This window comes from Pacificispira spongiicola, assembly GCF_012926505.1.
Taxonomy (GTDB): domain Bacteria; phylum Pseudomonadota; class Alphaproteobacteria; order UBA8366; family Aestuariispiraceae; genus Pacificispira; species Pacificispira spongiicola.
In genome coordinates, this window is record NZ_JABBNT010000003.1 from 115,344 (window position 1) to 172,300 (window position 56,957).

At 62.9% G+C, this 56,957-nt stretch carries 54 protein-coding genes and 1 tRNA gene (2 of these 55 cut by a window edge); 33 read left to right on the plus strand and 22 right to left on the minus strand.

Annotation, left to right across the window (positions count from 1 at the left end; genetic code table 11):
• The 4 genes from HH303_RS09995 to petA form a co-directional block, all read right to left on the minus strand.
• Positions 1-584 carry the 5' end (the start) of an MFS transporter gene (locus tag HH303_RS09995; protein WP_319637368.1) on the minus strand. The gene continues 910 nt to the left of window position 1, outside the view, so 584 of the gene's 1,494 nt are visible here — the first part of the coding sequence; the start codon lies at positions 582-584; the stop codon falls past the left edge of the window.
• Between the two features lie 69 nt (positions 585-653).
• Positions 654-1,574, minus strand: coding sequence for a cytochrome c1 (locus tag HH303_RS10000; RefSeq protein ID WP_169625201.1), 921 nt, complete (start codon positions 1,572-1,574; stop codon positions 654-656).
• 12 nt (positions 1,575-1,586) lie between these two features.
• Positions 1,587-2,864, minus strand: coding sequence for a cytochrome b (locus HH303_RS10005; protein WP_169625202.1), 1,278 nt, complete (start codon positions 2,862-2,864; stop codon positions 1,587-1,589).
• A gap of 12 nt (positions 2,865-2,876) precedes the next feature.
• A complete protein-coding gene (gene petA, locus HH303_RS10010; protein ID WP_169625203.1) occupies positions 2,877-3,431 on the minus strand; it encodes a ubiquinol-cytochrome c reductase iron-sulfur subunit in 555 nt (184 codons plus the stop codon).
• 389 nt (positions 3,432-3,820) lie between these two features.
• Here petA and HH303_RS10015 point away from each other — a divergent pair, with 389 nt between their 5' ends.
• Together HH303_RS10015 and hemF are read left to right on the plus strand one after the other, a co-directional pair.
• Positions 3,821-4,270 (plus strand): tRNA (cytidine(34)-2'-O)-methyltransferase, encoded by a 450-nt coding sequence (locus HH303_RS10015; protein WP_169625204.1) that lies wholly within the window; start codon positions 3,821-3,823, stop codon positions 4,268-4,270.
• Positions 4,271-4,333: 63 nt separating this feature from the next.
• A complete protein-coding gene (hemF, locus tag HH303_RS10020) occupies positions 4,334-5,257 on the plus strand; it encodes an oxygen-dependent coproporphyrinogen oxidase (protein WP_169625205.1) in 924 nt (307 codons plus the stop codon).
• 3 nt (positions 5,258-5,260) lie between these two features.
• Here hemF and HH303_RS10025 read toward each other — a convergent pair whose 3' ends face one another.
• Genes HH303_RS10025 through gloB form a run of 5 tightly spaced genes read right to left on the minus strand, consistent with a single transcriptional unit; the run spans position 5,261 to position 8,648 of the window.
• Entirely contained in the window at positions 5,261-6,142 is an 882-nt protein-coding gene (locus HH303_RS10025) for a DMT family transporter (RefSeq protein ID WP_169625206.1), read from the minus strand.
• Between the two features lie 2 nt (positions 6,143-6,144).
• Positions 6,145-6,807: a hypothetical protein gene (locus tag HH303_RS10030; RefSeq protein ID WP_169625207.1), complete on the minus strand. Its 663-nt coding sequence runs from the start codon at positions 6,805-6,807 to the stop codon at positions 6,145-6,147.
• On the minus strand, positions 6,804-7,235 hold the full coding sequence (locus HH303_RS10035; RefSeq protein ID WP_169625208.1) for a cupin domain-containing protein: 432 nt from the start codon (positions 7,233-7,235) through the stop codon (positions 6,804-6,806). Before HH303_RS10035 ends, HH303_RS10030 begins: the two co-directional genes overlap by 4 nt.
• A gap of 9 nt (positions 7,236-7,244) precedes the next feature.
• Positions 7,245-7,853, minus strand: a complete 609-nt coding sequence (locus HH303_RS10040; RefSeq protein ID WP_169625209.1) for a glutathione S-transferase family protein — start codon at positions 7,851-7,853, stop codon at positions 7,245-7,247.
• 30 nt (positions 7,854-7,883) lie between these two features.
• On the minus strand, positions 7,884-8,648 hold the full coding sequence (gene gloB / locus HH303_RS10045; protein ID WP_169625210.1) for a hydroxyacylglutathione hydrolase: 765 nt from the start codon (positions 8,646-8,648) through the stop codon (positions 7,884-7,886).
• Positions 8,649-8,722: 74 nt separating this feature from the next.
• Between gloB and HH303_RS10050 the strand changes: the two genes are divergently transcribed.
• Positions 8,723-9,532, plus strand: a complete 810-nt coding sequence (locus HH303_RS10050) for a class I SAM-dependent methyltransferase (protein ID WP_169625211.1) — start codon at positions 8,723-8,725, stop codon at positions 9,530-9,532.
• Here the strand turns inward: HH303_RS10050 and htpX are convergent.
• Positions 9,491-10,426 carry a zinc metalloprotease HtpX gene (gene htpX / locus HH303_RS10055; RefSeq protein WP_169625212.1) on the minus strand — a complete coding sequence of 312 codons (936 nt, stop codon included), beginning with the start codon at positions 10,424-10,426 and terminating at the stop codon, positions 9,491-9,493. The two genes, HH303_RS10050 and htpX, sit on opposite strands and share 42 nt — an antisense overlap.
• 114 nt (positions 10,427-10,540) lie before the next feature.
• On the opposite strand from htpX, the gene HH303_RS20090 reads away from it, so the two are divergent.
• From HH303_RS20090 to HH303_RS10080, 5 genes are all read left to right on the plus strand, one after another.
• Positions 10,541-10,813, plus strand: a complete 273-nt coding sequence (locus tag HH303_RS20090) for a DUF1674 domain-containing protein (RefSeq protein WP_227421707.1) — start codon at positions 10,541-10,543, stop codon at positions 10,811-10,813.
• A gap of 210 nt (positions 10,814-11,023) precedes the next feature.
• A complete protein-coding gene (locus HH303_RS10065) occupies positions 11,024-12,037 on the plus strand; it encodes an ABC transporter substrate-binding protein (RefSeq protein WP_169625213.1) in 1,014 nt (337 codons plus the stop codon).
• An 11-nt stretch (positions 12,038-12,048) separates the two neighbouring features.
• The gene (locus tag HH303_RS10070) at positions 12,049-12,819 is read left to right on the plus strand and encodes an ABC transporter ATP-binding protein (protein ID WP_169625214.1); all 771 of its coding nucleotides are present in this window, start codon (positions 12,049-12,051) and stop codon (positions 12,817-12,819) included.
• Complete coding sequence (locus HH303_RS10075) at positions 12,812-13,612, plus strand: ABC transporter permease (RefSeq protein ID WP_169625215.1); 801 nt, start codon at positions 12,812-12,814, stop codon at positions 13,610-13,612. Before HH303_RS10070 ends, HH303_RS10075 begins: the two co-directional genes overlap by 8 nt.
• 42 nt (positions 13,613-13,654) lie before the next feature.
• Entirely contained in the window at positions 13,655-16,312 is a 2,658-nt protein-coding gene (locus HH303_RS10080) for a cation-translocating P-type ATPase (RefSeq protein ID WP_169625216.1), read from the plus strand.
• A gap of 4 nt (positions 16,313-16,316) precedes the next feature.
• Here the strand turns inward: HH303_RS10080 and HH303_RS10085 are convergent, their stop codons facing one another.
• The 3 genes from HH303_RS10085 to HH303_RS10095 all read right to left on the minus strand — a co-directional run bounded on the left by HH303_RS10085 (position 16,317) and on the right by HH303_RS10095 (position 17,990).
• Positions 16,317-17,066 (minus strand): MBL fold metallo-hydrolase, encoded by a 750-nt coding sequence (locus HH303_RS10085; protein ID WP_169625217.1) that lies wholly within the window; start codon positions 17,064-17,066, stop codon positions 16,317-16,319.
• 72 nt (positions 17,067-17,138) lie between these two features.
• A complete protein-coding gene (locus HH303_RS10090; protein ID WP_169625218.1) occupies positions 17,139-17,540 on the minus strand; it encodes a RidA family protein in 402 nt (133 codons plus the stop codon).
• A gap of 33 nt (positions 17,541-17,573) precedes the next feature.
• Positions 17,574-17,990, minus strand: a complete 417-nt coding sequence (locus HH303_RS10095; protein WP_169625219.1) for an acyl-CoA thioesterase — start codon at positions 17,988-17,990, stop codon at positions 17,574-17,576.
• Positions 17,991-18,132: 142 nt separating this feature from the next.
• Here HH303_RS10095 and HH303_RS10100 point away from each other — a divergent pair, with 142 nt between their 5' ends.
• The 3 genes from HH303_RS10100 (at position 18,133) to HH303_RS10110 (ending at position 20,386) form a co-directional block, all read left to right on the plus strand.
• A complete protein-coding gene (locus tag HH303_RS10100; RefSeq protein WP_169625220.1) occupies positions 18,133-18,960 on the plus strand; it encodes an ABC transporter permease in 828 nt (275 codons plus the stop codon).
• 10 nt (positions 18,961-18,970) lie between these two features.
• Positions 18,971-19,813 (plus strand): ABC transporter permease, encoded by an 843-nt coding sequence (locus tag HH303_RS10105; RefSeq protein WP_169625221.1) that lies wholly within the window; start codon positions 18,971-18,973, stop codon positions 19,811-19,813.
• 78 nt (positions 19,814-19,891) lie between these two features.
• Positions 19,892-20,386 (plus strand): GFA family protein, encoded by a 495-nt coding sequence (locus HH303_RS10110; RefSeq protein ID WP_169625222.1) that lies wholly within the window; start codon positions 19,892-19,894, stop codon positions 20,384-20,386.
• Between the two features lie 4 nt (positions 20,387-20,390).
• Here the strand turns inward: HH303_RS10110 and HH303_RS10115 are convergent, their stop codons facing one another.
• Complete coding sequence (locus HH303_RS10115) at positions 20,391-21,314, minus strand: sulfotransferase family protein (protein WP_169625223.1); 924 nt, start codon at positions 21,312-21,314, stop codon at positions 20,391-20,393.
• A gap of 67 nt (positions 21,315-21,381) precedes the next feature.
• On the opposite strand from HH303_RS10115, the gene HH303_RS10120 reads away from it, so the two are divergent.
• On the plus strand, positions 21,382-24,231 hold the full coding sequence (locus HH303_RS10120) for a [protein-PII] uridylyltransferase (protein ID WP_169625224.1): 2,850 nt from the start codon (positions 21,382-21,384) through the stop codon (positions 24,229-24,231).
• Between the two features lie 7 nt (positions 24,232-24,238).
• Here the strand turns inward: HH303_RS10120 and HH303_RS10125 are convergent, their stop codons facing one another.
• Entirely contained in the window at positions 24,239-27,682 is a 3,444-nt protein-coding gene (locus HH303_RS10125; protein WP_169625225.1) for a pyruvate carboxylase, read from the minus strand.
• Between the two features lie 168 nt (positions 27,683-27,850).
• Entirely contained in the window at positions 27,851-28,780 is a 930-nt protein-coding gene (locus tag HH303_RS10130; RefSeq protein ID WP_169625226.1) for a BKACE family enzyme, read from the minus strand.
• Positions 28,781-28,989: 209 nt separating this feature from the next.
• Between HH303_RS10130 and HH303_RS10135 the strand changes: the two genes are divergently transcribed.
• The 5 genes from HH303_RS10135 to HH303_RS10155 all read left to right on the plus strand — a co-directional run bounded on the left by HH303_RS10135 (position 28,990) and on the right by HH303_RS10155 (position 34,494).
• Complete coding sequence (locus tag HH303_RS10135) at positions 28,990-29,964, plus strand: ABC transporter substrate-binding protein (RefSeq protein WP_227421708.1); 975 nt, start codon at positions 28,990-28,992, stop codon at positions 29,962-29,964.
• A 98-nt stretch (positions 29,965-30,062) separates the two neighbouring features.
• Complete coding sequence (locus tag HH303_RS10140; protein WP_169625227.1) at positions 30,063-31,193, plus strand: quaternary amine ABC transporter ATP-binding protein; 1,131 nt, start codon at positions 30,063-30,065, stop codon at positions 31,191-31,193.
• Positions 31,194-31,208: 15 nt separating this feature from the next.
• A complete protein-coding gene (locus HH303_RS10145; protein ID WP_169625228.1) occupies positions 31,209-33,278 on the plus strand; it encodes an ABC transporter permease in 2,070 nt (689 codons plus the stop codon).
• 134 nt (positions 33,279-33,412) lie between these two features.
• Positions 33,413-33,790 (plus strand): VOC family protein, encoded by a 378-nt coding sequence (locus HH303_RS10150; protein WP_169625229.1) that lies wholly within the window; start codon positions 33,413-33,415, stop codon positions 33,788-33,790.
• Positions 33,791-33,795: 5 nt separating this feature from the next.
• Positions 33,796-34,494, plus strand: a complete 699-nt coding sequence (locus HH303_RS10155; protein WP_169625230.1) for a helix-turn-helix transcriptional regulator — start codon at positions 33,796-33,798, stop codon at positions 34,492-34,494.
• Positions 34,495-34,530: 36 nt separating this feature from the next.
• On the opposite strand, the gene trpS is transcribed toward HH303_RS10155, so the two are convergent.
• The 3 genes from trpS to HH303_RS10170 form a co-directional block, all read right to left on the minus strand.
• On the minus strand, positions 34,531-35,532 hold the full coding sequence (trpS, locus tag HH303_RS10160) for a tryptophan--tRNA ligase (RefSeq protein WP_227421767.1): 1,002 nt from the start codon (positions 35,530-35,532) through the stop codon (positions 34,531-34,533).
• A gap of 171 nt (positions 35,533-35,703) precedes the next feature.
• Entirely contained in the window at positions 35,704-37,272 is a 1,569-nt protein-coding gene (murJ, locus tag HH303_RS10165) for a murein biosynthesis integral membrane protein MurJ (RefSeq protein WP_169625232.1), read from the minus strand.
• 110 nt (positions 37,273-37,382) lie between these two features.
• Complete coding sequence (locus tag HH303_RS10170; RefSeq protein WP_169625233.1) at positions 37,383-38,450, minus strand: zinc ABC transporter substrate-binding protein; 1,068 nt, start codon at positions 38,448-38,450, stop codon at positions 37,383-37,385.
• Positions 38,451-38,578: 128 nt separating this feature from the next.
• Between HH303_RS10170 and HH303_RS10175 the strand changes: the two genes are divergently transcribed.
• The 3 genes from HH303_RS10175 to HH303_RS10185 are packed head-to-tail and all read left to right on the plus strand — an operon-like array spanning position 38,579 to position 40,669.
• Positions 38,579-39,451, plus strand: a complete 873-nt coding sequence (locus HH303_RS10175; RefSeq protein WP_319637371.1) for a metal ABC transporter ATP-binding protein — start codon at positions 38,579-38,581, stop codon at positions 39,449-39,451.
• The gene (locus HH303_RS10180; RefSeq protein ID WP_169625235.1) at positions 39,441-40,253 is read left to right on the plus strand and encodes a metal ABC transporter permease; all 813 of its coding nucleotides are present in this window, start codon (positions 39,441-39,443) and stop codon (positions 40,251-40,253) included. Before HH303_RS10175 ends, HH303_RS10180 begins: the two co-directional genes overlap by 11 nt.
• Positions 40,253-40,669 (plus strand): Fur family transcriptional regulator, encoded by a 417-nt coding sequence (locus HH303_RS10185; RefSeq protein WP_169625236.1) that lies wholly within the window; start codon positions 40,253-40,255, stop codon positions 40,667-40,669. Before HH303_RS10180 ends, HH303_RS10185 begins: the two co-directional genes overlap by 1 nt.
• 304 nt (positions 40,670-40,973) lie before the next feature.
• On the opposite strand, the gene HH303_RS10190 is transcribed toward HH303_RS10185, so the two are convergent.
• Positions 40,974-41,060 (minus strand) — tRNA-Leu (locus tag HH303_RS10190).
• Positions 41,061-41,220: 160 nt separating this feature from the next.
• On the opposite strand from HH303_RS10190, the gene HH303_RS10195 reads away from it, so the two are divergent.
• From HH303_RS10195 to HH303_RS10210, 4 genes are read left to right on the plus strand one after another with little or no spacing between them, the layout of a single operon-like run.
• The gene (locus tag HH303_RS10195) at positions 41,221-42,489 is read left to right on the plus strand and encodes a PAS-domain containing protein (protein ID WP_169625237.1); all 1,269 of its coding nucleotides are present in this window, start codon (positions 41,221-41,223) and stop codon (positions 42,487-42,489) included.
• Positions 42,486-43,034, plus strand: coding sequence for a SiaB family protein kinase (locus HH303_RS10200; RefSeq protein ID WP_169625238.1), 549 nt, complete (start codon positions 42,486-42,488; stop codon positions 43,032-43,034). Before HH303_RS10195 ends, HH303_RS10200 begins: the two co-directional genes overlap by 4 nt.
• A 12-nt stretch (positions 43,035-43,046) precedes the next feature.
• On the plus strand, positions 43,047-43,433 hold the full coding sequence (locus HH303_RS10205) for a DUF1987 domain-containing protein (protein WP_227421709.1): 387 nt from the start codon (positions 43,047-43,049) through the stop codon (positions 43,431-43,433).
• A gap of 9 nt (positions 43,434-43,442) precedes the next feature.
• On the plus strand, positions 43,443-44,165 hold the full coding sequence (locus HH303_RS10210; RefSeq protein ID WP_169625239.1) for a diguanylate cyclase: 723 nt from the start codon (positions 43,443-43,445) through the stop codon (positions 44,163-44,165).
• A 13-nt stretch (positions 44,166-44,178) separates the two neighbouring features.
• Here the strand turns inward: HH303_RS10210 and HH303_RS10215 are convergent, their stop codons facing one another.
• Entirely contained in the window at positions 44,179-44,919 is a 741-nt protein-coding gene (locus tag HH303_RS10215; protein WP_169625240.1) for a ComF family protein, read from the minus strand.
• An 11-nt stretch (positions 44,920-44,930) separates the two neighbouring features.
• On the minus strand, positions 44,931-46,517 hold the full coding sequence (locus tag HH303_RS10220; protein ID WP_169625241.1) for a rhodanese-like domain-containing protein: 1,587 nt from the start codon (positions 46,515-46,517) through the stop codon (positions 44,931-44,933).
• A 119-nt stretch (positions 46,518-46,636) separates the two neighbouring features.
• On the opposite strand from HH303_RS10220, the gene HH303_RS10225 reads away from it, so the two are divergent.
• The 9 genes from HH303_RS10225 to HH303_RS10265 all read left to right on the plus strand — a co-directional run.
• Positions 46,637-47,572, plus strand: coding sequence for a methyltransferase domain-containing protein (locus HH303_RS10225; protein ID WP_169625242.1), 936 nt, complete (start codon positions 46,637-46,639; stop codon positions 47,570-47,572).
• Positions 47,573-47,609: 37 nt separating this feature from the next.
• A complete protein-coding gene (locus HH303_RS10230; protein WP_169625243.1) occupies positions 47,610-48,614 on the plus strand; it encodes an MraY family glycosyltransferase in 1,005 nt (334 codons plus the stop codon).
• The gene (locus tag HH303_RS10235) at positions 48,611-49,498 is read left to right on the plus strand and encodes an NAD-dependent epimerase/dehydratase family protein (protein WP_169625244.1); all 888 of its coding nucleotides are present in this window, start codon (positions 48,611-48,613) and stop codon (positions 49,496-49,498) included. The genes HH303_RS10230 and HH303_RS10235 overlap by 4 nt, the downstream gene beginning before the upstream one ends.
• A gap of 63 nt (positions 49,499-49,561) precedes the next feature.
• A complete protein-coding gene (locus HH303_RS10240; RefSeq protein WP_169625245.1) occupies positions 49,562-51,502 on the plus strand; it encodes a polysaccharide biosynthesis protein in 1,941 nt (646 codons plus the stop codon).
• 59 nt (positions 51,503-51,561) lie between these two features.
• Complete coding sequence (gene purH, locus HH303_RS10245) at positions 51,562-53,118, plus strand: bifunctional phosphoribosylaminoimidazolecarboxamide formyltransferase/IMP cyclohydrolase (protein ID WP_169625246.1); 1,557 nt, start codon at positions 51,562-51,564, stop codon at positions 53,116-53,118.
• Between the two features lie 55 nt (positions 53,119-53,173).
• Positions 53,174-53,923, plus strand: a complete 750-nt coding sequence (locus tag HH303_RS10250; RefSeq protein WP_169625247.1) for a helix-turn-helix transcriptional regulator — start codon at positions 53,174-53,176, stop codon at positions 53,921-53,923.
• Between the two features lie 79 nt (positions 53,924-54,002).
• Positions 54,003-54,887, plus strand: coding sequence for an aromatic amino acid exporter YddG (gene yddG / locus HH303_RS10255; protein WP_169625248.1), 885 nt, complete (start codon positions 54,003-54,005; stop codon positions 54,885-54,887).
• A gap of 45 nt (positions 54,888-54,932) precedes the next feature.
• Positions 54,933-55,652, plus strand: coding sequence for a HugZ family pyridoxamine 5'-phosphate oxidase (locus HH303_RS10260; protein WP_169625249.1), 720 nt, complete (start codon positions 54,933-54,935; stop codon positions 55,650-55,652).
• A gap of 168 nt (positions 55,653-55,820) precedes the next feature.
• Positions 55,821-56,957, plus strand: the 5' portion of a protein-coding gene (locus HH303_RS10265) for a phosphoenolpyruvate carboxykinase (protein ID WP_169625250.1). 483 nt of this gene lie beyond the right edge of the window; only the first 1,137 of its 1,620 coding nucleotides appear in the window; the start codon lies at positions 55,821-55,823; its stop codon lies beyond the right edge, outside the window.

Below are 56,957 nucleotides of genomic sequence, written 5' to 3' on the forward strand. Positions count from 1 at the left end.
GCCGCCGCGAGCGCCGGGCTCAACAAGTTTTCCAGATCGTAGGCCAGCCGTGAAAGCGACAGCGCCTTCGTATATCGGGATTCATAGGTCACTATATCCGGTATTGTCGCCTGAAATGTCGGCGTGAAGCCTGCAGCGCAACTGTTGAGCAGGAAGATCAGCACATAGACCTGCCAGACCTCCGTAACGAAAGGTAAGCACGCCATAATTGCCGCACGAGCGATATCGAGGCTGACGAGCAAAAAGCGGCGTGGCAGGCGATGTGCAAATCCGCCGACAATCGGCGCGATCCCGACATAGGCGACCATCTTCAGAGCAAGCGCCGTTCCAAGAACAATCCCGGCACCCCCACCCGCCATATCATAGGCCAGCAATGCCAGCGCGACCGTCGACAGGCCGGTGCCTAGCAAGGCGATGACCTGCGCCGTAAATAGCCTTCGGTAATTCCGATCCGCTAACGGGGACTCCAAGAAACGAGATCGCGTCATAGCCCACTTCACGCTTTCGCAAATTTGATCGCTTCCAGGCGTATCGGAAATTGCTTCCGGTGTCCACGCGGTGGAAGATTCCGTTTGGAGCCACAAAAACGGAAAAAGGCCCGGACACTGTCCGGGCCTTTTTTAATTCCTCATCCCCCAAAAAATGGGGCGGGATCAGGCTTTTTTCACGTTGCGCCAGATGTTGCGCTTCACCGCGATCAGAATGCCCGTGAAGACGATCAGGAACAGCAGGGCCTTGATGCCCATTTCCTTGCGCGCTTCCAGGGTCGGCTCCGACGCCCAGGTCAGGAAGACCGACACGTCATGGGCCATCTGTTCCGGCGTCGCCGGCGTCCCGTCGGCATATTCGACGGCATCTTCATACAGCGGATTCGGCATCTTGATCGCGCAGCCCGGGAACCACTTGTTGAAGTGGCCGCCGGCCGGAACCTCGAACTCTTCCAGGCGGGCTTCGTAAGCCTCGTGGCTTTCGCCCGGATTGGCCGCCAAGCAGCTCATCTTGTCCGCCATGGTGGGCTCTTCGACATAGCCATGGCCCAGCAGTGCCGAGACATAGGCCGCGCCGGTGGCGAATTCGCCGCCCTTCAGCATGTCGACGAAGTTCAGACCGATGGAGCCGAGGCCATGAGCCCGGTTCTTCACGATCAGCGACAGGTCCGGCGGGGCTTTTCCGCCGTTGGACGCAGCCGCCGCCTGAACGTTCGGGAACGGTGCCGGGAAGCGATCCTTCGGTTCGCCCGGGCGGTCGTACATGTCGCCGTCTTCATTCGGGCCGTCCTCGACCGAATAGGTCGCGGCGAAGGCCTTGATCTGGTCTTCGCTGTAACCCAGGGCTTCCAATTCGCGGAAGCGGACCAGATCGAGACCGTGGCACGCGGCACAGACGCCGGTATAGACCTGCAGGCCGCGCTGCAGTTCCGCCCGGTCGAAGGAACCGAACATGCCGGTGAAGCTGTAGTCCGGCTGCGGCGGATGGGCACCGCCACCAGCCGCCTGGGCTGCCGAACCGATAAGGGCCGAACCGCCGACCGCGATCATCGCGGCCGTGGCAAGGGAAAGACCGTATTTGCGCATCAGTTCGTCTCCTTACTTCGCAGCGGATTTCTGGAGAACGGATTCCGAAATGCTGGCGGGCAGCGGTTTCGGCCGTTCGATCCAGCCGATCAGCGGCGTCAGGATCAGGAAGTGGAAGAAGTAGTACATGGTCGCGCCCTGCGCGATGGTCACATACGGTTCTTCCGCCGGCTTACCGCCGACCCAGCCCAGAATGACGAAGTCGATCAGGAACAGGATCACCGCCCATTTGTACATCGGACGGTAGCGGCAGCTGCGCACCTTGGACGTATCCAGCCAGGGCAGGACGGCCAGAACGAGCAGCGAGCCGAACATGGCCAGCACGCCCGCCAGCTTGGCGGACGCCCACCAGCCGAAGACGACTTCATACGGCCACCAGCCGTCCACGAAGGACCGCAGGATGGCGTAGAACGGCAGGAAGTACCATTCCGGCACGATATGCGGCGGCGTCACCAGCGGATCCGCCGGGATGTAGTTGTCCGGATGGCCCATATAGTTCGGCGCAAAGAAGACGAAGAAGGCGAAGACGATCAGGAAGACGCCCAGGCCGACGGAATCTTTCGCCGTGAAATAAGGGTGGAACGGCACCGTGTCCTGCGGCCCGCGCGGCTCGACGCCGGTCGGGTTGTTGGATTTCACGACGTGCAGGGCGACAACGTGCAGCGCGACCACCGCAAAAATCACGAAGGGCAGCAGATAGTGCAGGGCGAAGAACCGGTTCAGGGTCGGGTTGTCGACCGAGAAACCGCCCCACAGCCAGGTCACGATGGCATCCCCGATCCCCGGGAAGGCGGAGAACAGGTTGGTGATGACCGTCGCCCCCCAGAAGCTCATCTGACCCCAAGGCAGGACGTAGCCCATGAAGGCCGTGGCCATCATCAGGACCAGGATCACGACGCCCAGAATCCACAGCAGCTCGCGCGGGGCCTTGTAGGACCCGTAATACATACCGCGATAGACGTGGATATAGACGGTGATGAAGAACATCGACGCGCCGTTCATATGGATGTAGCGCAGCAGCCAGCCGTAATTCACATCGCGCATGATGCGTTCGACGGAATTGAAGGCCATGTCGACATGCGGCGTATACTGCATGGCCAGCATGATCCCGGTCAGGATCATCGTCACCAGGACGACCGCGGCCAGCGCACCGAAGTTCCAGAAGTAGTTCAGGTTCTTCGGCATCGGGAAGACGCCGTATTCAGCATAGACGTAGGAGAAGACCGGCAGGCGGGAATCGACCCACCGAATCACCGGATTCTTGAAATCAGGGGCAGCGTGATTGCTCATGGGAGATCTCCGTTACCCGATCCGAACGGTGGTGTCGGTCAGGAACTCATAGGCGGGGACATGAAGGTTCTGCGGCGCCGGACCCTTGCGGATACGACCCGACGAATCGTAGTGCGACCCGTGGCACGGGCAGAACCAGCCATCGAACTCGCCCCGGGTTTCGCCTTCGGCGGTGCCGACCGGGATACAGCCCAAATGCGTACAGACCCCGACGACGATCAGCCATTCCGGCTTCTGAACCCGGTCCGCGTCGGACTGGGGATCGATCAGCGTGGCGACGTCGACGTCTTCCGCTTCCTCGATTTCCTTCGCCGTGCGATGGCGGATAAAGACCGGCTTGCCGCGCCAGAACACTTTCACGGCGGAGCCAACGTCAATCTGGCTCAGATCGACTTCGATCGAGGCCAGAGCCAGCACGTCTTTGGACGGGTTCATGCTGTCGATCACCGGCCATACGAAGGATGCGGCGCCGACGGCACCGACCCCAACGGCCAGATAGTTCAGGAAATCGCGCCGGCCGACGCCTTCTTCTTCATCGGGTCCGCCGGACTGTGTCGCTTCCGCCATTTCGAATCCCCTCGAAACTCGTAAACCAAACGGAGGGCACAGGTCTCCCCGCCCCCAACCGCGTTCATAGTAGACATCGCGCCTACCATAGGAATTTCCCCCGGATTGGCGAGTCAGACTGCGACATCCTGCCGCAAGGCAAGGTCGCACATTCGTACCGCCCCGGTTTCCGGGCGGTGTCGGCGTCGAAAGGATCCCCCAACGGACTCCGGCACTGCGTCCGTATACTGCATTGTTTCAAAAATGGAAAGGTCCGGTTCTACGCCTACGCGGGTACCGCCGCCGTAAATCTCGCGATGCCGCAGAATGACGCGCGTTACCGGAAAATTGACATTCCGGTCCGGGTTGCCTCGGATGCACATCCATCGGACACGAAGAAGGATCGACAAATGCGGGTGGCGTTGTTTCAGCCGGACATTCCCCAGAATGCGGGCGCGATCTTGCGGCTATGCGCCTGCTTCAGGGTCGGGCTGGACGTCATCGAACCCTGCGGCTTCGTCTGGTCGGACGCGAAGCTGCGCCGCGCGGGCATGGATTATATCGCCAAGGCCTCCCTGACCCGACACATGAATTGGCAGGCCTTCCGAGATGCCCATCCGGGCCGCGTCGTTCTGGCAACGACGAAAGGCGCCGTATCCGCCTACGGTTTCGACTACCGCCCCGACGACATCCTACTGTTCGGATCGGAAGGGGCCGGGGTTCCCGACGCGGTCCATGACAGCGCGGAGGCGCGCATCCGCATTCCGATGGTGCCCGACGCCCGGTCGCTGAACGTCGCCCTGTCCGCCGGAATGATCCTGGCGGAAGGATTGCGCGCTACCGGACAGTTGCCCGCCTGAAACTCGCTACTGGCCTGATAGGGGCGGAAACGGTAAGCAGGGCGGAAATTTGGAGAGATACGCATGACCAATTCCTTATCCGATCGTAAAACGCTCGCCGCCGATTGGTTCCGCACCCTGCGCGACGATATCTGCGCGGAATTCGAGACGATCGAAACCGAGCTGCCCGCGGGCCAACCGCATGCGGATCTCGCGCCCGGCAGGTTCGAGCGCAAGGAATGGCAACGTCCGAATGACGGCGGGGATCAAGGCGGCGGAAACCAGGGAGGCGGGAATCAGGGCGGCGGTGCTCATGGTGGGGGCGGCGTCATGTCGGTGATGCGCGGCGGGCGCGTCTTCGAAAAAGTCGGGGTCAATATCTCCACCGTGCATGGCACGTTTTCCGAACAATTCCGCAAGGAAATCCCCGGCGCGGCGGAAAGCGGCGGCGCGTTCTGGGCGGCCGGCGTTTCGCTGGTAGCCCATATGCGGTCCCCGAAAATCCCGGCGATCCATATGAACACGCGCATGATCGTCACGTCGAAAAGCTGGTTCGGCGGCGGCACGGATTTGAATCCGATGGTGGAGGTGCCGCAGGACACGGCGGATTTCCACGCCGCGCTGAAGGCCACCTGCGACGCCCATCCCTGCGCCGATTATCCGCGATACAAGGAATGGTGCGACGAGTATTTCTTCATCAAACACCGCAATCAGGCGCGCGGCGTCGGCGGTATCTTCTTCGACTATCTGGACAGCGGCGATTGGACGGCCGATTTCGCCTTCGTTCAGGATGTCGGGCGGTGTTTCCTGGATATCTATCCGACACTCGTGCGGCGGCACCTGTCTGAAAGCTGGACCGCTGAGGATCGCGACTGGCAATTGGAAAAACGCGGCCTCTATGCCGAATTCAACCTGGTCTACGACCGGGGCACGCGGTTCGGCCTGATGACCGGCGGTAACCCGGAAGCCGTGCTGATGTCTCTGCCGCCGGAAGCGAAGTGGCCCTAAACCTTACTTTCGGGCCAGCACTATTCCGCCGATGATGATCGCGAAGCTGATGCCGTGCACGGGGGTGATCGCTTCCCCCAGGATCAGCACGGCCTCGAACGCGGTGGCCAGCGGGATCGTGTAATAGACCATGGCGGACCGTGTCGAGCCCAGGTCGCGCACGGCAATGTTCCAGCAGAAATAGGCGACCGCCGACGCGACGATCCCGACATAGGCGATGCCGTAAATCGTCGTCGCGTCCCACACGACGGGCCGCACATACGCGCTTTCCCACAGATAGGCCGGGAACAGCGGCATGATCCCGATCAGGAACATCGCGCCCAGATGCGCGTTCGGATCCAATTCCTTCGGCCGGTATTTCAGCAGGGTGCTGTAAAAGGCGAAGCTGGCGGACGCGCCCAGCATCAACAGATCGCCCAGCGCGAATCCCTGATGCAGCAGGCTGACCGGATCGCCGCCGCTGACCAGGAAGGCGACCCCCAGAAAGGCGACGATCAGCCCCGCGAGTTTCCGGCCGGTAATCGGCGTGCCGAACAGCACGCGGTCGCTGACGATCATGAGCGCGGGAATCAGGGCCGCGATCAGGGCCATCTTCACCGCCGCCGTGGTCGCCCCGGCGAAATAAATCAGGGTGTTGAAGCTGGTGACGCCGAGAAACGCCGTCAGGGCGATCATCGGGAAATTGCGGAAAATCACCCGCCGTTGACGGATCATCGGCCGCAGCGCGAAGGGCGCCAGCACCAGGAACCCGACGCTCCACCGGAAAAAGGCGAGGCCGATGGGCGGGACATGACTGGACAGGTAGCGCGACGCAATGAAGTTGCCGCCCCAAATGGCAACCGCCGTCATGGCTGCCAGCAGCCCGAAAACGACGCTGCGCTGCATCGTCAGCCTCTCGCCGCGAGGAAGGCCCGCATGTGAAACGCCGCCTGACCCGGCGCGTAAAGGCCGGGATCGCCCGCCGGACAGGCGCGCCGGGCCCGGCAGCCCAATTCCAGGCAATCGCCCCCCTCCGGAGCCCGTAAATGATCGGCACAGGCCGCGACATCGTAGCCGTCGTCAGAAAATGCCCCGACGGGACAGGTCGACAGGCAAGGCTTGGCGGTGCAGGTATTGCAGGGCGACACGGCGTCCCGGCGTGGCGGCACGTCGATTTCGCGGTGCAGGCAGATCGCCGCGCGATAGGCGTGCCACAGACCGTATTCCGGGTGGATCAACATGCCCAACGGCGACGGCGAGACCGGTTCCACCTGCATGGCCCAGCGCTGAAACGGAAAATAGGGCGGTCCGTCGGACGGATAAACGGCCCAGCCCCCGGCCTTCGCGGCGATCCGGTCGACCGTGCGCTTTGTCCAGGCGTCCAATGCATTCGGTTCGTCCCGCCGCCCCGCTTCGAAATGGGGCCAGAAGTCCGGCCCGGCATTGCCGACCAGAATCAAGCTGCCGCAGGATCGAGGCGCATTGTCCTGCGGGCCGGGCAGAAATCCGCCGCGTGCCAGCAGGCCGACCTCCGCCAAGGCGGCGGCGATGACGTCGTATTCACCGCTCATGATGCTGGCGGGGTCCAATCGGGAGGGGCCATCTCGAAACTGGCGAAGTCAAAAGCCGGTGCGACGGTACAGCCGACCAGGGTCCAGTCGCCCAGGCTTTCCGCCGCCTGCCAATGGCCCGCCGGAATGACGGCTTGCGGCTGTTCCCCGCCTGCGAGGTCGGGACCCAGGCAGATGTCCTGCGCCGGTTCGCCGGGGGCCGCCCGCGACAGGCGCAGGGTCGAACCGGCATACCAATGCCAGACCTCATCCGCGTCCAGAACGCGGTGCCAATGCGACCGCTGCCCGCGTTCCAACAGGTAATAGATCGCCGTCGACGCGCCGCGCGATCCATCGCCGGAATCCTGTCGATAGGTTTCGGCGAACCAGCCGCCTTCCGGATGCGGCTGGAGCCCTAACCTGTCGATGATGTCCCGCGCGCCGGTCATTTGACGTCCTCAGCCTTTCGGCATCGTCGCCTGAAGGGACGGGCGTTCGATCAATGCGGCGTACCAATCCGCCAGCAACGGGGCATGGTGCCGCCACGCCGATTCCGGGAACCGCAGGTCGAGATAGCCCAGCGCCGTCGCCACCGAAATCTGACCGAGGTCGAGCGCGCCTTTCAGCGTTTCGATTTCCCGGTCCAGCAAAATGCAGCTTTTCTGAATCGCCGTCCATTGCCGGTCGACATACCAATCCTTCGGCAGCGGCGTATCCAGTTTCGCATCGCGCATGACTTGGGACCGCAGGTTCAGGGCCGCATCGGTGATGCCCTGGCCAATGGCGTGCAGGCGCAGAACCTGATCGCGCAAGGCCCCCGTGGCCGGGATCAGCGCCGGGCCGGTGCCCAGACGATCCAGATAGTCGCAAATCACGAAACTGTCGAACAGGCCGGTATCCTCCGCCAGGATTAGGCAGGGGATTTTGCCCAGCGGGTTCAGGTCCCGGAATTCCGATTCATAGGGGTTGATCCGTTCGATTTCGATCTGATCCGCCAACCCTTTTTCATGGGCGGTCACCAGGCATTTCCGCGCATAGGGCGAGGCATCACTGAAGAAGAGCTTCATGCTCGTTTTCCTTAGAAAGTGGGTAAGACCTTAGAAATTGTCCTTCCGGCTGCGGATTTCCGCGAAAACGGCGGTCGCGTCCCGTCCGGTCATATCCAGACCGGCCGCGAGAGCGGGATCGTCGGCACGCAGGAAGGGATTGGTGCGCTTTTCTTCCCCCAGCAAGGAAGGAACGGTGGGCCGATTCGCGGCGCGGGTCCGGTCGATTTCATCGACGCGGCTTTTCAACGCCGCATTGTCCGGATCGATCGACAGCGCGAAACGCGCATTGGCCTCCGTATATTCATGGGCACAGAAGACGCGGGTATCGTCCGGCAGCGCGCGCAGCTTGCCCAGGCTGGTCCACATCTGCGCCGGGGTGCCTTCGAACAGACGCCCGCAGCCCATCGCGAACAGCGTGTCGCCGCAGAACAGCGCCTTATCCTCCGCAAAATGAAAGGCGATATGGCCGCGCGTATGGCCGGGCACGTCGAAAACGGTCGCGACGGCTCTGCCGAATCGGAAATGGTCGCCGTCGCCGACTTCAACGGAAATCCCCGGAATACGGTCGCGGTCGGCCTTCGGGCCGACGATGGTACAGTTCGTTTCCGCCTGGATTTCCAGGTTCCCGCCGACATGGTCGCCGTGATGATGGGTGTTCAGAATATGCGTGATGGTCCAGCCCAGCGCCTTCGCCTGTGCCAGGACCGGCGCGGCGTCGGCCGGGTCCACGACGGCGACGTCGCCGCTATCCGTGTCACGCATCAAATAGATGTAATTGTCCGTCCGAACCGGAATCTGGCGGATATCAAGCATGTCCCACCTCGCTTTTTCGTCGCCCTTAAGCTAGCGGGTATCGTCCGATAGACAAGTGATCTAGGATCACCCCCATGTGGAACGACGTACTCGACTATAACAGGTTTTACCGTAGCCGCCTCGGCCGGGCGGTGCGCGACCTCGTCCAGGCGGAAATCCGCAATCACTGGCCGGATATCCGTGGCTGCACGCTGGTCGGCATGGGCTATGCCACCCCCTATATGAAACAGTTCGAGGGGGAGGCGGAACGCCTGATCGCCGTCATGCCCGCGCATCAGGGCGTGACCCATTGGCCGCGCGGCAAACCGAACCGGGTGGCGCTGGCCGACGAAACCAGCCTGCCCTTCGACGATATGTCGGTAGACCGCCTATTGCTGGTCCATTCCATGGAAAACAGCGAATATCTGCGTGCCATGATGCGCGAATGCTGGCGGGTGTTGAGCGGCCACGGGCGGTTGCTGGTCGTGGTGCCGTCGCGCCGGGGCATCTGGGCGCGATTCGAAAAGACGCCCTTCGGCCACGGCAAACCCTATAGCCGCGCCCAGATGGAACGCCTGCTGGGCGATTGCCTGTTCGAACCGCTGTCGATCACACGTGGGCTGTACATGCCGCCGATGGACTTCGGCCCGACCCTGCGCAGCCGCGAGGCGTTGGAGCGAATCGGCAGGCGCTGGTTCCCGCGTCTGGGCGGCGCCCTGTTCGTGGAAGCACATAAGCAGGTCTATGCCGCCACCCCGGCGCGACGCGTCGCCTTCCGTCCGCGTCTGGTGCAAGTCCCGTCCTTCAAGCCGTCGCTTGCCGGTCGCAGCGCGACGGCGCGGGAAGAAACGGGCAGCGGGGCGTTAACTCCAGGGACCGGCCTTGCGCGTCACCGGAATGCGTGACCGGCGGGTCGGTTTCGACCCCGGACGATAGGATCCCGCGCGCATTTCTTCCGCCTGTTCGATCAGGGCCGCGACGCGGTTTTCCGTCTTCGGATGCGTCGTGAACAGCCCGTCCATGCTGCGCGCATGCAAGGGATTCACGATGAACATATGCGCCGTCGCCGGGTTGCGTTCGGCGGCTTCATAGTCGATCGCCGACGCGCCCTTCTGCAATTTCTGCAAGGCGGAGGCGAGCCATAGCGGATTGCCGCAGATTTCCCCGCCCATCCGGTCGGCGGAATATTCCCGTGTGCGGGAGATCGCCATCTGCACCAGCGCCGCCGCCATCGGGCCCAGGAACATGACCAATAGCGCGCCGACCGCCCCGAACGGATTGTTCCGATTGTCGCTGCCGCCGAAGAAACTGGCGAACATCGCCATATTGGCCAGCGCGGAAATCGCACCGGCAATCGTCGCGGTCACCGTCATGGTCAAGGTGTCGCGGTTTTTCACATGCGCCAATTCATGCGCCATGACGCCCGACAGTTCCTCGCGGTTCAGCAGGCGCAGCAAACCCGTCGTCGCGGCAACGGCGGCGTTTTCCGGGTTCCGCCCGGTGGCGAAGGCATTGGGCTGGTCCGTTTCGATGACATAGACGCGCGGCATCGGCAGTTGCGCCCGCGCCGCCAGATCGGACACGATGCCGTAAAGCTGCGGCGCGCTGGCCGCATCCACTTCCCGCGCATTGTGCATGCGCAGGACGATCTTGTCCGCGTTCCAGAAGGCGATCAGGTTGCTGACCCCGGCGAAACCCAGCGCCAGGATCATCATGGTCTGCCCACCGATCAAATAGCCGCAGACACCCAACAGCGCCGTCATGGCGGCCATCAGCATCCCGGTGCGGAACGTGTTCATGTCGTCTCCGAAAATTGTCCGAAATCCGCTTATAGAAATGGGGATTGCCGCGTCCCGATCAAGATCGACCATCCCCCCTTTGACCGACGGGCATTGCGGTGTATATCCCGGGGCATGAGCAAACTGTCCGACCTTTTCAAGACCAGCAAACCCGCTCCGCCGAAGAAGCCGGCGGCGGAAGACCTGCCCGAAGGCGTCGATCCGGACGATCTGGCCGGCGTCGACGAACGCCGCCTTGCGGAGTTGAAGGCGGAAGCCGCGGGCGAACGCTGGCGCAAACAAGCCGAATTCGAAGGCCAAATCGAAAAAGAGTTCGGCGGCCCGAAGGGTCTGGAACCCACCCGCTACGGCGATTGGGAAAAGGCCGGACGCTGCGTCGATTTCTGATTGATGCTTCAAATCGTCACCCTGGCGCGGGCCTGGGTCCAGGGCGGCCCGTTATATCAGCGCATTTTTCCCTGGATCCCGGCCTGCGCCAGGATGACAAGAACGGAGTTTCATTCCGTGTTGTTATTCCGAAAAAAGGGCATGACCTTCAGGCGCGGGTGACTACACTCCGCCCGATTCAACGAACAACATCCGACCAGGAGGAAACCCATGTCCCGTTTCACCCGTCGTCAGGCCCTCGGCACCGTCGCCGCGCTGGGCGCCTTGCCGCTGATCGCGCGGCCCGCGCTGGCATCGACCAAAATTCGTTTGGGCGCGTTGCGCTTCACCAGCCATGCGGCCAGCTTCGTCGCGCTGGAACGCGGTTATTTCGCGGATGCCGGTCTGGATGTCGAACTGGAATTCTTTCAGGCGGCGCAGCCCATGGCCGTTGCCGTGGCGTCGACCGATGTCGATTACGCCGTGACCGCGATTTCCGGCGGCCTGATCTCCCTGGCGGAAAAGGGCGCCGCGAAGGTTATCGGCGGCAGCCTGTCGGAAGAGCCGGGCATCGACGGCCAGAAAATCCTGGCCTCCAACGACGCCTTCGCCGCCGGTCTGACCGATCCGTCGAAACTGGACGGCAAGAGTTTCGCCATGACCCAGGCCGGATCGTCCTTCCACTATATGGGGTCGAAGATCGCTGCCGAGGAAGGCGCGGAGCTGCATTTCAAGCCGTTGCAGAAGGTCGGCGCGATCATCGGGGCGCTGAAAACCAGTCAGGTCGACGCTTGGTCCATCGTCCCGCATATCGCCAAGCCTTTGGCCGCCGGCGGGTCTGCCCATATCATCGGCAACGTGTCCGATTACCTGCCGAATTATCAGGTCACGACGGTTTTCACCTCCACCAAGAATGCCGACCAGGAACGCGGCCAGACGGAGGCCTTCCTGGCCGCCCTGTCCAAGGGTGTGGACGATTTCAACGCCGCCCTGGTCGACAAAACGCTGGGCGAGGACGGCGCGGACGAGATGGTGAAGCTGATCCACAAATACGTCTATGCCGACAAATCGTTGGAAGACGCGACGCCGGGCATCGTCAACGGCGCCATGCGCCTGAACAAGAATGCGGCGCTCAACCTCGCCTCCGTCACCGATCAGTTGGACTGGTTCAAATCGGAAGGTCTGGTCAAGGACTCGATCGGGATCGATACGCTGGTCGATCAGTCCTACGTCGACATCATTTAAATTTTCGGCGCATGGACCTTCATCTGGATCAGATTACGCATCGGTATGACGGTGCGCCGGTTCTGGACGGTATCGACCTGCATATCCCGACCGGGCGGATCGTCTGTCTGGTCGGGCCGTCGGGCTGCGGCAAGTCGACCTTGCTGCGACTTGTCGGCGGATTGGAGCGGCCCAGCGAGGGCGACATCCGGCAGATCGGCACGCCGCCCGACGGCTGCCTGAACCCGCTGACCTATGTCTTTCAGGATTTTGCATTGCTGCCCTGGCGCACGGTGGCGGGCAATATCGCGCTGGTATTGGAAGACCACGGATTGCCGAAATCGCGGATCGACGCGGTGATCACCGACGTTCTGGCCCGCACGAACCTGTCCGATTTCCGCGACGCCCTGCCGAAGCAATTGTCCGGCGGCATGAAGCAGCGTGTCGCCATCGCCCGCGCCCTGGCCGTCGAGCCGGCGGTGCTGCTGATGGACGAACCGCTGTCCGCCCTGGACAGCCAGACGCGCGAATTGCTGATGGAAGACTTGGTCGGCCTGTGGACGCGACAGGCATTCACCGCCGTTTATGTCACGCACAATCTGGATGAGGCGGTGCGCCTGGGCCATCGCATCGTCCTGTTATCACGGCGGCCCGGCCGTATCCGGGACATCGTGGAAATCGATACCGACCTTGCCGACCGCCGGGCCGGTCAGGCGGATTTGGAAGAAAAACGCGCCCATCTCTGGTCCCTGATGCGGGACGAGGCCCGGGCGGCGGATGCGGAGCTTGTGACCCATGGCTGACCCGAAAGACGGCAAGCCCGTCCCGTTCCGGGGCGGCGGTTTCGCGCCGAAGCCCATTGCCTGGATGGGACCGCTGGTCTTCGTCACCCTCATCGCGGCGATGGAAATCGGTACCCGGACCGGCGTGATCTCCAATCTGACCCTGCCGCGCCCGTCCGCCGTCCTGATGACCTTCGTGTCGCTGTGGGATACCGGGTTGCTGTGGAAACACGTCGTCCCATCGCTGTCGCGGCTGGCCGTCGGCGCGGCGCTGGGGGCCACGGCCGGGATCGGCGTCGGTCTGACGATCGGTCTGTTTTCCCATATCCGCGCCGGGCTGGTGCCGGTGATCGCCGCCATCTTCCCGATTCCGAAAATCGCGCTGCTGCCGCTTTTCGTCATCTGGTTCGGCATCGACGAGGCATCGAAATACGCGCTGATCGCCTTCGGCACCTTCACGCCGACCGTGGTCGCGACCTATGGCGCGGTGGATTCCGTCGATCGCGGCCTGATCCGCATGGGCCAGAGCTTCGGCCTCTCCGGCCTGTCGATCCTGCGCAAGATCGTCCTGCCAGGCGCCCTGCCGGGTATCCTGTCCGGGCTGCGTGTCAGTCTGGCCATCGCGATTATTTTGTTGGTCGCGGCAGAGATGCTGGGTGCGGAATACGGGATCGGTGCCTATATCCTGGAGGCCGGGTCGCTATACGATCTGGAGCGCCTGTTCGCCGGTGTGACGATTTTGTCCTTGCTCGGCGTCGGTGTGAATTGGACGATCGGGCGGATCGAAAGACGGGTGCTGCGCTGGCGCGTCTGATCCGAACAGGACGGGGTGGTTGGGCCCGTCCCGAGGGGGACCATGACGGAACGCGACATTACCGAACGCGGCAGGATCGAGGCTACCCCGCCCTTCCACGCCCAAACCGTGGAGCGGGTGCTGACCGAATTGGACACATCCGTCCTGGGTCTCGACGCCGATGAGGCGGCCTCCCGCCGGGAGAAATACGGCCCCAACCGCTTGCCGCAGGAACCCCGGCCCGGCCCGATCCGGCGCTTCCTGGCACAGTTCCAGAACATCCTGATCTATGTCCTGCTCGGCTCCGCCACGATCTCCGCGATATTGGGGGAGGTTATCGACGCGTCGGTGATCCTGCTGGTCGTGTTGATCAACGCCGTCGTCGGTTTCATTCAGGAAGGCAAGGCGGAACGCGCGCTGGAGGCGATCCGCGACATGCTGGCGCCTGCCGCCGCGATCCGCCGCGACGGTCATCGCGAAACCATCCCGGCGGAAGACCTGGTGCCCGGCGATCTGGTCCTGTTGAAGGCCGGGGATCGCGTGCCCGCCGACCTGCGGCTGGTCGAAACCGAATCCCTGGAAATCCAGGAAAGCGCACTGACCGGCGAATCCCTGCCGGTGGCGAAAGGCACGGACCCGTTGGATAGCGACGCGGCGCTGGCCGACCGTATCAACATGGCCTATGCCGGGACGCTGGTCGTGCAGGGTTTCGGCGCGGGCACGGTGACGGAAACCGCCAGCAAGACGGAACTGGGCCGCATCACCGGCATGATCGCGGGCCTGCCGCCGGTCGAAACGCCGCTGATGCGCCAATTAGAGAAATTCGCGGGCGTCCTGACCGTCGTCATACTGGCGCTGGCCGGGGCGATGGCGCTGTTCGGCTGGGCGGTGCAGGATTTCGGGGCGCGCGACATGTTCATGGCCGCGGTCGCCCTGGCCGTCGCGGCGATCCCGGAAGGCCTGCCCGCGATCATGACCATCGCGCTGGCCATCGGGGTAACCCGCATGGTGCGGCGAAACGCAATCATTCGGCGCCTGCCTGCCGTGGAAACCCTGGGGGCGGTATCCGTCATCTGCTGCGACAAGACCGGGACGCTGACCCAAAACCGGTTGACCGTCGAAGACGTCGTCACCAGCGACGAATCCGATACGGTGAAACAACAGCTGCTGCGCGCCGGATTGCTGTGCAATGACGGGGAGGCGGATTGGCACGGATCGGGCTGGACCTATCACGGCAACCCGACCGACAGCGCCTTTCTGGCCGCCGCCGTCAGCGCCGGCTTCGATCCGGCGGAAGAACGCGCCGCCCATCCCCGACATGCCTCCCTGCCCTTCGATTCGCGGCGCAAGTTCATGGCGACCCGGCATCTGTTCCAGGACCGGCCGGAGCCGACGGCCTTTCTGGTTTTGAAAGGCGCGCCCGAACGTGTCCTGGACCGTTGCGCGGCGGAAGCGGACGGCAGTCCCATCGATGCGGATGGCTGGAAAACCAAGATCGACGCTCTGGCCGCCGGGGGGCGCCGCGTCCTTGCCGTCGCGTGGCGGGAGGCCGGACCGGAACACGAAACCGGTTACGGCCCGTTGAGCGACGCGTCCCTCGGCACGCATTTCCGAATGCTGGGCCTTGTCGGGCTGATCGACCCGCCGCGCGAGGAAGCCTCCCCCGCCGTCGCCGAATGCCATGCCGCCGGTATCCGGGTGAAGATGATCACCGGCGACCATGCCGCCACCGCTCGCTCCATCGCCGGAAGTCTGGGCATAGGGGATGGCACGCGCGCGCTGTCGGGGCCGGAAATCGATGCCATGGACGCGGATACCCTTCGCCTGCATGCCGCCGATTGCGATGTCTTCGCCCGCACCACACCGGAACATAAACTGCGCCTTGTCGAGGCATTGCAGGCCGACGGCCGCATCGTCGCCATGACCGGCGACGGGGTCAACGACGCCCCGGCCCTGAAACGCGCCGATATCGGCACCGCCATGGGCGCGAACGGGACGGAAGCCGCGAAGGAAGCCGCCGACATGGTCCTGGCGGACGACAATTTCGCGTCCATCGCCGCGGCGGTGGAGGAAGGCCGCGTCGTTTACGACAATATCCGCAAGTCGATCCTGTTCATCCTGCCGACCAGTTTCGGCTGGTCCTTCGTCATTCTGGCCGCCGTTTTGGCGGGTCAGATCCTGCCCGTCACGCCCGCGCAGATCCTGTGGGTGAACATGATCGCGACGGTGACCCTCGCCCTCGCGCTGGCCTTCGAACCCAGCGAAAGCGCCGTCATGGCAAGACCGCCGCGCGACCCGGCCGCGCCGATGCTCGACCTGTATCTGTTATGGCGCACGCTTTATGTCGCCATGCTGATGGTCGCGGCCAGTTACGGAGCGTTCCTCTATGCCACCGCCACCGGCACCCCCCTGGCGGAAGCGCGAACCCTGGCGGTCACCGTACTGGTGGTCTGCGATTGCGCCTATATCCTGAACGCGCGGCGGCTGAACAAAGGCTTGTTTGCAAAGGGGTTGTGGCGCGACAACAAGCTGATCGGCCCGGCAATCCTGGCGACCGTCGTGCTACAGGCGGGGTTCAGCTATATCCCGGCGCTGCAATCGCTGTTCGGATCGGCGGCACTGCCGCTCGACGGATGGCTGATCGCCGTCGTCGCGGCCTTCACCGTGTCGATTCTGGTGGAAGCGGAGTTTCAGATCTGGAAGCGTCTGCGCCGGAATTGACCGGTCAGTCGTTCGGACAGCCCGGCTTGCGGCGTCCGGCGATATAGTCATCCGCCAGTTCGATCAGCCGGTCCTTGCCGAAACTGGCGTAATGGCCGGGCCGCACCGTCCGGACCGGCAGTTCCTTTAGCCGTTCCATGCTTTCCAGGTAATCCGGGATGTTCGAATGGAACAGCTCGTCCAGAAGATGCCCGTCATACAGGCAGTCACTGGACAGAAGCAGACCCGTCGCTTCCTCGAACAGGGCGATGGAGCCGGGCGAATGGCCGGGCACGTGCAAGACCGTAAACACCCGGTCGCCGAGATCGACCACGTCGCCGTCGTCGACCATCCGGGTCAGCGGCGCGGGTTTCAGGGAATAGCCTTCGCAGGTGAACCCGGCATAGGGCAGGGCGGACAAATGGCGCGGTTCGATATAGTCCAGCGCCAATGTGTTGCCCGGCGTCGGCGCGGCGATAATTTCCGCTTCCGCCGCATGGCCCCAGCGGTCGTCGAATTCCCAATTGCCGCCCATATGATCGAAATGACTGTGCCCGGCGACGCAGATCACCGGCTTTTCGGACAGGAAGGCCAGTTCCTGCTTCAATGGGCGCATGCCGGTGCCGGTATCGAAAATCAGGTTCCGGTCCCGGCCCTCGATGAACCAGATGTTGCAGAAGACGTCGGGGCTCAGGTGGTGTTCGAAAATCAGGCGGACGCCATCCCCCAGACGTTCGCTACGATACCACCGATCGGCCACCGGAATTGCGCTCATGTCCCCACCTCATCCGTCAAAAATACGCGGAGACTGTCGCGCGTCTTTTACGGAGAGGCAAGAGGCCGGCCATCAAGCCGGGATGACGGCGGTGCCTTCGATTTCGACCTTGGCGCGGTCTTCAACCAGGGCGACGACCTGAACCATGGTCATGGCCGGGAAATTGCGGCCCAGAACGGCGCGGTAGGCCTCCCCCACCTCGCGCAGGCGGGACAGGTATTCCTTCTTGTCGGTGATGTACCAGGTCAGGCGTACCAGATGTTCGGGCTTGCCGCCCGCCTCCGCCAGGACGTCCGCGACATTCTGCAGGGCCTGCCGGACCTGACCGACGAAATCGTCGGTTTCGAATTCCTGCTGGCCGTTCCACCCGATATGACCGCCCAGATAAACGGTCTTGCCGGAATTATCCGCCGCAATCCCGTTGGCGTAGCCGGATGCCTTCTTCCAAGATGCCGGATGCAGAATGTCGTGCATGGTCGTTTCCCCGAACTGTTTTCTTTAGAGATTTTAAATCTTGTATTTTTCGATGCTGGCCCGAAGGTCGTCCGGAAACGGCACCGGTTTCATCTTGTCCATATCGACGAAGACGATGGTCTGGTCGCCGGAAACCCGAAGGCCGCCGTCCTCTCCCACAATTTCGAAACGGATGGTCAGGCTGGCATTGCCCAGCGCCTTCACGCCGTACCGGAACGTGACGATATCGCTCAACCGGCTGGGCGCCTTGAAGGTGATGTCGTTCATCGAAACCGTCGGAATCCCCCGGCGCATGTCTTCGTGCAGAACCCGGAAGTTGATGCCGTGCGCCTTGTCGAACCATTCTTCCGCGACGCCGTTCAACATTTCGAAATAGCGCGGAAAGAAAACGATCCCGGCGGGATCGCAATGTTCGAACAGGATCGTGCGTTTGGTTTCGTAGGCGGCCATCTTGATCTCTCTTGTCGTTGGGGGATTGTCTGTCGGTCAGGCAAATATTTCAAGCTTAAAATATTTTGACCTAAAGAGTTCATGATCCTATCTCACGCTTCGGACTTGCGAAACCAGCAAACCGATCTAGGTTAGCGGCACCATGACAGACATTATTCGACATTCCCGACCCGGCGCGTCGCGGCTGGGGCCCCGTAGCTACGGCCGTGTCAACTGGATCGGCTGGCGCAGCTTGTATCTGAAGGAAGTCCGGCGTTTCCTGAACGTCGCGACACAGACCGTCGCCGCCCCGGTGGTGACCACGCTGTTGTTCCTGGCAATCTTCACCCTGGCCTTGGGCCATGCGGTGGAGGTGGTGCGCGGCGTTCCCTTCGCGGTCTTTCTGGCGCCGGGCCTGATCGTCATGGCGATGGCGCAGAACGCCTTTGCCAACACCTCGTCCTCGCTGGTGATCTCAAAGGTTCAGGGCAACATCGTCGATGTCCTGATGCCGCCGATCAATGCCTTGGAAATGGTCACGGCCTATGCCCTGGCCGGGGCGACGCGCGGTGTCGTCGTCGGCTTCACGACCGGTCTGTGCATGTGGATTTTCGTGCCCTTTCAGATCAGCGACTGGGGATTGGTCCTGTTCCACGGCGTCTGCGCATCGATGATGTTGAGCCTGATCGGGATCATCGGCGGCATCTGGGCCGACAAGTTCGACCATATGGCGGCGATCACGAATTTCGTCATCACACCGTTCTCGTTCCTCAGCGGCACCTTCTATTCCATCGAACGCCTGCCGGAACCGTTCCATACCATCGCCTATTTCAATCCGTTCTTCTACATGATCGACGGTTTCCGGCACGGTGTCATCGGATCGGGTGACGCGCCGTATTGGCTGGGCATCGTCGTGATGCTGGGCATCGATACGGTTTTAGGCCTGATCGCGTGGCGCATGGTCGCCAGCGGTTACAAGCTGAAGAACTGAGCCGTCACGCATGACCGACCGCGCAGCAGACGACCGGCCCCGCGCCTTCGCCACGAAAGGCGCACCGCAAATCCGGATTTTCCGGCTGGGCAACGTATTGGGCATGATCAGTCTGATGCGGCGGGAGGCGTTGCGCGAATACCGCTGGTTCGGGATGGCGGTCGTCGGACCGGCGATCCAGGCGATTCTGTTCGCCGCCGTCTTCACCCTGGCGGCGGGCGATGCCCTGGCCCGCACGGGCGTGGATTTCATGGCCTTTATCGGTGCCGGGTTGGTGATCTCCGCGGTCATGCAGCGCGGGCTGGAAACCACCGGCTATTCCCTGATGTTCGACAAGCTGGAGAGCGACGGGTTGAACGATGTGTTGAGCGCCCCGCTGAACACCCTGGAAATTCTGACCGCCTATCTGGTCAACGGAATCGTGGTCTCCCTGATTATCGGGATAGGTATCTGGCTTTGCCTGTTTCTATTCGGTCTGGGCCTGCCGCAGCATCCGCTCGCCACCCTGTTCTTCATGGCGCTGGCCGCCGGGATCTTTTCCCTGGGCGGGATCATCGGCGCCGTGTTTTCGGCGAAATGGGATTCCTTCGCCGGGAAGGAAACCTTCATCGTCGCGCCGGTCCTGTTTCTCAGCGGCACCTTCTTCCCGATCACCGCAGTGCCGGACGGCCTGTGGCGCACGATCTTTCAGGCCAACCCGATCTACTATCTGGTCGATGGGTTCCGATGGGCGGCACTCGGCTATGGGGATACCGACCCTCTGACCAGCGCCGGTATCGGCCTTGTGGTTTTCGCCATCGTGCTTGCCGTTGCCGCGCGGCTTCTGTCCACCGGGTACCGGATCAAGCCGTAACATCACATTCCTGTTGTGATGTCCCGTTTCGCCGGAGACTATAGGCGCGATGAAAATCACGCTCGCGGGAGTCCCAGCATGTCCGTTAAAGCCGGTGAAATCCTGAAAGGCCGTTGTACCTGCGGCGCGGTGCAGTTCCGTCTGGAAGGCCCGCCGATGGTCGTGCATGCCTGTCACTGCACCTGGTGCCAGCGGGAAACGGGCACAGCCTTCGCCCATAACGCCATGATCGAAATGGAAAGGGTCTTCCTTGAACAGGGAGAGCCGGAGACCATCGACACACCATCCGCCAGCGGCAAGGGACAGAAAGTCGTGCGCTGCCCGCATTGCAAGGTCGCGGTATGGAGCCACTATCCGACGCTGGGCACCCATGCAGCCTTCGTGCGGGTCGGCACCCTGGAACAACCGGCGCGTCTGCCCCCCGATGCCCATATTTTCACGGAATCCAAGGTACCCTGGCTGACCCTGCCGGAGGGGATTCCCGCCTTTCCGATCTATTACGACCGCGAAAGCTTCCTGTCCGCGGAAGTCCTAGCCCGGCAGACGGCGGTTTGGCAGAAAGCCAACGGCTGACCGGTCACCGACGGGTACGGCCCTCGCGGGTGTAGCCCTGGGCCTCCATAACCTCCCCCGCAATGTCCCAGAACCGGGCTTCTTCCGCCGGGGTGAATTCGGTGCGCCATTGTCCGGCGGTGCCTTTCCGGAAGAAGGATCCGGGGTCGTCCTGGCCCGGTGCCCGACCGTCCGCCAGTGTCTCAAAGGACGATTCTTTCAGGCACGCCCATGCCACCGCCGGATCGGAATCGACGCCCAACCAGTCGAAAACCCCGGTCAGAATCGGCAGCGGATCATCCAGCATGTCTTCATAATGAATTTGCCGGATCGCCTCCGGCCGTTCGGCGCGAAAGGTGATGGCCGGGGTTTGGTGGCGCACCCAGATTTGTGCCATTTCCTCGATAAAGCTGCCCGGCGTCGGGTGTTGTTCCCGATAGGCATCCCCCCCGATGCGCAGATTGTGGTGCCAGGTCGACACCACGACATCCCGCCCGTCGCGCACGACATGAAGGAACGACGCTTCCGGTATGACCAGGGCGACTGTGCGAAGGGAGGCGATGGTAACCGGCGTCTTTTCCGCCACGACGCGGACCGTATCGTCCCCGGCGTAAACCGCCATGGTCCCCAACACCGTCTCGCGCAGCAGGTATTGGATATGCGCCAGTGAAATTGCCGGATAGGGCGGCAGTTTCGACGATTTCGCGGTCAGTTCCGTCTGATTGTGCGCATTGTGGCCATTGCACAGGGACTGAAGCGCACCGGCGAAAAGGTTGAAATAGTTCCCTTCCCCCCGGCAGGCGATTTCCGGATGCCGATCGAGCCAGAGCTGCGTCCAGGTCGTGCCCGATTTCACCGCGCCGGTCACGAACAAGATATTCTTGTCCGACAAGGCGCGGATCGATTTCGCGACACCTTGCCATGTCTCGGGATAGGTCAGCTCCGTCACGCGCCTCTTCACACCCCCCTCTTCACACCCCCTCGTCAAACCCAACCGACTCCACTAGGTTTAGGCCATGTTGGATACGAACGTCAAAATTCGCGATCAGCGCAAAATCATCGACCGCCGCGCCATGCAGGAGGCGATGAGCCGCGCCGCCGCCGGAATCACCGATGAAAGCGAAATGCGAATGGCATGGCTGTCGGTCTTGAAACCGGCGCTGGCCCAAGGGCGCGAAGAAATCCGCAGCCGCTTCTTCGAAGACCATGACGGCGCAACCTGCGTGCGCGCCTATTGTTTTCTGATCGATCAGATGCTGCGCGTCCTCTACGACGCGGTGGTGCAACATCTGTATCCCGCGCCGAACCCGACCGATGCCGAAAAGATCGCCATCGTCGCCGTCGGCGGTTACGGGCGCGGGGAACTGGCGCCGCAATCCGATATCGACCTTCTGTTCCTGCATCATCGCAAACCCGCCGCCCGCGTCGATCAGATCGTGGAAACGATCCTGTACATGCTGTGGGATATCGGGTTGAAGGTCGGGCATTCGACACGGTCCGTGGACGAATGCCTGCGTCAGGCGAAGGCCGATTGGACCATCTGCACCGCGCTGTTGGAAACCCGCTTCATTTGGGGCGAGAAGTCCCTGTTCAGCGATCTGCGCATCCGCTTCCGCAAGCATATCGTGGAAGGCCGGGAAATGGACTTCCTGGAAGCGAAGATGAGCGAACGGAACGAGCGGCACGAGCGCATGGGCGACAGCCGCTATGTGCTGGAACCGAATATCAAGGACGGCAAGGGCGGCCTGCGCGATCTGCATACGCTCTATTGGACATCGAAATTCATCTACAATGTCGAGGACATCGCGCAACTGACCGGCGAAGGCGTGCTGACCCAGCGGGAAGTGGACCTGTTCACCAAGGCGCAATCCTTCCTGTGGGCCGTGCGCTGCCACCTGCATTATCTGGTTGGGCGCGCCGAAGAGCGCCTGACCTTCGACGTGCAGCCGGAACTGGCCAGCCGCATGGCCTATACCGATCGTCCGAGCAGCAGCGGCGTCGAACGCTTCATGCGCCACTATTTCCTGGTGGCGAAGGATGTCGGGGACCTGACCCGAATCTTCCTGGCCGCGTTCGAGGCCGCGCAGAAACGGACCGGCCTGTCGCGTCTGACCAATAAGGTTTTCCGGAAGGAAATCGACGGGTTCCAGATGGACGGTCAGCGCCTGACGGTGGAGGACAGGAAGCGGTTCCGCAACGAACCGCTGGACATGCTGCGCCTGTTTCGGACGGCGAACCGCAACGGCCTTGAAATTCACCCGGACGCCTTGACGGCCTTGTCCCGGTCCTTGTCTAAAATCTCCCCCGCGATCCGGAACGACCCGGAAGCGAACCGGATTTTCATGGATATCCTGTGTGCCGAACAGGACCCCGACAAAACCCTGCGCCAGATGAACGAATGTGGGTTGCTGGGCAAGTTCGTGCCGGATTTCGGGCGCGTCGTGGCGCAGATGCAATACGACATGTATCATGTCTACACGACGGACGAGCATACGATCCGCGCCATCGGCATCCTGAACCGGATCGAACGCGGACTGCTGAACGACGATCACCCGGTCGCCGCGAAGGTGATGCAGCAAATCCAGTCCCGAAACGTCCTCTATGTCGCGGTGCTGCTGCACGATATCGCCAAGGGACGCGGCGGGGACCATTCCGAATTGGGGGCGAAGGTCGCCCGCACGCTGTGCCCGCGGTTCGGCATGTCGGAGGCGGAGACCGAGACTGTCGCCTGGCTGGTCCTGCATCACCTGTCCATGTCCAAGACCGCGACCAAGCGAGACCTGGAAGACCCGAAGACGCTGAAGGATTTCGTCGATCTGGTGCAGTCGCCGGAACGCCTGCGCCTGCTTTTGTGCCTGACCGTCGTCGATATCAAGGCCGTGGGGCCGAATGTCTGGAATAATTGGAAGGCGACCCTGCTGCGCGAATTGCATGCCCGCGCCGAGGAAGTCATGTCCGGCGTTTCCGCGTCCGAAGGGCGCGGCCAACGGGCCGCCGCCGCAAAGGCGCGCCTCGCCAAGCGGCTGGAGGAAGCGGGCTGGTCCGAAGACGACATTACCCGGCACCTGGACCGCGCGGGCAAGGGGTATTACCTGTCGCTGGACATCGACACGCTGGTCCATCACGCCTGGATCATCCGGTCGGCACAGTCGGATCGCGACGACCTGACCCTGGAAACCCGTGTCGATGCCGGTAAGTCGGTGACGGAACTGTCGGTCTATTGCACCGATCATCCGGGGTTGATCGCGCGCCTGTCCGGGGCCATTGCGCTGGCCGGGGCGAATGTCGTCGATGCGAAGATTTCGACCCTGAAGGACGGGATGGCGTTGGATACGTTCCTGCTGCAGGACGAAGACGGCGGTGCGTTTTCCCGCCCCAACCAACTGGCCCGGCTGTCCGCCATGATCCGACAATCGCTGTCGGGTGAAATCAAACCGATGGAGGAACTGGCGAAGCGGGCGAAGACGGCGCTGCCGTCGCGCACCAATGTCTTCACCGTGCCGCCGCGCGTCCTGATCGATAACAAGGCGTCCACCAACTACACGGTGATCGAGGTCAACGGCCGCGATCGTCCGGGCCTGCTGTATCGCCTGACCGCCGCCTTGACCGAACACCGCCTGCAGATCGCCATTGCAAAGATTTCGACCTATGGCGAACAGGTGGTCGACGTGTTCTATGTGAAGGACACGTTCGGCATGAAGATCGACCATGCCGGCAAGCTGGAACAGGTCCGGGAGGCCTTGCGCCTCGCCCTGATCGAAGGCGAGAGACAGACTGCCCCGCCATCGACGGCGCTGGCCAAGAAGACCGCCGCGAAATCCCGCGCGAAACGAGTTGAATCTCGCGGGACAGAAGCGGCGGAATAAGGGCGCCCTATTCCACCACGGCCAGCAAATCCTTCGCGTCGACCTGGGTGCCCGCCTTCACCGGCAGGCGTTTGACCGTGCCAGCCTTCGGGGCGGCGATGGTGGTTTCCATCTTCATCGCCTCCAGCGTCATCAGGACGTCGCCCGCCTGAACCGCCTGCCCGTCCTGGACCGCGATGGTCGACACCATGCCCGGCATCGGCGCAGGCACATGATCGGCATTGCCGGGATCGGCCTTTTCGTTCGCCGGTGCGGACGGGGCGACGGCCTTGTCCGCGACGCGGATGACGCGCGGCTGGCCGTTCAGGTCGAAAAAGACTTCCCGTTCGCCTTTCTCATCCGCCTCGCCGACCGTCATCATGCGGATCGCCAGGGTCTTGCCCCGGTCGATATCCACCGCGATCTCCTCCCCCGGTTTCATACCGTAAAAGAAGACCGGCGTCGGCAAGACGTCCAGCCGCCCGTAATCGCGCCGAAAGGCCGCGAAATCCGAAAAGACCTTCGGATACATGATGTGGGAGGCCAATTCGAAATCGCCGACATGGCGCTGCGCCGCCTTTTGCGCCTTCGCCCGTTCTTCGGCGAAATCGACCGGCGCCAGATGCTTTCCGGGCCGATCGAGGATCGGGGCCTCTCCCTTCAACGCCTTCTTCTGGATATCCGCGGGCCAACCGCCCGGCGGCTGCCCCAGATCGCCGCGCAGCATGGCGACGACCGAATCCGGGAAGGCGATATCCGTATTCGGGTCCGACACGGCCTCCGGCGTAATCCCGCTGGACACCATGTAGAGCGCCATATCGCCGACGACTTTCGACGACGGCGTCACCTTGACGATATCGCCGAACAGTTTGTTCACCTCCGCATACATGCGGGCGACTTCGTGCCAGCGTTCGGCCAGTCCCAACGCGCGGGCCTGTTCCTTCAGGTTGGTGAACTGCCCGCCCGGCATTTCGTGCAGATAGACCTCCGACGCCCCGGCGCGCAGATCCGGTTCGAAGGCCGTATAGTGAACGCGCACCGCCTCCCAATAATCCGAGAAACTGCGGATCGTCGCCGGGTCCAGACCGGTGGGGCGATCGCCGTCGTTCAGGGCGGTGACGATGGAACCCAGATTAGGCTGCGACGTCAGGCCGGAGAAACTGTCCATCGCCGCATCGACCGCATCCGCCCCGGCCTCGCAGGCCGCCAACACGGTGGCCGCCGCGATGCCCGACGTGTCGTGGGTGTGGTAATGGATCGGCAGGCCGGTTTCGTCCTTCAACGCCTTCACCAGGACCCGGATTTGCGCCGGGCGGCACAGGCCCGCCATGTCCTTGATGCCCAGGATATGGGCGCCGTGGGATTTCAGTTCCCGGCCCAATGCGACGTAATAGTCCAAATCGTATTTCGGTCGGTCCTTGTCGAACAGATCGCCGGTATAGCAGATCGCCGCCTCGCAAAGGCGGTCGGTCTTCAAGACCGCGTCCATCGCGACCTTCATATTGTCGGCCCAGTTCAAACTGTCGAAGACTCGGAAGACATCCATTCCCGCATCCGCCGCCTTTTCCACGAAATACTGGACGGCATTGTCCGGATAGTTCGTATAGCCGACGGCGTTGGACGCCCGCAGCAACATCTGCAACAGGATGTTCGGCACCTTTTCCCGCAGGTCGATCAGACGGTCCCACGGGTCTTCCTTCAGGAACCGCATGGCGACGTCGAAGGTCGCGCCACCCCAGCATTCCAGGGAGAACAATTGCGGCAGGCGCTGGGAATAGGCTTCCGCCACCGTCACCATGTCGTGGGTGCGCATGCGCGTCGCCAGCAGCGACTGATGCCCGTCGCGCATGGTCGTATCCGTGATCAGGACACGCTTCTGCGCCAGCATCCAGTCACGGAAGCCTTCCGGCCCCTTTTCGTCCAGGATCTGCTTCGTCCCCGGCTCCGGGTCGGCATGCAGCGTCATCGGGACGACCGGCTTATGCGCATGGGCAGGCGGTTTCGGTCGGCCCGCGACTTCCGGGTTCCCGTTGACCGTCACGTCGGCGATGAAGCGCAACAGCCGCGTCGCCCGGTCCCGCCGCTTCGGGAAATGAAACAGGGAGGGCGTCGTGTCGATGAAACGGGTGGTGATATCGCCCGTGACGAAGTCCGGATTGTTGATGACATTTTCCAAGAAGGCCAGATTCGTCGCCACGCCGCGGATGCGGAATTCCTTCAACGCCCGGTCCATGCGGCGCACGGCTTCTTCCGGTGTCGCGGCGCGGGCCGTCACCTTTTCCAGCAAACTGTCGTAATAGCGGGTGATCACCGCCCCGGAATAGGCCGTCCCGCCGTCCAGGCGGATGCCGAACCCGGTCGCGCCGCGATAGGCGGTGATCCGCCCATAGTCGGGGGTGAAGTTGTTTTCCGGGTCTTCCGTCGTCACCCGGCATTGCAGGGCATGGCCGGTCAGGCGGATGTCTTCCTGTTTCGGTACCCCTGTTTCGCCCGGCACGCCGATACGACCGCCTTGCGCGATATGAATCTGCGCCTTCACGATGTCGATGCCGGTCACTTCCTCCGTCACCGTGTGTTCGACCTGAACGCGGGGATTGACCTCGATGAAATAGAAGTCGCCGGTATCGGCATCCATCAGGAATTCAACCGTGCCCGCCCCGACATATCCGGCCTCCCGGCAGAGTTTCAGCGCGGACTCACAAACGGACAGGCGGCGCGTCTCGTTCAGGTAAGGGGCGGGGGCGCGCTCCACCACCTTCTGGTTGCGCCGCTGAACGGAGCAATCGCGTTCGAACAGGTGGACGATATTGCCGTGACTGTCGCCCAATATCTGCACTTCCACATGGCGCGCGCGCTGGACGAGTTTTTCCAGATAGACCTCGCCATTGCCGAAGGCGGCTTCCGCCTCGCGCCGTCCGGCATTGACCTGTTCCGCCAATTTGGAGGCATCCTCGATCACGCGCATGCCGCGCCCACCGCCGCCCCAACTGGCCTTCAGCATGACGGGGTAGCCGATGCCGTCCGCCAGCCTGCGGCATTCGTCCATATCGGTCGGCAAGGGGCCGGTCGCGGGCATGACCGGCACCCCGGCCTTCACCGCCATTTCGCGGGCCGACACCTTGTTGCCCAGGGCGCGCATGACCGACGGCGGCGGGCCGATGAAGGTGATCCCCGCCTTGGCGCAGGCTTCCGCGAAATCGGGGTTTTCGGACAGGAAGCCATAGCCCGGATGGATCAGGGTCGCGCCCGCCTTCTTAGCGGCACGGATGACCTCGTCGATATTCAGATAGGCCTTAACCGGCCCGTTGCCTTCCCCGATGCGATAGCTTTCGTCGGCCTTGAAGCGGTGCAGGGACAGTTTGTCCTCCTCCGCATAGACGGCGACGGTGCCGATGCCGAGTTCGGTCGCCGCGCGCATGACGCGGATGGCGATTTCGCTTCGGTTCGCGACCAACAGTTTCGTTTGTGACATCCCTGACCCCCAGACCTGATTATTTTTGGTGCCGTATTCCGGCTTTCTTTTTGACGGCTTACTGTAATACCGGGGACAGTTTTTTTCGCAACTGCGAAATAACGATGGAATCGATAAGGGGGCCGTATGGCCCCCTTCCGAAAAATTCAGGTCTTTGGATAAGGCCGGTCAGAAATTGACCAGATCCCCACCCTTGAGGCCCAGGCGCTTGCGTGCCTCTTCCGGGGTTGCGACGGCCAGCGACAAATCCTCCACGATCCGCCGGATCTTCGCGACCTGGTCGGCATTGCTTTTCGCCAATTCGCCCTTGCCGATATACAGGCTGTCCTCCAGCCCGACGCGCACATTGCCGCCCATGACCGCCGCCTGGGTGACGAAGGGCATCTGATGACGGCCGGCCGCCAGAACCGACCATTCGTAATCGTCGCCGAACAGCTTGTTGGCGATGCGGCGCATATGCATCAGGTTTTCCTCATCCGCCCCGATGCCGCCCATGATGCCGAAAATCGTCTGCACCAGGAAGGGCGGCTTCACCAAGCCGCGATCCGCGAAATGCGCCAGATTGTAGAGATGCCCGACGTCATAGCATTCGAATTCGAACTTGATTCCATGCCCTTCGCCCAGCTCCAGCATGGTGCGTTCGATATCGCCGAAGGTGTTCTTGAAAATAAATTCTTTCGTGTTTTCCAGATAGGCGGGTTCCCAATCGTGTTTCCACGTCTTGTACTTATCCAACAGCGGATACAGCGCGAAATTGAACGACCCCATATTCAGCGAGGTCATTTCCGGGCTGGCGGCGATGGCGGCGGCCAATCGTTCCTCCAGCGTCATGCCCAGACCGCCGCCGGTCGTGATGTTCACCACCGCATCCGTCTGCTGCTTGATGCGGGGCAGGAATTCCATGAAGACCTTCGGGTCCGGGGTCGGTCGACCGTCCTTCGGATCGCGCGCATGCAAATGCAAAATCGACGCCCCGGCCTCTGCCGCCGCGACGGCTTCGTCGGCGATTTCCTGAGGCGTGATGGGCAGGTAATCCGACATTGTCGGCGTGTGAATGCCCCCGGTGACGGCGCAGGTAATGATGACGCTTTTAACCATATTTGACGTTCCTTCCCAAATGCGCGACGTTTTAGTTCAAATCAGCCGACCATGCTTCGCCTACGCTGTCCACTCCACGGTGCGTGTTTCGTGCTCCGAAATCGAACATGACTTCCGAAGCAAAAAGCCGCAAACTGGACAAAACGACGGTCGCTAGGCCGAAGAAACTTTTGCAACAGGGTATCAAACGTTAGGGGAGACCTTTCGAAATGTCGAAGTTGGGATGTAAAACCCGTAATCTGGTAATGGGCTGCGCGTTGGCACTGGCCACCGGCGGTTCCGCCATGGCCGCCGATCTGGGCGCGACGGACGAACCGATCAAACTCGCGATCAACGAATGGACCGGTCAGCATGTGACCACCCATATCACCGGCATGATCCTGGAAAAGATGGGGTATTCCGTCGAATACGTGACCGCCGGGAACTATCCGCAACATACCGCCGTTGCCGACGGCACGATCCACGCCACGATGGAAGTCTGGCTGAACAATGCCGGCGAGATCTATCCGAAGATGATCGAAAGCGGCAAGGAAGTCGAAATCGGTCCGCTGGGCCTGGATACCGGCGAAGGCTGGATGTATCCGAAACACGTCGCGGAACTCTGCCCGGGCCTGCCCGACTGGGAAGCGCTGAAAGATTGCGCCGAAGCCTTCGCCACGCCGGAAACCTTCCCGAACGGCCGTATCCTGTCCTATCCGGCGGATTGGGGTAACCGGTCCGAACAGATGATCAAAGGTCTGGATATTCCGTTCACCGCCGTCCCGGCCGGTTCCGAAGGTGCCCTGGTTGCGGAGCTGAAAGCCGCCGCCGCCGCCAAAAAGCCGCTGGTCATGATGTTCTGGGCGCCGCATTGGGTGCTGGCCGAAGTCGATATCGACTGGGTCAAGCTCCCGGCCTATGACCCGGCTTGCGAAACCGATCCGTCCTGGGGGGTGAACCCGAACGAAGTGATGGATTGCGGTTTGGCCCCGCCGGATACGGTCAAGGTCGCGTGGTCCGGTTTCAAGGACAAGTGGCCGGCGGCCTATGCCTTCATGGAAAAATTCCAGATGAGTTCCACCGAACAGCAGAAAATGATGCTGGCGATCGACCAGAAGGGTGAGAAGCTGGAAGACGTCGTCGGTGCCTGGGTCGATGCGAATGAAGCGACCTGGAAGCCCTGGATGGACGCCGCGGTCAACTAAACCGCCCCGCCTATCGATATCCGTATCCGGCCGGCGCCGATCAGGCCCGGTCGGATACTTTTGTTTCTTTTGTTACTTTCTTATCGGGGGAATCCGAGATGACGGACCGTTCCCAGGCTGAGGCCGATTTTTCCGACGTGCCGGTTACCGAACGACCGGTCAAACTGTCCTGTCGCAATATCTGGAAGGTCTATGGGACCGATCCGGGGAAGTTTTTCGAAACCGCGCAATACGGTCGGAACGGCGCGGTGCCGAATCCCGACGCGCATGTCGATAAAATCCGCGCACAGGAGCATATCGTAGCGGCGGGGGACGTGAGTTTCGATGTCCATGCCGGGGAAATCTTCATCATCATGGGGCTCAGCGGCTCCGGCAAATCGACCATGGTACGCTGTCTGTCACGTCTGGTGGAACCGACGGCGGGCGAAGTCCTGCTGGACGGCGAGAACCTGCTGGCCGCCAGCGAGACGGACCTGATCGACATCCGCCGCCACCGCATGGGGATGGTGTTCCAGAATTTCGGCCTGATGCCGCACCTGACCGTCCTGGAAAACGTCGCCTTCCCCTTGAAGGTGCAAGGCGTCGGCAAAGTGGAACGCGAAAAACGCGCGCAGGAAATGATCGAACTGGTCGGATTGGAAGGCCGCGAAATGTCCTTCCCCCGGCAACTGTCCGGCGGTCAGCAACAGCGTGTGGGCATCGCCCGGTCCCTATGCGTCGGCCCGGAACTGTGGTTCCTGGACGAACCGTTCAGTGCCCTGGACCCGCTGATCCGGCGGCAGATGCAGGACGAATTCGTGCGCTTGCAGACCATGCTGCATAAAACCATTGTCTTCATCACCCATGATTTCCTGGAAGCCCTGAAACTGGGCGACCGTATCTGCATCATGAAGGACGGCCGTGTGGTGCAGATCGGCACCCCGTCCGAATTGGTGTTGAACCCCGCCGACGATTACGTCGCCGAATTCACCGAAGACGTGCCGCTGGTCCGGGTAATTCGCGTCCGCGACGTGCTCGACCCGGCAACGGACGGATTGCCGCCGGATGCGGCAACGGTATCCCCTGACCAATGCCTGGAAGAAATCCTGCCCGCCTTCGCCGGATCGGACACCGGTCTGGCCGTCGTCAACAAGGACGGGAAACTGATCGGTAAGGTCACGGCGGCCGGTGTCGTGAAGGCCCTGGCCCATGGGGAGCGCGACGGTCGACAGGCCGTCGCCGCCGGTTAAGCGGGGCGGCGGGACATGCGGATCGCCCCAACCCTGCGCCCCTGGATCGCCTTCGGCCTGTTCGCGGCGCTGTGTTACGCGCTGCGCGATCAGGCCGGTTGGATCGTCAAATATCCGACCCCCTGGGTCATTCCGCTGGAAGCCTGGCTCAATGTCGCGATGGATTGGTTCGTCGCGCATTTCCAGACCATTTTCCGGGGAATCTCCTGGGCCATGGAATGGCCGATGACCGGGATTCAAGCTACCCTGCACTGGCTGCCCTGGCCTGTGACCATCGCGATCTTCACCGCGATCGCGCATCGGGCAGGCGGTTGGAAGCTGGCGGCGTTCACGCTGGGGTCCCTGCTGTACATGCTGATCACCGGCTATTGGTTCGAAAGCATGAACACGCTGGCCCTGGTCGGCGTGTCGGTGCCGCTATCCGTCGCCATCGGCTTCGGGCTGGGCATCCTGTCCTTCCGGTCCAACTGGGCTTGGCGGATCGTCGATCCGATGCTGGACCTGATGCAAACGGTCCCGGCCTTCGCCTATCTGATCCCGATCCTGCTGCTGTTCGGTTTCGGGCCGGTCGTCGGCCTGATTGCCAGCGCGATCTATGCCGCGCCGCCAATGGTCCGCAACACCATGCTGGGCTTGCAGCGCGTGCCGTCCGACATCCGCGAATCCGGATTGATGAGCGGTTGCACCCCGCGTCAGTCCTTTTGGTGGGTCGAGGTGCCGACGGCCCTGCCGCAGATCCTGGTCGGCGTCAATCAGACGACCATGGCGGCCCTGTCCATGGTTATTATCGCGGCGATTATCGGCGGGTTCGGCGATATCGGTTGGGAAGTTCTGTCCACCATGCGCAAGGCCCAGTTCGGGCAGAGCCTGCTGGCCGGGATCGTCATCGCCATCATGGCCATGATCATGGACCGCGTCACCCGCGGCCTGACCGATCGCGAACGGAACCTCGCAGAATCGCATACCGACAGTTCCTTCCAGCGCCATCGCCACCTGATCGTGGGCGGCGGCGCGGCGGTCGCTTTCCTGGTCCTGGCGCATGTCGTCGCCCCGTTGAAAAGCTATCCCGAAAGCTGGATCGTCCATAACGCGGTCGCCGATTGGCTGAACCACGGAATCGACTGGTTCGTCGCGAATTACTCCGCCGTCACCGACGGGTTGAAGAACAGCGCCAATTTCTTCGTCCTGCTGCCGCTGCGCATCGGGCTGTTGAAGGCCGTCTATCCGAAATTCTGGGGTTTCGCGATGACGCCGGAAATCGCCGCCGCCTATTGGATCGGCATGGTCGCCTTGGCGGCGTGGTGCTTCTGGCGCGGGCGTCAGGTCCTGGGGATCATCATCGCCATCGCCGCCCCGACCCTGTTCTGGGGCCTGGAAGGCATGCCCTGGCCGGTCTTCATTGGGCTGGTCGGTCTCGTCGCCTATCTGGCGGGCGGGTTGCTGACCACGGTTTTCGTCGTCGCCAGCTTCGGTTTCATGCTCGTCAACGGGCTGTGGGCGGAAACCATGCGGTCCGTCTATCTGTGCGGCGCCGCCGTCCTGCTGTGTTTCCTGATCGGCGGGGCGCTGGGCGTCTGGGCGGCGGGGAACGATCGGGTTTCGGCGGCAATGCGGCCGATCAACGACACGCTGCAAACCATGCCGCAATTCGTGATCCTGATCCCGGTCCTGATGTTCTTCGCGGTTGGGGAGTTTTCCGCCCTGCTGGCCGTTATCATCTATGCCATCGTGCCGCCCATCCGCTATGTTGAACACGGGCTGCGCAATGTCCGTCCCGATGTGGTGGAGGCCGCGAAACAGATCGGCTGTACAGACCGTCAAATCCTGTTCGACGTGAAGCTGCCGCTGGCCCTGCCGGTCATCATGCTGGGCCTGAACCAGACGATCATGTATGGGCTGGCCATGCTGGTCATCGCCGCGCTGGTCGGAACGAAGGGCCTGGGACAGGCGGTTTATCTGGCGCTGGGCAAGGCGAATGCCGGCATGGGCCTGGTCGCCGGTCTGTCCATCGCCCTGGTGGCGATGAGTGCGGACAGAATTCTCCAGGCCTGGAGCCGCCGCAAGCGCAAGGCCCTGGGTCTGTAGCGCCGGAACGTTCGAATTTTGTTTCATCCTCCTGAACCCTCCTGACAGAATGCTGTCAGGAGGGTTGTGCGATAACGCGTGCATCGCCAACAGCGTCCCGGTGCAGAACCGGGACGGATATCGAGGAAGAAAAGATGAGCCACGCCCCCACGAACTTCACCGTCTGGACCGAAATCCCGGTTACGGACCTGGACGCATCCATCCGTTTCTACAACGCCGTATTCGACATCGACCTTACGATCGACACTACCGGCCCCAACCCAATGGCCATGTTCCCGACCAAGGACGGCAAGGGCGTCGCGGGCCATCTGTATCCCGGCACCCCCGCCAATGACGGCACCGGACCGACCGTCCACATGATGTGCCCCGTTTCCGTCGAGGAAGGTATCGAACGCGTGAAGAAGGCGGGCGGCAAGTCCCTGTCGCCGGTCATCGACATTCCGGTCGGCCGCTTCGCCTATTGCCTCGACCCCGATGGGAACTCCATCGGCCTGTTCACCTATATGGGTTGATCGCGATGCGTAGAGCCGACCGCCTGTTCCAGATCGTGCAGTTCCTGCGGGGCGGTCGGCTCGTCACCGCGAGGATGCTGGCGGAGAAATTGGAAGTCTCCGAACGCACGATCTATCGCGACATCGCCGACCTGCAATCGACCGGCGTCCCCATCGAAGGGGAGGCCGGTGTCGGCTATGTCCTGCGCGCCGGGTTCGACCTGCCGCCACTGATGTTCAACCGCGATGAAATCGTGGCCCTGACGGCGGGTGCGCGCCTGATCCGGGCCTGGGGCGGCGCGGCGATGGCGAAGGCGGCGGAAGAAGCGCTGATCAAGATCGACGCCGTCCTGCCGGAGGCCCGCAAGGCGGGCGCATCGGAAGTTGAAATCCATGCCATGGCGCTGGAAATGACGCCGGCGGTCCGCACCCGCATCGATGAGCTGGAACGCGCCGTCGATGCACGGCTGCGCCTCGACCTGACCTATCGCGATGCGGAAGACCGGGATACGCGGCGCGTCGTCCGGCCGCTAGGGCTTTGGTTCTGGGGCAAGGTCTGGACCCTGATCGCGTGGTGCGAACTGCGCGACGATTTCCGCATGTTCCGCCTGGACCGGATCGTCGGCATAGCGAATACGGGCACCGCCTACCGCCCCGAAAAGGGCCGGACGCTGGCGGATTTCTATCGCCTATTGGAAATGCAGGGGCATGCGCATGGCCTGTAGGCGGCCCTTCCGATCGGAAAGGCCGCCCCAAATGCCTTAACCGGTGACCAGCCCCAGGGTCTCCCGGACATCCTTCAGAACCGGCGCGGACAAGGCGCGGGCCCGTTCGCCCCCCTTGACCAGCAAGCGATCGATTTCCGCACGGTCTTCCAACAGACGGTTCATTTCCGTCGTGATGGGCGACAGATGCGCGACTGCCGCATCGGCCAGCTTCTGCTTGAACGCACCGAATTGGCTGCCGCCGATATCGGCCAGCGCCTGATCCACAGTCGTGCCGGTCAGCGCGGCATAAATAGTGACAAGGTTCTGGGCTTCCGGCCGGCCTTCGAAGCCCGCCTTTTCCGTCGGCAGGTTTTCCGGATCGGTCTTCGCCTTCTTGATCTTCTTCGCGATCGTATCCGCGTCGTCGGTCAGGTTGATGCGGGACATGTCGGACGGATCGGATTTCGACATTTTCGCCGTTCCGTCGCGCAGCGACATGACGCGCGTCGCCTCACCCAGGATCTGCGGTTCAACGACCGGGAAGAAATCCTCGACCTTCCAGTCGTTGTTGAATTTGATCGCGATGTCGCGCGCCAGTTCCAGGTGCTGCTTCTGATCCTCGCCGACCGGCACATGGGTCGCGCGATAGGCCAGGATGTCGGCGGCCATCAGATTCGGATAGACGAACAGACCGGTCGATGCGTTTTCCCGGTTCTTGCCCGCCTTCTCCTTGAACTGGGTCATGCGGTTCAGCCACCCCATCCGCGCGACGCAGTTGAAGTACCAGGCGAGCTCCGTATGGTCCGGGTTCTGCGACTGGTTGAACAGCACGTTCTTCTGCGGATCGATGCCGCAGGCGATCAGCGCCGCCGCCACCTGACGGGTCGCCTCGCGCAGGGCGGACGGCTCCGGGCCGACGGTCAGGGCGTGTTGATCGACGACGCAGTAAATGCATTCGAATTCGTGCTGCAGCGTCACCCAATTGCGGATGGCGCCCAGATAGTTGCCGAGCGTCAGATTGCCCGTCGGCTGAATGCCGGAAAAAATACGGTGCAGATGCCGCGTCTTATAGGTGCCCTGTTGAGAGATACCCTGTTGAGAGGCTGCGGTTTCGCCGGTGTCGGTCATGGGATGTGGACTCCCCGAACGGGTTGATGGAACAAACGGCACCGCTTATCCCGCCTGGATCGGGAACGGTCAAGCAGGCAGAAGGCCGTGATAGATGGATCAAGACGCCTTGCGACGCCGGGTCAGGGCTCGCTTGACCTCACGCAGGTCGGCGCCGCCGGTGATCTGGGCCAGAACGAAATACAGCGCCCCACCCGCGGCAACCAGAACCGCAAGATAGCCCGCGCGCAGCAGGAAGGGTTGATCGACCATGCCGGGCGCCAGCATGGTCCCGCCATAGAGAAGCCCCCCCATAACCACCGCCGACAGGACCAGGCGCGGTACCCGGCGTCGGAACCGGGCGTCCAGCGGCAGGTGCCCCCGCCGGGACAGGATCCAGCCCATCAGCACGGCATTCCCCCACCCCGCCAGCGACGCGGCCAAGGCGATCCCAGCCGCGCCCAATACCCGCATCAGCGCGAAGGCGAGTGCAAGGTTCGCCGCCATGGAGGCGATGGCGATCAAAAGCGGCGTCCGCGTATCCCGCCTGGCGAAGAAGGCGGGGCTTAAAATTTTCACCAGCACGACCGGCGGCAGGCCCGCCGCCATCGCCGCCAGGACATAGGCGGTGGACGCGCTGTCCCCGATTCCGAATTCGCCGCGCCGGAACAGGACGTCGACCACCGGAAAGGGCATGGCGATCAGGGCCGCCGCGGCGGGCAGGGTGAACAGCAAGCCGATTTCCAACGACCGGTTCAGGCTTTCGCGGGCCGCCGCATCCTCCCCCGCGCTCAATTGCCGGGACAGGAGCGGCAGCAAGGCGACGGACACCGCCACCCCGATCACGCCCAGCGGCAATTGCGCGACCCGGTCCGCGTAATAGAGATGCGCGATCGCCCCGGTCGGCAGCAGGGAGGCGAGGATGGTCGACACAACGGTGTTGATCTGGCTGACCCCGGCACTGATCACCCCAGGCCCCATCAGACGCAGCAGCGATTTCACATCGCGCGACAGGGTTGGACGCGGTAGATGCGGCAGGAGACCCGCCCGATGCGCGTCCCAGGCGATCAGGCCGAACTGCGCGACCCCGCCCGCGAAAACGCCCCAGGCCAGCATCTCGGCGGGCGGCAATTCCGCCAATCCGACCAAATGCAGGCCCATGGCGGCAATCAACACGACGTTCAGCAGCAGCGGGGCGGCAGCCGCCGCCCCGAACCGTCCCGCCGTGTTCAACATGCCGGACAGCAGCGCCGACAGCGCCATGAAGGTCAGATAGGGAAAGGTGATGGTGCTGAGCGTCACCGCCAGTGCGAAAACGCCATCCGTTCCGTCGGCCTTGAAACCGGGTGCCAGGGCCAGGATGACGAAGGGCATGAAGGCCATCGCCAGAACCGTCAGCAACAGCATGAAGAGGACGAGGAGAACCGCGGCCTCCCCCCCGAAGCGAACGGCGCTTTCCTTGCCTTCGGTTTCCAGACGTTTGGCGTAGAGCGGCACCAGGGCGGCGTTCAACGCCCCTTCGGCGAACAGGCGGCGGAACAGATTGGGCAGTCGAAAGGCGACGACAAACGCCTCCGCCGCCGGGCCCGCCCCCAGCACGCCCGCCATCAGCGCGTCCCGAACGAAGCCGAGAACCCGGCTCATCATCGTCCAACCGCCGACCGTCGCGATCGATTTCACCAGCGCCATACCGCTACCCGAAGCTATCAAGGTGTCCTGTCAGCAGATTTAGCCGGATTCAGGCGCCCTGACGAGACGGTGCAACGGTATGGCGTGCGATTGTGTCTTTTCCCTGGCGATCAGCTGCCGCTACCCAGGCATCGAGCGAAACTGTCGGCCAAGGCACCGATCAGGTCGCCGTATAATGCCGGGCCCGGTTCCAGCGTTGCGCCGAGCGGGTCCAGAACCGCACGGTTCAGGGACATGCCTTCGGTCACCACATCGACCATCTTCGCCGGGAATTGCGGTTCGGAGAAGACGCAGACCGCCCCGCTGTCACGGATACGGTCCTGCATTTCTGCGATATGGGCGGCGCTGGGGCTCACTTCCGGATTGACCGTCACCGACCCGGCGGCATCCAGACCGTAGCGAGATTCGAAATACTGATACGCGTCGTGAAACACGATGAAGCCGCGTCCGGCCACCGGCGCCAAGGTAGCGGCGATCTGCTCCGACTGGGCCGACAGATCGGCGCGCAGCTTCGCGGCATTCGCCTTGTAGAGGACCGCATTGTCGGGGTCGACCGTCGACAGCGCGTCGGCAACACCGTCGGCAATGGCAATGGCGTTTTCCGGGTCCAGCCAGAGATGGCCGTCTACACCGGAATGATGATGATGGTGTTCCTCGCCTTCCGCCATTTCGTGATCGTGATCCGCGTCATGGTCCGCATGGTCTTCTTCATGCTCGTGTTCATGGTCGTGGTCCGCGTCGTGATCGTGGCCGTCGCCGTCGGCATGATCATGGTCATGCTCATGTTCGTGATCATGGTCATGATCTTCGTCGTAGTTCATCAGACGCATGCCGGGCAGTTCCGCCAATTCCACCGCATGGGACGGATCGACATTTTCCAACGGCTTCACCAAGAAAGTTTCCATCATCGGCCCGACCCAGAACACCATATCGGCATCCTGCACCGCCGCCATCTGAGACGGTTTCAGGGAGAATCCATGCGGCGACGACGCTCCCTCCACGATCAGCGTCGGTTCGCCCACACCCTGCATCACCGACGCGACAAGGGAGTGAATCGGCTTCAATGTCGCCACGACCTTCGGACCCTCGGCATGCGCGGCGCTTGTGATTCCCCCGGCCGCAATGGAGGAGAAGGACAGGATTGCGGCGGCGACGCCGGACCGAAGGCCTAGTTTCATTGGAGTTCACCCTTTGAAATGTTACATCATAACATGAATTGCGTTATGATATAACGTATGGTACGAGCCGGATCAACAGGCTATTTCACTGTTCTCACGAACCATGCCGACTGCCGGGATTTCCGACGATGACCCTTGCAAGCGCTCCTGCCCCCTCCGACTCCCCGCCACTGATCCGGGCGGAGGGTATCGGCGCGCGCGGCGGCGGCCGATGGCTGATCCGCAATGTCGATTTAACCGTCGGGCGGGGTGAGATCGTCACCTTGATCGGTCCCAACGGGTCGGGAAAATCCACGACCGTGAAATCCGTTCTGGGCGTTCTGACCCCGGATGAAGGCAGTGTGATCCGCGCGCCCGGTCTGCGCGTCGGCTATGTCCCGCAGAAACTTGCGATCGACTGGACGCTGCCCCTGACCGTCGATCGGCTGATGAGCCTGACCGGGCCGGTTTCGGCCAAAGACCGGGCCGCCGCGCTGGACCGCACCGGCATTCCGCATCTGGCGAAGGCGGAGGTTGCGCAGCTTTCCGGCGGCGAATTTCAGCGCGCGTTGCTGGCGCGGGCGATTGCGCGGAAGCCGGACCTGCTGGTGCTCGACGAACCGGTCCAGGGCGTCGATGTGGCGGGGGAAGTCGCACTCTATGCCCTGATCGACCAAATTCGCCATGAGACAGGCTGCGGGATATTGCTGATCTCCCACGATCTGCATGTCGTCATGGCGGCGACCGATCGCGTCCTGTGCCTCAACACCCATATCTGCTGTCAGGGATCACCGCAAAGCGTCGCGGAAGACCCAGCCTATCGCGCCCTGTTCGGGGACCGGGCCGCCGCGTCCATCGCCGTCTACACCCATCATCACGACCATACGCATTTGCCGGACGGGCGGGTCCGGCTGGCCGACGGGTCGGTCGCGGACAGCTGCGAACACGACCATCACCACGACTCTCACGACCATTCCCCCCATGCCCACGCGAGCGACAAGGAACACCACCATGCTGGATGATTTCTTCACGCGGGCGCTGGTCGCCGGGATCGGCGTGGCGATCGTCTGCGGTCCGTTGGGCTGCTTCGTCGTCTGGCGGCGCATCGCCTATTTCGGGGATACATTGGCGCATTCGGCGCTGCTGGGCATCGCGCTCGCCTATTTGATGGAACTGGAACCGGTCTTCATCGTGTTCGGCGTGTCGACCATCGTCGCCCTGTCCCTGATCGCCCTGCGCAAGCGGTCCGGCATCGGATCGGATGCGATGTTGGGCCTGCTGGCCCATTCCTCCCTGGCCTTGGGGCTTGTCGTCCTGTCCTTCCTGACCTGGGTACGATTCGATCTGTCGTCGCTGCTGTTCGGCGATATTCTCAGCGTCACGCACGGCGATATCCTGCTGATTTACACCGGCGGCGCCGTGATTCTAGGCGCGCTGATCTGGATCTGGCGCCCGCTGTTCGCCGCCACGGTCAATCGGGACCTGGCGGAGGCGGAAGGCGCGCGCGCCGACCGGATGGAACTGATCCTGATGCTGCTGCTGACGCTGACACTGGCGATCGCGATCAAGGTTGTCGGCGTGTTGCTGATCACGGCGCTGCTGATCGTGCCGGCGGCGGCGGCGCGGCGCTTCTCTCACGGACCGGAACAGATGGCCGTTCTGGCCGCGCTGTTCGGCATTCTGTCCGTGGTGGGCGGACTCACCGCCTCCCTGGAATGGGATACGCCGTCGGGGCCATCCATCGTCGTCGCGGCCTTGGCCCTGTTCCTGATCGGCTTGATCCGACCCGGCCGCCGGGGCACTGTCACAGCGGGAGAACGATGATGACCGCACAGAAAGACATGCCGGACGGGCGGGCGCTGACCAAGAACGAGACCCTGGTCTTCAGCGCCTTGGAGGCCGCCGATCAACCGCTCAGTGCCTATGCCATTCTGGACCGCGTCCGGGACCGGGGCGTGCGGGCGCCAGTGCAGGTCTATCGTGCCCTGGACCGGTTGGTCGCATCGGGCCTCGCCCACCGCCTGGAAAGCCTGAACGCCTTTGTTGCCTGCGCTCATCCACATTGCGACGCACGCGGGCAGACGGCCTTTGCCATCTGTGAACGCTGCGGCAAGGTCACGGAATTTGCCGATCCGGCGTTGGACGGCCATCTAGCAGCCTGGGCCGACAAGGCCGATTTCGACGCCCACAGCACGACGGTCGAACTGCATGGATTGTGTTCGGACTGCCGCGCGACCTGATCGCCCTTCCCCATTTCCGACAGCCCTTGGCGGCCCTATCCTCTCCGGTCGGACGCTGATCGGCGATCCTCCCGAACGGGCTTGTTTTCCCGGCGTCGGTCCTCGCCCGCCCGTTGGTCGGCTTCCGGCGCGGACGTCCGCACGATCCGCCGAACCATGCTCTGCAGACCCTCGATATCGTTTTTCAAGGAGGCAGAAATCCCCGCCAGCGCATTGGCGACGTTATCCACCTGACCGAGATTGCCGCTGATGTCGATGATCCGTTTAGAGACTTCGACCGTCGCTTCCGTCGATTGGGTGAGTGTGGTGCCCCCGGGGAGACTCGAACTCCCACTTCCGAAAGGAAAACAGATTTTGAGTCTGCCGCGTCTACCAATTCCGCCACAGGGGCCCGAGCGCGTATTACGCGATTGAGGGGGGACTGGTCAACTCGACAAATTGCGAATGTGTCTCGCAAGGCAGATGATTCCCATGAGGAAATACGCTAATACAACTCTATAGGCGTGTGCGGCGGTCCGAATGCCGCGCGCGTTGGGCAGGATCATTCGGGGATGGGAAACATCGTGGGGATCGGCGACCGCAAGGCAGTTCGGCGCGAGGCGGATTATATCGCTACCTCGCTGAAAGCCGCCGCGTCCGTCATCAGCCAGGGCATGCTGGTCCTGGACAGCGACTTGCGCATCCTGTTCATGAACGCAAAATACCGGGAATTCTTCGACCTGCCGGATCAGGACGCCGCCGATCAGGAGGGCGCCTATTTCCCCGATCATCTGTTGTATCTGGCGGCGCGCGGAAATTATCCCGAAGGCATGTCCGACGATCAGATTCGCGGGCGATTGGGTCCGATTTTCGAACGCGCGGACTATGTTCGCGACCGTCAGTTGAAGGACGGGCGACACGTTCGGGTGATCGGCACGCCGCTGGATATCGGCGGCTATTCCTTCACCTATACCGATATTACCGATCAGGTGCAGGAACGCGAACGGCTGGACAGGCTGGTCCAATCGCGCACGGAAGCACTGCACAGCGCGAATCGGAAGCTGGTCGACGGGATCGAGTATGCGCGCCTGATTCAGACCGGCATCCTGCCGCAGCCAACCTTTTTCGAGGAAAATCTCGGACCCCATTTCATTCATTTCCAACCGTCCGATATCGTTGGCGGGGATTTCTACCTCGGCCTGAAAACGGAATACGGCCTGTATATCGGGCTGGGCGACTGCACCGGCCACGGCGTGCCGGGGGCGATGATGACGATGATGGCCGCGTCCGTCTGCCGCCGTGCCATCGGGGAGACGGGGATCGGCGGCCCGGCCACGGTGATGATGGCCGTCGACCGCGCCGTGCGCACCAATCTGCATCAATCCGAAGCGCGGGTCGGCCCGGATAACGGGCTGGAAATGACCCTGTGCCTGATCGAACCGGATCTGGGCCGCATTCGTATCGCCGGCGCGGGCCTGGATTTCTTCGTCCAGATCGACGGCGCAATCGAACGGGTGAAGGCCAGCAAGCATGGGCTGGGCTATGGCCGTCAGACCAGTTCGGCCACGACGATCACCGAATCCGTGTTCACCGATAAGGATGTCGAGCGCATCTTCCTGACATCGGACGGCGCGCTGGACCAATCCGGCGGGGAGAAGGGATTCGGTTTCGGTCGCCGGCGCCTGATGGAGGCCCTGTCCGTCGGAGTCCATCAAACGATCGAGGAACAAGGACAGGGGCTGGTCGCCGCGATCCAGGACTACAGTACCGGCCACCACCAGCGCGACGATCTTGCCATTCTCGGCTTCGCCACGCGCCGGTCCGGGAAGACGGGACGATGAACGCCCATGACGTGAAGGCGCTGCGCGACATTCTGGAACGCAGCCATATCATCCTCAGCTTCAACGGGCCGCTGACGCAAAGCGTGATTGAGGAATTGGGCGACGCGATCCGCCGTCATCTGGAAGGCGACAGCCAACAGAGCCGCCATAACGCCGATCTGTTTTCCGTCTATATCGAACTGACGCAGAATATCCGGAACTATGCGGCGCAGCGTGCGCAGGATGCGGAAGATACGCGAAGATTGAATTCCGGGACGGTGCTGGTCGCGCTGGAAGGCGACAGCTACGCCATTCATTCCGGGAATTTGATCCATCGCGACGACGCCGCCGCCCTGTCCGCGCGCCTGGACGACATCCTGGCGCTTGACAGGCCCGGGTTGAAAGCGGCTTACAAGGAACGCCTGAAAAACCCGATCGAAGACGGTGCGATGGGTGCCGGATTGGGATTTCTGCAAATCGCCAGAACGTCGTCCCGACCGATCGAATACGATCTGTCCGACGCGGACGGCGATTATGTGTTCTTCAGTCTTACGGTTCATCTATAGGGTCGGAACATCATGGTGGAACGCATCAGCATACAAGGCACGCGGTCGTCCCCGGAGGTCGATTGCGACCCGGCAACGAAAACGCTGCGGCTTGAAGGCGAGTCCTATCCGGAGAACACGTTCGACTTTTACAAACCGCTGGTCGCCTGGCTGGAGGATGTGCTGGCCGAAAACGACGGCGGTTCCGACCCGGTGACGCTGGATGTGGCGCTGGCCTATCTGAACACCGGCAGCATCAAATCGCTGATGGACATGCTGGACCGCATGGACGAGGCGCACGAGGCAGGAACCGCCGTCGCCGTCGTCTGGCGCTGCGATGCGGAAAACGAGCGCGTCGTGGAATTGGCCGAAGAACTGTTGGAAGACCTGTCGCTTCCCTACGAAATCAAGACCGAATAGGACGGGCGGGTGTCGACGGAGGACCGGACAGAGACACGCATCGACGCCTTGCTCTCCGCCGTCGCGGCATTGGAAGAGAGTGGCGCATCCGATGACGCGCTCTGTGCCCTCCGGCAGGAGGTCGAATGGCTGGCCGGGCGGTATCGGCGGTTGGATCGAAACCTGCACAAATTGTCCCGCGTCAGCGACCGGATGCAATCGCAAATCCTGGAACTGAACGACAAGTTGCGAAAGGCGTCGATCACGGACCCGCTGACCGGCCTGGCGAATCGGCGCGGGGCGGCGGACGCCCTCTCGACACAAACCCGCGCGGCGCTGGATCACGGGACAGGGTTCTGCGTCGCCTTGTTGGACATCGATCATTTCAAGGCAGTCAACGATACCCATGGCCACGATGTCGGCGACGAGGTTCTGGAGGAGGTTTCCGCCCGCCTGACCAGTTCGCTGCGCGATAACGACATGATCGCGCGATGGGGTGGGGAAGAATTCCTGGTCATGTTGCGCGATACGTCCATCGCCGATGCCGCACTGCTAATCGAAGGGTTCCTGGAAGCCCTGCGCGAACGGCCCGTGATGACCGCGGCGGGACCGTTGAAAATCACCGTCAGCGGCGGGTTGAGCCCGCACGACGTCACCGACGACGATTTCGACCATACGATCCTGAAGGCGGACCGTGCGCTCTATGCCGCGAAAGACGGCGGGCGCGATCAATGGCGCTTCGCCGAAGACTGACCTGAACCGCGCCCTAGACCGCCGTTTCGCGCACGACCCGCGCCAGGGTCAAAACATCCACCGCCTCCGCCCCGTCACGTTTCAGCCGCCGCGCAATCGCGTTGACCGTCGCCCCGGTGGTCAATACGTCGTCGATCAACAACACCCGCCGGCCCGCCAATGCGCCCTTGCGGTCCGGATTGGTACGAAAGGCCCCTTCGACATTGCGTCGGCGGGCCGCGGGCGACAGATGGCCCTGAGACTGCGTGATCCGGGCGCGCAGGACCAGATCGCCGACCAACGGCTTCCCGAATGCCTGCGCCAAGGGCCGCGCGAGCAGCATGGATTGATTATAGCGCCGGGCGAAGAGCCGCCGCCGATGCAACGGTACCGGGGCGATTATGTCCGCCTCCATGAGGAGGTCCGCCCCCGCCCGCCGCATCCAGGCAGATAGGCCCGGCCCCAGATCGGTCCGATCGCCGTGTTTGAAGGAAATCAGAATCCGCGCAATCGTATCGTCATAGGCGACGGCGGACCTCGCCCGGTCGTAATGGGGTGCCTGAGCAAGGCAGGCGCCGCAGCGCACGCCGGGTCCGAAATCCATTTCGAACGGATAGCCGCATTGTGCGCAGTGCGGCGGAGCCAGGAACCGCAGCCCGCGCCAGCATTCGGTGCACAGACCGCCCGTACTGCCCGTCTGAACGCCACAAGCGGGACAGCGTGGCGGCAGAACGAAATCCAAGGCGACGCCCAGAACCCGCGACACCGCCGACATCGACGCGCGCCTTAGTCCGGGAAGCTGGGAAAGGTCAGCGTGCCTTCACGCTCCACCATCGGCATCAGCGCCGTTTCCCAGTCGATATATTGCTGCATCGCCGCGCGATTGAGGGTCAGATCATAGGGTTTGTGAAACACATCCTCTTCCGGCGAGAAAGGATCGGTCATGCCGGTTTCAATCTCCCCGCCCAGAGCGCGCCATTCCGCATTGCCGCCGTCCAAGACCTTCACGCGATGCACCCCGCCGCGTGTCATGTCCTGGGCGGCAAGGCAGGCGACGCGCGGGTCATCCGCCGTGAATACCATCCAGCGATCGCTCAGGATCGGTGACAGGTCCCGCATCAGGCGCGACCGGATGGCGAAGCGCGCGCCCTTGGGGTGGCCTTTTCGGTGATCCAGGCTGCGGGAGAAATCCACCAGCGGTACGCCGGGGCCCATTTTCACAAAATCTTCGACGGAAATCTTCGCAACGGACATCAACGCCAATTCGTAGGTATCGCAAGGCGGTTCGCCCCGTTCCAAGGCAATATCCGACAGGTCGGATTCCAGGACCGCAACATCGCGCCAGCCCATTTGCCGCAGCCAGGACCCGGTCATCAGCGCCCGCGTTCCCGCATCGTCGATCAGAACCAATCGCGCATTTTGTACGCCGACATATTCGTCGGTCGCCTGTACCAACTGACCGCCGGGCGCGTGCTGCGATCCAGGAATGTGACCGGCCAGGAATTCCTCGCGACTACGCACATCCAACAGGAAGGTCGTTCGGTCGGGATCGGCGCACCAGGATTCGACATCCCGCCACTGGACGCGGCCAACGCCGAAACGACGCGCCACCTTTTCCGCGGCATCGCGGCCCCAGCGCCCGTCCGCCTGTCCCGGCGGGTCGGCGACCGCCATGGAATCGGCCGCGCAGTCGTATCCGGCCAGCATCCAGCCCATCGTGCCGTTTTCCAGGGCCACGACGTCGTTTTCCAGTCCGGCATTGATCAGCGATTGCGCGCCGATGATCGACCGGGTGCGTCCGGCGCAATTGACCACGACCTTGGTCGCCGGATCGGTGACGACCGTCTTTACCCGATGCACCAGTTCCGCGCCCGGCATGTCGATGCCGCCCGGAATGGACATTTTGTGGAATTCGGGGAAAGGGCGGCTGTCCAATACGGCGATATTGTCGCCGCGCGCCTGCATCTCATGCAATTCGTCGGCAGAAACATGCGGCGTGCCGTCCCGAGATTCGACGAATTCGCCGAATGCCTTGGACGGAACGTTGACCCCGCTGAACAGCGGATACCCTGCGGCCTCCCAGGCATCGATACCGCCCTTCAGGACCCGGACATTGCGCCAGCCCGCGAAGGTCAGGATATCCGCAACGCAATCGGTCAGCCCTTCGCCCGCGTCGCACAGGACGATCGGCACCCCACAGCGCGGGATCATGCGGCGATAGCAAAGCTCCAGACGACTGCGCGGTATATTGACGGCACGCAGAATGTGGCGCTTTCCAAACACCCCCGTTTCCCGCAGGTCGATCAGCGCGATTTCCGCGCCGGACCGAAGTTCCGCATGCAGCACCGCCGCATCGATGGTTTGATCTGTCACCCGACTACCCCAAATAACCCGTGAGTCTTTCCGTTGCCCGGTTTCTTCACCGGAACCACCCGTGTAGAAAGCTCACTGTAGAAGCTTGCCGACGAACGGGAAACACCTGCGGAGAGAAAATGACCGATCCCATGCAGATCTTCGATCCGACAGCGCTGGCCCGGAACAGATCCGGCGCGTCGCGCCGCGTCCGATCGGGCAATACCCACGCCGAATTCCTGTTCGAGGAAGTGGCCGACCGTCTGCTGGACCGGTTGGACGATGTCGCGCGCCCCTTTGCCGCCGCCTTGGAGCTCGACGCACGGCGGGGGATTGTCGCGGCGGGGCTTCGGGATCGCGGCCGGGCGGAAACGGTCATCGCCGCCGACCGCGATGCGGGTTTTGCCGAACGCTGTCGCCACGCGGGCCTGCCCACCGTTCGGGCCGGTCACGATTTCCTGCCCTTCGCGCCGGGCAGCTTCGATCTCGTCACCTCCTGCCTCGCACTGCATTGGGTGAACGACCTGCCCGGCATGCTGGTCCGCATCAACCGCATGCTGAAACCGGACGGATTGTTTCAGGCGGCCCTGTTCGGCGGCGAAACGCTGACTGAATTGCGCGCCTGCCTGATGGATGCGGAATTGGAGGTCACGGGCGGCGTGTCGCCGCGCGTGTCGCCGATGGTCGACCTGCGCGACGCGGCGGGTCTGTTGCAGCGCGCGGGCTTCGCCCTGCCGGTCGCGGATGTCGACCGGATCACCGTCACCTATACCAGCCCCTTCACCCTGATGGCGGAATTGCGGGCGATGGGCGAAGGCAACGCGATCGGCGAGCGCCTGCGCCGTCCGACGCGCCGCGCGGTCTTTCTGCACGCGGCCCAGCTTTACGCGGATCGGCATGCCGGGCCGGATGGACGCATCCCCGCCACCTTCGACGTCGTCTTCCTGCACGGTTGGCATCCGGCGGAAAGCCAGCCCGCCCCTCTACGCCCCGGCAGCGCGGCGAACCGACTGGCCGATGCGTTGGACGGCAAGGAGGCCTCCGCCGGGGACAGCGTCCCGAAAAAGCCGAATTAACTTGCGCCCGTCGCGCGGCACACCGTAAACCCGCCCCATGGCTTTCTGGATCGGATATAGCCTCTGCCTCGCCTTGCTGGGGGTCGGCGTGACCGGCGCGGTCCTGCGCTGGCTGCAGCATCGCGCGATTCTGGACGCGCCGAACGACCGGTCAAACCACGATATCCCGACCCCGCGCGGCGGCGGATTGGCCGTCTGCATCACCGTCGCAATCGGTTGGATCGTCCTTGCCCTGATTCAACCGGTCGGGCTCGCTGGGCTTCATCCGGCGGTGATCGCTGCGGTGGGCGCTTTGGCGTTGCTGTCCTGGATCGACGACCTGAAGACATTGGGCGCCGCGGTCCGGTTTCCCGCCCACCTGATCGCCTGCGCCGTCGGCGTATGGGTCCTGTCGGAACAAGGGCCGATCTTCCAGGGTCTTTTACCCGAATGGCTGGACGCCGTGGCGGCGATCCTGCTGTGGGCCGGGTTCCTGAATTTCTATAATTTCATGGATGGGATCGACGGCATCACCGGTGTTGAAACCCTGGGCATCGGATTGGGACTGGCCGTGCTGGCCGTCCTGCTGCCGGACAGTGGACTACCGGTTGCTGCGCCGTTGACGATGGCGGCGGCGGCATTGGGCTTCCTGGTCTGGAACTGGCCGCCCGCGAAACTGTTCCTGGGCGATGTCGGCAGCGTTCCCTTGGGCTATTGCCTGGGCTGGTTTCTGCTGCTGCTGGCCGCGCACGGCTATTGGGCCCCGGCGCTGATCCTGCCTGCCTATTATCTGGCCGATGCCGGGATCACCTTGCTGCGCCGGGCCGCACGCCTGGAAAAGGTCTGGCAGGCGCATCGCGAACATTTCTATCAGAAGGCCGTCGCCGACCGGATGGCAGGCGGGGCGGACCGTACCCGCGCCCATCGCCATGTTTCCGCCGCGATTCTCTGTACCAATGCGGGCCTGATCGCGCTGTCCGTGCTGTCCCTGACCCAGACCTGGGTCGCGCTGGGCGGCGCGGCGGTGCTGGTGGGCGGATTGTTATGGTGGATGCGGCGATGACGGATCGGGTGCTGATTACCGGGGCGACGGGCTTCGTCGGAAAGGCGGTGACCGCGCGGCTGAAGGCGGCGGGCTGGAAGGTCCGTCCGGTCGGTCGTCACGAAATCGGCGAAATCCATCGCGGCACGGATTGGCGGCAGGCCCTGAACGGCTGCGCCGCCGTCGTGCATCTGGCCGCCCGCGTCCATGTCATGACCAACGACCCGACGGAGGGCGAGGCGGTCTTCAAGGAAGTCAATCTGCACGGCACGGCGAATCTGGTGCGTCAGGCGGCGGAAGCGGGTCTGAAACGCTTCGTTTTCATGAGCACGATCAAGGTCCTGGGCGAAAGCGGCGAGGACGTCGCGCCCGACGATCCGCCCAGCCCCTATGACGCCTATGCCGTCAGCAAGACCGAAGCGGAAGCGGCGATCCGCGATCTCGCCGGGCCGATGGACCATGCGATCCTGCGCCCGCCCCTGGTCTATGGGCCGAGCGTGAAGGCGAATTTCGAACGCCTGATGCGATGGGTGGAGGCCGGACGGCCCCTGCCATTCGGGCTGGTCCGGAACAAGCGCAGTCTGATCCATGTCGACAATCTGGCGGATGCCGTGCGGCATGCGCTGACCGGGACGCCCGGCACATACCACCCCAAGGACGGGGAGGACCTGTCGACGCCCGAGCTGATCCGCGTCCTGGCGGCGGGCATGGACAAAACCCCGCGCCTTCTGCCCGTGCCGGTGCCGCTGCTGCGCGGATTGGGGCGGCTGACCGGCACCTATCCCGCCATCGCGCGATTGACCGGAACCTTTACCAGCAACGGCGCGATGGACGATTGGATCGCGCCCATTCCGGCCCGCGAGGCCTTGGCCGCCACCGCGAAAGCCTTCGCAACGCCTTATTGAGGGGACATCCCCACCACCCCCTCACCCTTGCGCGCGAACCGGGTCAAGGCTATACGCGATCACATGTTCAGGGCGTTGAAACACAAGCGGGCGCGCATTGCCTTCCTGCACGACGTGGCGATGGCCGCGTTGTCGTTCCCATTGTCGCTGTATCTGCGCCTGGGCGATTCCGTGCAATACCTGCCCGACAGGACCTTCTGGCAAGGCACGCTGATCTTCACCGCGATTGCCGCCGTGGTCTTTCTGTCCAGCCGTCTTTACCGTGGCATCTGGCGATACGCTTCCATAGACGATCTTGTCGCGCTGACCAAGGCCGCGACCATCATCGTTCTGTGTTTCCTGCCGCTGATGTTCCTGGTCACACGGCTGGAGTCGATGCCCCGATCCCTGCCGCTGATCAACTGGTTCGTGTTGCTGGCCATGCTGGGCGGACCGCGCTTCCTGTATCGGGTTTTCAAGGACCGGCGCCTGAGTTCCGTCCTGGCGCGGGCGGATTCCAAACGCGTGCCGATTCTGCTGGTCGGCGCGGGAGACGGCGCGGAATTGTTCCTGCGTGAATTGCGCGGCGATCCCAACGCGCCCTATTTTCCTGTCGGCATCCTGGATGAAAAAGGGACACGCATTGGCCGGGAAATCCACAATGTTCCAGTTTTGGGGGGCATTGATGATTTCAAGGATATCCTGAAAACGGTGCCGTTGATCCCGCAGCGTCTGGTGATCACCAAGGAAAACCTGGACGGCGATCTGGTCCGGCGCGTCGTCGAACTGGCCGAAAGCAAGGGCCTGACCGTTGCGCGCGCGCCAAAGCGCACGGAATTGCGCAGCGGCGACATGGATTCCGGTCGCCTGAAAGTGCGCCCGGTGGCGGTCGAGGACCTGTTGGGCCGACCGCAACAACCGCTGGACCGCGACGCGATGCGGGCGCTGGCACGGGGCAAGCGGGTTCTGGTCACCGGCGCGGGCGGTACGATCGGGTCGGAACTGGTGCGCCAGATTGCGGAAAGCGGTCCGTCCGAACTGACCCTGTTCGACGCATCCGAATATCAGCTGTATCTGATCGACCTGGAACTGTCGGAACGGTTCAAGGAATTGCCGCGTCAGGCCGTCCTGGGCGATATCCGCGACCGGGAACGGGTCCGCGCGGTCATGGCACGGGTCAAGCCGGAACTCGTCTTCCACGCCGCGGCCCTGAAACATGTGCCGATGGTCGAAGCCAACCCGTTGGAAGGCGTCATGACCAATTGCATCGGGTCGCGTATCGTCGCCGATGCCTGCCGCGACTGCGGGGTTGCCTGCATGGTGCAGATTTCCACCGACAAGGTCGTCAATCCGACCAATGTCATGGGTGCGACCAAACGCATCGCCGAAGCCTATATTCAGGCGCTGGATCCGATTTCCCGCAAGGCCGGACAGACACGCTATGTCGTTGTGCGGTTCGGCAACGTCTTGGGTTCCACCGGGTCGGTGGTCCCGCTGTTCCGTCGTCAGTTGGAAGCGGGCGGACCGCTGACCGTCACCCATCCCGACGTGACGCGTTTCTTCATGACGGTGCGCGAGGCCGTGGAACTGGTCCTGCAGGCGGCCGTCGTTGGCGTCGAGGATGCGGACGCCGCCGGACGGATTTTCGTTCTGGACATGGGGCCGCCGGTGAAGGTCCTGGATCTCGCGCGGCAGATGATCCGCCTTGCCGGTCTGCAGCCCGAAAAGGATATCGACATCGTCTTCACCGGCCTGCGCCCCGGCGAGAAACTGTATGAAGAACTGTTGTATGGCGGGGAAGAGAAACTGCCGACCCGCGCGCCCGGCATGACCCTGGCCGCACCGCGCACCGGCGATCTGGCCGAAATGGCGGCGGCGCTGGACCGGTTGGAATCCCTGGCCCGTAGCGGCGATCGTCACGGCGCGCTGACCGCCGTATCCGACATGGTACCCGAATATGTACCCGACCCGAATACGCTGCAACGCAGCATCCCCGCCCTTGACGCGGCGCGGGTAGGGGAATAGGCCTTTCGCCCTAGTGCCGGACCACCGGCATCGGTTCAATGAGGAAGAGACATCCGTCCATGAGCGATCAACCGATCCAACGTGCCCTGATTTCCGTTTCCGATAAGACCGGCCTGGTCGAATTCGCGAAAGGCCTTGCCAAACACAAGGTTCGGCTGCTGTCGACCGGCGGGTCCGCGAAAATCCTGAAGGAAGCGGGACTGGCCGTGACCGAGGTATCGGATCACACCGGGTTCCCGGAAATCATGGACGGTCGGGTGAAAACCCTGCACCCGTCGATTCATGGCGGCATTCTGGCGCGACGCGACGATGCGAAACACCGCATCGCCATGGAAACGCATTCGATCTCGCAGATCGATATGGTCGTGGTGAACCTCTATCCCTTCATCGAAACCGTGGCGTCCGGCGCGGGCTACGAGGAATGTATCGAAAATATCGATATCGGCGGGCCGGCCATGATCCGCGCGGCGGCGAAAAACCACGAATTCGTCACCATCTCCACCGATCCGGCGGAATACGACAGCATCCTGCAGGCGATGGACGAAAACGAAGGCGCGACGACGCTGGAATTGCGCCAGTTCCTGGCCCGGGAGGCCTATTCCCGCACCGCGTCCTATGACAGCGCGATTTCCAACTGGTTCGCGCAGCAGCAGGGCGAATATTGGCCGAAGCGCCTGGCCCTGGCCGGAAAACGGCAGATGAAACTGCGCTACGGCGAAAACCCGCATCAGCAGGCGGCCCTGTATTCGCGGCCCGGCGATCACCGTCCCGGCGTCGCCAATTCCGAACAGATTCAGGGCAAGGAACTCAGTTACAACAATATCAACGACGCGAACGCAGCCTTCGAATTGGCGGCGGAATTCGACGAACCGACGGTCGTCATCGTCAAGCACGCGAATCCCTGCGGCGTCGCGTCGGGCGAGACCCTGGCCGATGCCTGGGACCGGGCACTGGCCTGCGATCCGGTTTCTGCCTTCGGCGGCATCGTCGCCGTCAACCGGTCGGTGAATCTGGACCTCGCGGAAAAACTGAAAGAACTTTTCCTGGAAGTGGTCATCGCGCCGGAATTCGGACCGCGCGCCCGCGAGACCCTGTCCAAAAAGCAAAATCTGCGTCTGCTGCGTACGGAAGAAATGCCGGACCGCACGGAAACCCGGATCCAGGCGACCACCGTTGCAGGCGGCTATCTGTTGCAGACGGTCGATAGCGGCCGGGTCGAGCAATCGGACCTGAAGGTCGTGACAAAGCGTCAGCCGACGGAACAGGAAATGGCCGATATGATGTTCGCCTGGCGCGTGGCGAAACATGTGAAATCCAACGCCATCGTCTATGCCCGGGGCGGCGCGACCGTCGGCATCGGCGCGGGCCAGATGAGCCGTGTCGATTCCTCCCGCATCGCCGCCTGGAAGGGCGGCGAACAGGCCGGTGTCGAAGGATCGGTCGTCGCCTCCGACGCGTTCTTCCCCTTCGCCGACGGGTTGATGGAAGCGGTCAAGGCGGGCGCCACGGCGGCAATCCAACCCGGCGGGTCGATGCGCGACGACGAAGTGATCAAGGCCGCCGACGAGGCCGGGATCGCCATGGTCTTCACCGGCATGCGCCACTTCCGGCACTAAACGGATCGCGCTATCCTGCCATGCCATTTCGTTCGGCGTCGGTCGGGAGAGAGAGATGAATGCCGGTCCCGCAAGTCTGAGCCTGCGCAGCTATCGCGGCGCGGTTCAGGCGCACAGCCACGATTATCATCAATTCGTCCTGCCCCTGCATGGACGTCTGGAAATGGAATCCCGTGGATATGGCGGCTACGTCGATGCGCGGACGGCGGCCTTCGTCCCGGCCGGGGACATCCACGTCTTCGAGGGACGCGGGGTGGAAACCCGCTGCGTCGTCCTCGATATCCCGCAACGGCGTCTGGGCGCGTTGGATATGAAAGCGGAAGACGGCCCCTCGCCCTTCTTCCAAGTCGATCGGGCGCTGCATCATCTGCTGTCCTTCGTCGATACGCGCGGCACCGGCGACATCGCGCTACCGGGGCTCATCCTATCGACGGCATTGGACGCTCTGGCGCCGAACGCGGCAGCCCAGCCGTCCCGATTGCGGGCGGCGCTGTCCTTCATGGTCGCGCGCTACGATCAACCGTTGACGGTCGCCGATATCGCCGCCGCCGCGGCGACCAGCCCCAGCCGCCTGTTCGCCCTGTTCAGGGAATGGACGGGAATAAGCCCGCTGGCTTATCTGACCCGTCTGCGCCTGGACCGTGCCAAGCTGGCCTTGCGCCATGGGTCCGTCCCCATCGCGCAAATCGCCCTCACCCACGGATTCGGCGACCAAACCGCCTTCACCCGTGCCTTCCGCCGCGAGGTCGGGGAGACGCCGGGCGCCTATCGTCGGCGCTGCCGACTCGACGGATTGGGTCGGTAAAACAGGAGTTAGGGTCAAGACAGGCGCGGTCGTCATCGCCAAAATGACCGCGTTTCAGACCTTCCGGACAAATTCGACCATGACCGAATTCCGCGCGACCCTGATCGGGTCCACCGCCGTCTTGATGTGGGGCGCCCTGGCCCTGTTCACGACCTGGACCGGCGGGATCCCGCCGTTCCAACTGGTCGCCATGACCTTTTCCATCGCCTTCCTGCTGATGCTGGGGAAATGGGTCCTGTACCGGGAATCGCCGCTGTCCCACCTGCGCCATCCGTTGAAGGTCTGGGTATTCGGCGTGGCGGGATTGTTCGGCTATCACGCCTTCTACTTCCTGGCGCTGAAGACGGCGCCGGCGGTAGAGGCCAGCCTGATCGCCTATCTGTGGCCCCTGCTGATCGTCGTGTTTTCGGCCCTGTTGCCGGGATCGGAACGATTGGGGCCGCATCACCTGATCGGCGCGGTCATGGGTTTCGTCGGCTGCGCCCTGCTGGTGACGAAGGGCGGCAGCATCTCCCTTCAACCCGAATATACCATCGGCTATCTGGCGGCGACGGCCTGCGCGCTGACTTGGTCGAGCTATTCCGTCGGATCGCGTTTTTTCGGGTCCGTGCCGACGGATGCGGTGGGCTGGTTCTGCGCGGCAACGGCCCTGGGCGGCGCCGTCTGTCATCTGGCCTTCGAAGACTGGGTGCAGCCCGCGACGACAGGCGAATGGCTGGGTATCCTGTTGCTCGGGATCGGACCAGTGGGTGCGGCCTTCTTCACCTGGGATATCGGCATGAAGCGGGGAAACCTGCGCCTGTTGGGTGTGTTCAGCTATATGGCGCCGCTGATTTCCGCCCTGTTGCTGGTCGCGACGGGTCAAGCAGAGGCCGATTGGCCGCTTGCCGCCGCCTGCGCGCTCATCACCGGCGGGGCGCTGGTTGCGGCCATTCGTCAGATCGGGCTTCCAAAACGGGCATAAATTCGCTAGGCGAGAACGGTTCGCAACACGAATCGGAGCCTCACCATGTCCGCATCCACACCGGAAACCACCTGCCGCCACCTGTTGCGCACCGCCGATAAGGCGGTCCTGTCCACGATCCTGGCGGAAACGGGGGAACCCTATGGGTCCCTGGTCCTGATCGCGGCGACGATGCGGGGTGAGGTGTTGATGCTGTTGAGCGACCTTGCCGATCACACGAAGAACCTGAAGGCGGACAATCGCGCGTCCATCCTGGTGGACGGCACGGCCGGTCTGGACGATCCCCTGACCGGCGCGCGGGCCAGCCTGCACGGCACGGTGGAGCGGGTGGACGATCCGGCGTTGATCGACCGATATGTCCGGCGGCATCCGTCGGCGGCACTGTATCGCGGGTTCAAGGATTTCAATCTGTACCGCCTGACGCCGGAAAAGGCGCATCTGGTGGCCGGGTTTGGGCGCATTCATTGGGCGAAGGGCGACGGGCTGCTCTATGTCGGGGACACGGACGCCCTTGCCGCGGCGGAAGCCGGAATCATCGATCACATGAACGACGATCACCTGGACGCGATCCAGCTCTATGCGCATCGGCTGTTGGGGCTGGACGGGCCGGGTTGGCGTATGACGGGGGTCGATCCCGAAGGCTGCGACCTGCGCCGGGGTGGCGCCGTCGCCCGCCTTGCCTTCGATACGCCGATGGCGACATCCGACGCGGTCCGCGCGGAATTGGTGCGGCTGGTGAAGAAGGCCCGAAATCCGGCACCGTAAGACCCGTTCCGACTCGCCATCCCGGATCGTGCTTAGTATAACAACGCCGACGTCGGTGGGCATCCGCACGGATGAATGAGGGCCACCGTCTTCGACGCGAAACAAACCATGTCCCGAACCCCGCCGTGTCAACCGGACGATGCGGTCTTTTCGGAGACGGGACGCACAATGGAGGAAATCTTGGGCACGGAAAAACTCTCTACCAGAAGCGCCTTCGGGCTGGGCACACACGGCATCGTCAATTCGGGACCGCAATATTGGAACCTGGGCGCGGAAGCGCTGTACGAAGCGACCGTGCGCCAGGGCCTGGGCGTGGTAACGAAGGGCGGGGCCCTGGCCTGCGAAACCGGGAAATATACCGGTCGCTCGCCGAACGATAAGTTCATTCTGGAAGAGCCGAACACCAAGGATTCCATCTGGTGGGGCAAGGTGAACAAGCCGGTCGATCAGGATCGCTTCGACCGACTGCATGCCATGACCGCCGTCTATCTTCAGAACCGCGATCTCTACGTCCAGGACCTCTATGCCGGGGCGGACCCCGCCCACCGCATCAAGGTGCGCGTCGTTTCCGAAAGCCCGTGGCACGCACTATTCGCGCGCAACATGTTCATCCGCCCGTCGGTGGAAGACCTGGCCGATTTCGTGCCGGACGCGACCATTCTGCACGCGCCGTATATGAACGCCGTGCCGGAACGCGACGGCACCAATTCCGAATGCTTCGTCTTCTGCGACCTGAACCAGCGTCTGGTGCTGATCGGCGGGACGCAATATGCGGGCGAAATCAAAAAATCCGTCTTCTCGCTGATGAACTACATCCTGCCGGAAAAGGGCGTTCTGCCGATGCATTGTTCCGCCAATATCGGCGCGAACGGCGACGTCGCGGTGTTCTTCGGCCTCAGCGGCACCGGCAAGACGACGCTGTCCGCCGACGGATCGCGCACGCTGATCGGCGATGACGAACATGGCTGGTCGGACAACGGCGTCTTCAATTTCGAGGGCGGCTGCTATGCCAAGGTCATCAACCTGAGCCAGGAAGCCGAACCGGAAATCTTTGCCACCACGCGGCGTTTCGGCACGATCCTGGAAAACGTGGTCTACGACCCCTATACCCGCGAGGTCGACCTGTTCGACGGGTCGCTGGCGGAAAACACCCGCGCCTCCTATCCGATCGACTTTATCCCGAATGTGGAGCCGACCGGCATGGGCGGCCTGCCGCAGAATATCGTCATGCTGACCGCCGACGCCTTCGGCGTTCTGCCGCCGATTTCGGAACTGACCCCGGAACAGGCGATGTACCACTTCCTC

Coding starts and splice junctions, on each gene's coding strand:
- HH303_RS10240 (WP_169625245.1), top strand. CDS start 49,562: ATGTTCAGGGCGTTGAAACACAAGCGGGCGCGCATTGCCTTCCTGCAC.
- HH303_RS10105 (WP_169625221.1), top strand. CDS start 18,971: ATGACCGACCGCGCAGCAGACGACCGGCCCCGCGCCTTCGCCACGAAA.
- HH303_RS10025 (WP_169625206.1), bottom strand. CDS start 6,142: ATGCAGCGCAGCGTCGTTTTCGGGCTGCTGGCAGCCATGACGGCGGTT.
- HH303_RS20090 (WP_227421707.1), top strand. CDS start 10,541: ATGAGCAAACTGTCCGACCTTTTCAAGACCAGCAAACCCGCTCCGCCG.
- HH303_RS10145 (WP_169625228.1), top strand. CDS start 31,209: ATGCGGATCGCCCCAACCCTGCGCCCCTGGATCGCCTTCGGCCTGTTC.
- HH303_RS10135 (WP_227421708.1), top strand. CDS start 28,990: ATGTCGAAGTTGGGATGTAAAACCCGTAATCTGGTAATGGGCTGCGCG.
- HH303_RS10155 (WP_169625230.1), top strand. CDS start 33,796: ATGCGTAGAGCCGACCGCCTGTTCCAGATCGTGCAGTTCCTGCGGGGC.
- yddG (WP_169625248.1), top strand. CDS start 54,003: ATGACCGAATTCCGCGCGACCCTGATCGGGTCCACCGCCGTCTTGATG.
- HH303_RS10175 (WP_319637371.1), top strand. CDS start 38,579: ATGACCCTTGCAAGCGCTCCTGCCCCCTCCGACTCCCCGCCACTGATC.
- HH303_RS10110 (WP_169625222.1), top strand. CDS start 19,892: ATGTCCGTTAAAGCCGGTGAAATCCTGAAAGGCCGTTGTACCTGCGGC.
- HH303_RS10215 (WP_169625240.1), bottom strand. CDS start 44,919: ATGTCGGCGGTGTCGCGGGTTCTGGGCGTCGCCTTGGATTTCGTTCTG.
- HH303_RS10090 (WP_169625218.1), bottom strand. CDS start 17,540: ATGCACGACATTCTGCATCCGGCATCTTGGAAGAAGGCATCCGGCTAC.
- HH303_RS10250 (WP_169625247.1), top strand. CDS start 53,174: ATGAATGCCGGTCCCGCAAGTCTGAGCCTGCGCAGCTATCGCGGCGCG.
- HH303_RS10075 (WP_169625215.1), top strand. CDS start 12,812: ATGGCTGACCCGAAAGACGGCAAGCCCGTCCCGTTCCGGGGCGGCGGT.
- HH303_RS10070 (WP_169625214.1), top strand. CDS start 12,049: ATGGACCTTCATCTGGATCAGATTACGCATCGGTATGACGGTGCGCCG.
- gloB (WP_169625210.1), bottom strand. CDS start 8,648: ATGCTTGATATCCGCCAGATTCCGGTTCGGACGGACAATTACATCTAT.
- murJ (WP_169625232.1), bottom strand. CDS start 37,272: ATGGCGCTGGTGAAATCGATCGCGACGGTCGGCGGTTGGACGATGATG.
- HH303_RS10040 (WP_169625209.1), bottom strand. CDS start 7,853: ATGAAGCTCTTCTTCAGTGATGCCTCGCCCTATGCGCGGAAATGCCTG.
- HH303_RS10230 (WP_169625243.1), top strand. CDS start 47,610: ATGGCTTTCTGGATCGGATATAGCCTCTGCCTCGCCTTGCTGGGGGTC.
- HH303_RS10260 (WP_169625249.1), top strand. CDS start 54,933: ATGTCCGCATCCACACCGGAAACCACCTGCCGCCACCTGTTGCGCACC.
- HH303_RS10185 (WP_169625236.1), top strand. CDS start 40,253: ATGACCGCACAGAAAGACATGCCGGACGGGCGGGCGCTGACCAAGAAC.
- HH303_RS10065 (WP_169625213.1), top strand. CDS start 11,024: ATGTCCCGTTTCACCCGTCGTCAGGCCCTCGGCACCGTCGCCGCGCTG.
- HH303_RS10200 (WP_169625238.1), top strand. CDS start 42,486: ATGAACGCCCATGACGTGAAGGCGCTGCGCGACATTCTGGAACGCAGC.
- HH303_RS10205 (WP_227421709.1), top strand. CDS start 43,047: ATGGTGGAACGCATCAGCATACAAGGCACGCGGTCGTCCCCGGAGGTC.
- htpX (WP_169625212.1), bottom strand. CDS start 10,426: ATGAACACGTTCCGCACCGGGATGCTGATGGCCGCCATGACGGCGCTG.
- HH303_RS10140 (WP_169625227.1), top strand. CDS start 30,063: ATGACGGACCGTTCCCAGGCTGAGGCCGATTTTTCCGACGTGCCGGTT.
- HH303_RS10095 (WP_169625219.1), bottom strand. CDS start 17,990: ATGGCCGCCTACGAAACCAAACGCACGATCCTGTTCGAACATTGCGAT.
- HH303_RS10150 (WP_169625229.1), top strand. CDS start 33,413: ATGAGCCACGCCCCCACGAACTTCACCGTCTGGACCGAAATCCCGGTT.
- HH303_RS10000 (WP_169625201.1), bottom strand. CDS start 1,574: ATGCGCAAATACGGTCTTTCCCTTGCCACGGCCGCGATGATCGCGGTC.
- purH (WP_169625246.1), top strand. CDS start 51,562: ATGAGCGATCAACCGATCCAACGTGCCCTGATTTCCGTTTCCGATAAG.
- HH303_RS10130 (WP_169625226.1), bottom strand. CDS start 28,780: ATGGTTAAAAGCGTCATCATTACCTGCGCCGTCACCGGGGGCATTCAC.
- HH303_RS10120 (WP_169625224.1), top strand. CDS start 21,382: ATGTTGGATACGAACGTCAAAATTCGCGATCAGCGCAAAATCATCGAC.
- HH303_RS10235 (WP_169625244.1), top strand. CDS start 48,611: ATGACGGATCGGGTGCTGATTACCGGGGCGACGGGCTTCGTCGGAAAG.
- HH303_RS10015 (WP_169625204.1), top strand. CDS start 3,821: ATGCGGGTGGCGTTGTTTCAGCCGGACATTCCCCAGAATGCGGGCGCG.
- HH303_RS10170 (WP_169625233.1), bottom strand. CDS start 38,450: ATGAAACTAGGCCTTCGGTCCGGCGTCGCCGCCGCAATCCTGTCCTTC.
- HH303_RS10085 (WP_169625217.1), bottom strand. CDS start 17,066: ATGAGCGCAATTCCGGTGGCCGATCGGTGGTATCGTAGCGAACGTCTG.
- HH303_RS10195 (WP_169625237.1), top strand. CDS start 41,221: ATGGGAAACATCGTGGGGATCGGCGACCGCAAGGCAGTTCGGCGCGAG.
- HH303_RS10050 (WP_169625211.1), top strand. CDS start 8,723: ATGTGGAACGACGTACTCGACTATAACAGGTTTTACCGTAGCCGCCTC.
- HH303_RS10100 (WP_169625220.1), top strand. CDS start 18,133: ATGACAGACATTATTCGACATTCCCGACCCGGCGCGTCGCGGCTGGGG.
- HH303_RS10035 (WP_169625208.1), bottom strand. CDS start 7,235: ATGACCGGCGCGCGGGACATCATCGACAGGTTAGGGCTCCAGCCGCAT.
- HH303_RS10080 (WP_169625216.1), top strand. CDS start 13,655: ATGACGGAACGCGACATTACCGAACGCGGCAGGATCGAGGCTACCCCG.
- petA (WP_169625203.1), bottom strand. CDS start 3,431: ATGGCGGAAGCGACACAGTCCGGCGGACCCGATGAAGAAGAAGGCGTC.
- HH303_RS10180 (WP_169625235.1), top strand. CDS start 39,441: ATGCTGGATGATTTCTTCACGCGGGCGCTGGTCGCCGGGATCGGCGTG.
- HH303_RS10030 (WP_169625207.1), bottom strand. CDS start 6,807: ATGAGCGGTGAATACGACGTCATCGCCGCCGCCTTGGCGGAGGTCGGC.
- HH303_RS10125 (WP_169625225.1), bottom strand. CDS start 27,682: ATGTCACAAACGAAACTGTTGGTCGCGAACCGAAGCGAAATCGCCATC.
- HH303_RS10225 (WP_169625242.1), top strand. CDS start 46,637: ATGACCGATCCCATGCAGATCTTCGATCCGACAGCGCTGGCCCGGAAC.
- hemF (WP_169625205.1), top strand. CDS start 4,334: ATGACCAATTCCTTATCCGATCGTAAAACGCTCGCCGCCGATTGGTTC.
- HH303_RS10005 (WP_169625202.1), bottom strand. CDS start 2,864: ATGAGCAATCACGCTGCCCCTGATTTCAAGAATCCGGTGATTCGGTGG.